Source organism: Bacillus cereus group sp. Bc031, assembly GCF_027716265.1.
GTDB lineage: Bacteria > Bacillota > Bacilli > Bacillales > Bacillaceae_G > Bacillus_A > Bacillus_A paranthracis.
On sequence record NZ_JAQFUL010000031.1, the window covers coordinates 1 to 54,278 of the forward strand.

Genomic DNA, 54,278 nt, shown 5'->3' on the forward strand with positions numbered 1-54,278 from the left:
TTTCTAGCTAGCTTTTTAGAAAGAATAACGTTTTTTGTCACTTGGGGGTAGTGAAAATTCTTAAGTTGATGGGCATGGGGTCAATCCACCTATTTCCTAATTTTATTCAAAGAAAATATTATATTACAATTAAGAATTCACGTTTTTAACCAATAAAAATATCCTGTTCACTTTCCACTTTACAGAGGAAAGCAAACAAGATTTTTTATTACAGCATATTTAAGAAACGATCAGAGACAACACCTGTATCTTCAGGTGTACGGCAAATAATTAAGCAAGTGTCATCACCACAAATGGTTCCGATGATCTCATCCCACTCTAAATGATCAATAAGTGCTCCAAGTGAATGAGCGTTACCAGGCAATGTTTTTAGCACAAGCATATGTCCTGCCGTGTCTAATTTTACAAATGAATCCACTAGATTACGTTTTAATTTTTGTAACGGGTTAAATCGTTGATCTGCTGGCAAACTATATTTATAGCGACCATCATGTAATGGCACTTTCACTAAGTGCAATTCTTTAATATCGCGCGATACTGTTGCTTGCGTTACATTAAATCCCTCATTACGTAAAATATCAACTAATTCATCTTGTGTTTCAATTTCTTTGTTCGCAATAATTTCCCTGATTTTAATATGGCGCTGACCTTTATTCATACATTTGCACCTCACACTATCTCTTACCATAGTTTAAACATTGGTATACTTCACTTATTTATGTTAACTTATAATTCGTTACTTGTACACAATTGTTTTTACAATCATTATACAATTACAACAAAAAGAGGAACAACATATGTTATTCCCCTTTCCCTTTTTGTTTTAGGACATCATGTGCCTCTGTAACTACTTGCTCAACAGAAACTGGAGAATGATTTTCGCCATTCTCACGTTCACCATGCCATTTCAGATGAATTAAAAATTCAATATTACCATCCCCGCCCGTAATTGGTGAGAATGTTAAGCCTTCTACGTCGTATCCTTCTTTTATAGCAAAGTCGACAATCATTTCTACGACAGCCTCATGTACTTTTCGATCGCGAACGATACCCTTTTTACCAACTTGCTCTCTTCCAGCTTCAAACTGCGGTTTAATTAACGCTGCTACATCCCCATTCGGCATAAGCATTGTTTTTAAAACTGGCAATATAAGTTTTAATGATATAAACGAAACATCGATACTAGCAAATTGCGGTAAACCACGTTCTAAGTCTGCTGGTGTTACGTAACGGAAGTTCGTTCGTTCCATTACGACAACGCGCTCATCTTGACGCAATTTCCACGCAAGTTGATTGTACCCTACATCTAATGCATAAGATAATTTCGCTCCATTTTGAAGCGCGCAATCGGTAAAGCCACCAGTTGATGAACCAATATCTATCATAACTTTATCTTGTAAATCAAGATGAAATGTCTCTAATGCCTTTTCAAGTTTATAACCACCACGGCTTACATACGGCATAACTTGCCCCTTCACCGTAATCTCTGTATCTTGTGGGATTTTCTCCCCTGGCTTATCCAATCTCATCTCATTCGCATATACAAGGCCGGCCATAATGGCGCGTTTTGCTTTCTCACGTGTTTCTATAAGCCCTCGCTCTACTAATAGTACATCTACTCTTTCTTTTTTCGCACTCATTTGTTACGCCCTTTTTTGTTTTGATGGAATCATTGTATGAATTCGGTCTACAACAGCATCTGTCGTTAAACCGATTTCTTCTAATAATTTTGGTACACTACCGTGTTCTATGAAACGATCTGGAATACCCATTCGTTCAACTAACGCACTATGGTACCCGTTCTCAGACGCAAATTCAACTACTCCTGTTCCAAAACCACCAATTAAGCAAGCTTCTTCAATCGTTAAAATTGGTATATTTTTTCCTAAGAGATCATGTAAATATGCTTCATCCATTGGTTTAATGAAGCGAGCGTTCACTACTTTCACTGAAATACCAGCCTTTTCAAGACGCTCAGCCGCTTCCATTGCCATTGGTATTGTCGTACCAAATGTTAAAATAGCTGCTTGTGTACCTTCTTTTAACGTTTCCCATGAACCGATTGGAATCGCCTTTAATTCTTCATCCATATGAACGCCAAGTCCATTACCTCGCGCATAACGTAATGCGATTGGTCCATCTTCATATTGCATCGCCGTGTACACTAAATGTTGCCCTTCATTTTCATCTTTTGGCATCATAAGTACCATATTCGGCAAGTGGCGTAAGAATGAGATGTCAAATACACCTTGATGCGTTTCACCATCTGCTCCTACTAAACCAGAGCGATCAATTCCGATGAAAACATTTAAATTTTGGCGGCATATATCATGAACAACTTGGTCATAAGCTCTTTGTAAAAATGTTGAATAAATAGCTAAGAATGGTTTCATACCTTGCGTTGCCATACCCGCTGCCATTGTTGTAGCATGCTGTTCTGCAATACCTACATCAATCATACGATCTGGGAATTCTTTTTGGAATTTCTCAAGTTTCGATCCAACAGGCATTGCAGGTGTAATTGCAACGATACGCTCATCCGTTCTCGCTAACTTAAGTACTGTTTCACTAACAACAGCACTCCATGCTGGTGCAACTTCTTTCGGTTTAACGAAGTCACCTGATTCAATTTTATAAGGTCCTGTTCCATGCCAAGTGCCAATAACATCACTCTCAGCTGGTTTGTAACCTTTTCCTTTTTTCGTAATAACATGAACAAGCACTGGGCCTTTTGTTTTCTTTGCATATTGCAACGTTTCGAATAACTTTTCATAATCATGTCCATCGACTGGACCTAAATATGTAAAGCCTAACTCTTCGAAAAAGACACCAGATACTAGTAAATATTTAAGACTATCTTTTATTTTCTCTGCTGTCGCAGCAACTTTCCCACCGACAGCTGGGATTTTCTTCAAAATATACTCTAGCTCATCTTTTACCCAATGGTATTTTCCTGCGGTACGTAGACGTCCAAGCACATTATGAAGCGCACCAACGTTTGGCGCAATTGACATTTCATTATCATTCAAAATAACAATCATGTCTGTTTTTTCATGTCCAATATGGTTCAATGCCTCTAAAGCCATTCCGCCCGTTAAAGCGCCATCACCAATGATTGGTATAACATATTCTTTCGTTTTCTTTAAATCACGTGCTAGAGCCATTCCCATTGCAGCAGATAATGATGTCGAGCTATGGCCAGTTTCCCATACATCGTGCTCACTCTCACAACGTTTTGGGAAACCACATAGACCTTGATATTGCCTTAATGTGCCGAATTCTTTTGCACGTCCAGTTAAAATTTTATGTACATAGGATTGATGTCCTACATCCCATAAAAATTTATCTTTCGGACTATCAAATAATTTATGCAGAGCAATTGTGAGTTCTACTACACCTAAATTAGGCGCAATATGTCCACCTGTTTGAGAGAGCTCTTCAATTAAAAACTTACGAATATCCTCACTCAATCCCTCTAGTTCACTGATAGACATCTCTTTCAAAAAACTAGGGTTTTGAATTTGCGTTAGATCCACATGGATCACTCACTTTCATTTCATAATCTGTCAACATGTCAAATATTATAAAAAACATTTACACAAAACAAGAAATTCTCTTTTTTTATTTTTCACCTTGTCCTGCTATTAACCAGTCTATTGCGCCCTAATCTTATTATAAACCATATTTCTTTAGGCGATGAAAAAAATAGCCGCTAACACGAAGTGATAACGGCAATGTAATCTACATATATTTTTGCCAATAACAAGAAAAGAAAAACCTTTTCCTACATTTATATCATAAAATGATGAATGACTCAACAAATGAAAACGCTGTTATATTAGTTATTACGTTTTGCAATCAAATCGCAAATAGATAGTAAATATTCATCTTGTAATTGCAAGGAACTAATAGCATCTTTTGCTTTTGCAATCGTTTCTTCTAAAATATCCTTTGCTCTATCTACAGTAAATAACGTCGTATATGTGCTCTTTTCGTTAGAAACATCACTACCAATCGGTTTTCCAATCTCTTCTTCGGTTCCTTCCACATCTAAAATATCATCTCGGATTTGGAAAGCTAGGCCGATATATTTCGCAAACTCAAGTAATTTTTCTTCCTGTTCTTCTGTCGCATCAGACAGTATCGACCCTGCAAGTACAGCGAATTCAAGTAGTTTTCCAGTCTTATGCTTATGAATATACTCCAACTCATCGATTGTAAGCTGTTTCCCTTCCGCTTCCATATCTGCCACTTGTCCGCCAACCATTCCTTCTGGCCCTGCCGCTTTTGCAAGCTCAAGTACAAGTCTTACTTTTTTCTCAGCAGAGATTTCCTTTTGTTCATATGCCATAATAACTTGAAAAGCATATGTCAACAAACCATCTCCTGCTAAAACTGCCATCGCTTCACCAAATACTTTATGATTTGTGGGCTTCCCTCTTCTTAAATCATCATCATCCATACAAGGTAAATCATCATGAACTAACGAGTATGTATGTATCATTTCAAGAGCACAAGCTGCACCTACACCAAGATTTTTTTCTTTACCAAACGCTTGTAATGTTGCAAATAAAAGTAACGGGCGGAGACGCTTTCCACCCGCTTCCAAAGAATATGCCATCGCTTCACGAAGTACATTTGGACATTGTAATTCATTTGCATAGCTTACAAGCTTCTCTTCTACGAAAGTTTTACTTTCTTTCAAAAAAGTATCAAAAGCAATTGTCACTATGCTTCATCTCCTAAAGCAGTAAACGGTTCAAGCTCTCCATCTTCCCCAAGAATAACTGCCATTTGTTCTTGTACGTTCTTCAACTTCTCATCACACAGCTTAGATAATTCCATACCCTCTTTAAAATAAGAAATTGCTTCTTCTAAAGGTACGTCACCTTGCTCTAATTTAGAAACGAGGTGCTCAAGTTGCGAAATTGCCTCTTCAAAGCTTAATTTATTTTCCATTATTCAATTCACGCTCCTCTATTCCTGATACGCTACAATCTAATATTCCATCTTGTAATTGAACTGAAACAGCATCTCCAAGGCTAACATCTTTCACACTTTTTAACACTTGCTTCTCTTCATCATATACAAGCCCGTACCCTCTCATCATTACTTTAAGCGGACTTAGCGCTTCAAGTTTTTGAGCAGCTCTTACAAAGGCAAATTCTTTCGTTTGGAGTAAAGTTTGCATTTCACGTTGCAATTGCTTTTGCAATGTTTCAACTGCTACCTTTGTTTGCATAATTTTTTGAGATGGGTGGTGCTTCTCTAAATAAAATGAAAGCTGTTTTAACTGATTTACCTTTTTATCAATATAGCGCTCTTTCGCTAACACAAGCTGTTCTAACGCTCTATCCAATTGCTCTTCTTTTTGCTCATATACTTGTCTTGGATAACGGAACGCATAAGATTTTTGCAATACTTGTAGTTTTTCTTCTTTTTTATGTACTAACTCTCTCATTGCTCTTTGCAACCTTAGAGTTCTTTGTAATACCTTTTCTTGTAACTCGATAATATTAGGCGCTGCCAGCTCAGCCGCTGCAGTTGGTGTTGGTGCTCTTAAATCGGCAACAAAATCCGCAATTGTAAAGTCTGTTTCATGGCCTACTGCTGAAATAATAGGAATCTCACTCTTGAAAATAGCTCTTGCAACCATTTCTTCGTTAAACGCCCACAATTCCTCAATAGAACCTCCACCGCGCCCAACGATTAGGACATCTATCCCTTCCATTTCATTCGCTGTACGGATCGCTTGTACAATTGAGGGAGCTGCTGACTCCCCCTGTACAAGTACTGGAAACACAATAACATTTCCAATTGGATAACGACGTTTAATCGTTGTTATAATATCACGAATCGCTGCTCCTGTTGGTGACGTAATCACACCTATTGTTTTCGCATAAGGAGGGATTGTTTTTTTATAAACTTGAGAAAACAATCCTTCTTCCTCTAAACGAACCTTTAATTGTTCGTAAGCTAAATGCAGGTTTCCGACTCCGTCAGGCTGCATGTCTTGAATATAAATTTGATAAGAACCACTCGCCTCGTAAACAGAGATTTTCCCTTTCACGAGTACCTTCATCCCATTTTCAGGTCTGAATTTAATATTACGATTATGACCCGCAAACATAACCGCTGCGATTCTTGCATTTTCATCTTTCAATGTAAAATACATGTGGCCACGGCTATGATTTTTAAAGTTGGAAATTTCACCTTTTAACCAAACAGACTGTAAATGCGGATCATATTCTATTTTTGTTTTTATATAGCGTGTTAACGCTGTAACGGTTAAATATTGTTTCTCCATTTCTCTCTCCTCATAGCCGACTCAAATTATTTACAAACGACACCTGCACGCTTAGCCGATTCAACAGTATTATGAAGAAGCATTGTGATCGTCATTGGACCAACACCCTTTGGCACAGGTGTAATGTAACCTGCAACATCTAGCACGTTGTCAAAGTCAACATCACCACAAAGTTTCCCTGTTTCTAAACGGTTTACACCAACGTCGATTACAACTGCTCCTTCTTTTATATAATCAGCTGTTACCATTTTAGGTCGTCCTACTGCTACGATTAAAATATCAGCTAATTTCGTTAACTCTTTCATATTTTGCGTCTTAGAATGACAGTATGTGACAGTTGCATTTTCATTTAAGAACAATTGTCCCACTGGCTTGCCGACAATATTACTTCTTCCAATTACTACAACATGTTTTCCTGAGATATCAAGATTTGTTTCTTTTACTAACTCTACAATACCATGCGGTGTACATGGAAGGAATGTATCTTGTCCCGTCATCATACGTCCTACGCTGATTGGGTGAAATCCATCTACATCTTTTTCTGGTGAAATTCTTTCAATGATAGCTTTTTCTTCAATATGTTTTGGTAAAGGTAATTGCACTAATATGCCATTAATGCGGTCATCGCCATTTAAGCGATCGATTTCAGCAAGCAAACGCTCCTCCGTAATTGTTTCAGGAAATTCAATTAGCTCTGAATAAATTCCTACTTGTTCACAGCCCTTTTCTTTTCCTTTTACATAAGAACGAGATGCTGGATCTTCTCCAACTAAAATAACTGCTAATCCTGGTACAATCCCTTGCTCTTTCAACTTCACAACTTCTTCTGTTAATTGTGCTCGTTTTTTCTCCGCAACTTCATTTCCTTTGATGATTACTGCTACCATTTTAAGATTCCCCCTTAAAGAAATTACAGTGTATCTTTTATATTAGATAAAACGCCGTTAATAAAACGACGAGATTCCTCATCCCCAAATGTTTTAGCAATTTCAATTGCCTCGTTAATTGTTACGTTGTGTGGAATTTCTTCCATGTATTTCATTTCATACACAGCTACACGTAAAATACTGCGATCAACAATACTAATACGCTCAAGCTTCCACTTTTTTAAATTTTGACGAATCGCTTCATCAATTACTTCTTTATTTTCTACAAAACCTACAACAAGTGATTCTAGAAACTCATTTGTTTCTTCACCTTCATCTAGCGTGTTTTCCACTGCTACTTTCGGTTCTAATTCACCTGTAATATCCATTTGATATAATGCTTGCATAGCTCTTTCTCTAGCCGTCCTACGTTTCATTGTAACTCTCCTTTATGCTTCAAGTCTTTCCTTATGCTTTGTTATATTATTATAATTTATAAGCCGTCAATTCACTTACTCTTACAGTTTTCATTGATTTTCCAACCTTATAATACAATGATAATAACACAATTTATCGTTTCACACACGGGTTACAAGGCTGAAAAATAATAAAAAGATTAACTTCAAGTTCCATATCTTATCACAATGTACGTTTTTTGGTAAAACGAAACATTTTCTTTTTTATTTCTCATTTTTTGAAATAGTATAATAATTAGAGGGTTGTAATTTGTGAAGAAATGAAACGATAAAAAAGATGCCTATGTTACTAGGCACCTTTTTCATTCTTACACTGGTTCGATTTCTGTTTTTTGTGTTTCGAATGTTACGCCAACGATGTGAACATTCACTTCTTTTGGCTCAAGCCCTGTCATTGTAAAGAGTGCTTGGCGAATGTTGTCTTGAATCTTTTGTGCAACAACTGGAATTGCTACGCCAAAATACATTACAACATAAAGGTCAACGATAATATCTTCGTTTGCTAATTCAACCTTTACACCTTTACCATGATTTTTCTTACCTAACTTCTCAACAACATCTGTAGCAAAATTACCACGCATTGCCGCTACGCCTTCTACCTCAGCAGCTGCAATACCTGCGATTACTTCAATTACTTCTGGTGCAATTTCTACTTTACCAAGAGTTGTATCTTGACCCATATCTAACATATGTTCAGCCATGAAAAAAACCTCCTTTAATGTATCACTGCGTCACAAGTTCATGCTCTTCCAAAAATTTCGTATTAAACTCACCTTTTACAAAATCAGGATGATCTAACAATTGCAAATGGAACGGGATTGTTGTATGTACGCCTTCAACGACAAACTCACTGAGTGCACGCTTCATTTTTGCAATTGCCTCTTCACGTGTTTTTCCGTGAACAATTAATTTAGCAACCATCGAATCATAGAAAGGTGGGATTGAATATCCCGGATATACAGCTGAATCGACGCGAATACCAAATCCGCCTGGTGGCAAGTACATTTCTACTTTACCTGGAGATGGCATAAATTTTTTGGCAGGGTTTTCCGCATTAATTCGGCATTCAATTGCCCAACCATTAAATTGTACTTCTTCTTGCTGTAACGATAACTTTTCTCCAGAAGCAACAAGAATTTGTTCTTTAATTAAGTCTACCCCTGTTACCATTTCAGTAACTGGATGCTCAACTTGGATTCTCGTATTCATCTCCATGAAATAAAAGCTTTTCGTTTTATATTCATAAATAAACTCAACCGTACCAGCACCTGTATAATCAACCGCTACCGCTGCTTTAACTGCCGCCTCACCCATCTGCTTACGCACATTTTCATCAAGTGCTGGTGATGGACTTTCTTCTAGTAGTTTTTGCAAGCGGCGCTGAATCGTACAATCACGCTCTCCTAAATGAATGGCATTTCCGTGTGTATCTGCCATTATTTGAATCTCAACATGGCGGAAATCTTCAACGTACTTTTCTAAGTATACACCAGGGTTCCCAAAAGCGGTACTAGCTTCTTGCTGTGTAATTTGAATTCCTTTTACAAGCTCCTCTTCATGACGCGCAACACGAATACCTTTTCCGCCGCCACCTGCAGTCGCTTTAATAATAACAGGATATCCAATTTGATTCGCAAGTTCGATCGCTTCTTCGGTATTTTTAATAATTCCTTGTGAACCTGGTACAATCGGAACCCCTGCTTCTTTCATTGTATCACGAGCAACGTCTTTTGTGCCCATCTTTGAAATAGCTTCTGGACTTGGACCGATAAAAATTAAGTTACACTCACGGCATAACTCTGCAAAATCTGCATTCTCTGCTAAAAATCCGTATCCCGGATGAATTGCATCGCAGCCTGTTAACTTCGCAACACTAATAATGTTCGTCAAATTTAAATAGCTTTCTTTCGAAATCGTTGGTCCTACACAATACGCCTCATCAGCAATTTGTACGTGAAGTGACTCTTTATCCGCTTCTGAATAAATTGCGACTGTTTCAATATCCATTTCTTTACAAGTACGAATAATTCGTACAGCGATTTCCCCACGATTGGCTATTAATACTTTTTTTATCATCACAAAGACTCCCTTATTACGCTTTTACAAGAAATAGCGGTTGTCCATACTCAACAAGCTGTCCGTTATTAACAAGAATCTCAACAATTTCTCCATCTATATCTGCATCGATTTCGTTAAATAACTTCATAGCCTCGACAATACATACGATAGAATCTTTCGATACTCTATCCCCAACACTTACATATGGAGGCGTATCAGGAGAAGAAGAAGAATAGAATGTACCTACCATTGGTGATGTAATTTTATGTAGGTTTTCATTCTGAACAGCTTTTTTCTCTTCTTGTTTTGGCACTTCCACTTGTGCTGCCGCTACTGTCGTTTCAACTTCAACAGGTGCTACTGGTTGCACGGCTTGTTTTGCTACAGGCGCTTGCACCGCAACAACTTCATTGCCACGCTTTTTCATTTTGATTGTCGTACCATCTTTTTTGTATTCAAATTCATCAATATTAGAGCTATCAATTAATTTAATTAATTCACGAACTTCTTGAATTTTAAACATGTAAAATCCACTCCCATACTCTTGTTTGTCCCGTTTTTACAGATTTCTCTTCACTAAAACTAGATTGACTGTAAAAATACGATGTACTCTATTAGAAAATGCATTTCATTTACTAATAGAAATAGTTACTATTTCCATCTTACGATAAATTTTTTAAACATTCCAATTTATATTTCTTTATAATAAATCGAAACTCCTGTAAAAATATTATTCCAATAAAAATTTATTACCTAGTAATAATACCAAGTTTCACACAAAATTGGCAAGACCACTTCCGAAAAAACATTCCTTACTTTTCAAAATACTATAAAGTAAACCTACCATTACCGCTTTACTCGTCACCTCATCTATAGTCAATAACGTATTTTTACCAAATATTATTTTTTTGTTTACACGTCGTTCATCATTCCTTCATATAAGAATAGTATGTTCAAAGTGTAGAAAATATATCGTATCGAGGTGTGGACATATGATATGGCTCATTCTCTTCTTACCTGCCGTAATGGTCTGGGCATTCGTTCTCTTCATCCACGTCAAATCCGGAAAAAGTAATCATCACTACCATGAACCGCTAATCTTTTACTCACAACGTATTTCTCCGTTCCGAGTTGAACATAGTAAAAACAAAGACGAAACAGAAAAAAGCTATCGAAAATGATAGCTTTTTTCTATTATTATTTTTATCTAACTATTTTCAAACAATCCGATTACTAAAAACGAATAATCCGCGGAGGAATTCCCCGCGGATTATTCGTTTTATTTTGTTGGTGGATCAAATTTTACACCTACATCTTTTGATCCGCCTTCACTTCTTACAAGTTGTATAATTTTATTCGCTTCTTTTTGTGAATGTTTTGCTGCTTTTACAGTTACTTTAATGTCAGTTCCATCAGCTCTTACAAGGGCATCTTTATATCCACCTTGAGATTTAATTACTGTCTCAAGTAATTCTTGCTTCGTTTCCATTGTAGTGATTGCATCAAAATTTTCTTTCGCTTTATTCTTTTCTGTTGCTGAAGCTTTTGTTGAACTCATCACTTCTTGTAATTTTGCTTTTTGTTCACTTCGCTGATCTTCCATTTGCATACGTAATGCTGTGAAATTTTCATCACTTGATTGAACTGTTACGTTAGCTTCTTTTTTGCTTGTTTCTTTTGTAGCACTCTCTTTTTTATCTGTTTCTTTGTTTGTTTCTTTATTTGATGTTTCCTTGTTTGTATTTTCTTTTTTAGGCGTTTCTTTAGGTGCTTCGTTTGTTACTGCTTTATCAGTACCTTGTTTTTCTTGTCCAATCTTTTCACCTGTTGCCGGCGATGCTGTATTCATTTTGTCTGGAGTTGTTACGTAATACACAGATAGTACAACAACTAAACTTAACATCGTTAATAGCCAAACCGTTTGTTTTTTTAACACTTTATTTCCTCCCTATCAATTTTTCGGTGAAACTGAAACGCGATGGGCTGGTACATCTAGTAGCCGTATGACAGCTTCTTTTACCATCGCTTTAACTTGTATATTATCCACTCCCTTTGCTACGACAAGAACACCTCGTACTTTCGGTTTCTCTGTTCGTAAAACAACGGGAGTTTCTTTATCCCCTTCACGTATAATGACTGTCTTTTCATCAAGAGACTCGTCTTCTACTTCCCTCTTGCCGCCTGTTTTATCTGTTTCACCTGTTGTTTGTGAACGTTTCACTGTATTTTTTTCTAATATTTTTTCCTCTGATGAATCTAAATTCACATTAATCGTTACATCTTTTACTCCTGCTATTTCTTCTAAGGCTGCTTTTAATTCTTGTTCATACGCTTTTTCATATTTTTCTACATTTGACATATTATCATTATTTTTTTGTCCAAAAGTTGGTACATCTTTTTCCTGGTTTTGAGTTTTTTGTTCTTTAAATACAGGTACTTCTTCTTTTTTACTTGAAAAAAAACTACTAGAAAACATAAGCAACATTCCAAGTATGAGTAGGACAAGTAAGAACTTAGGTGTTACCTTTTTTCCCTTCTCATTACTTTCTTTTTCATCTCCATTCAATAAGTTTCGAAAAAATGAGAACTTCGAATTTTTATCTTTATTGTCCATTTACTCTACCTGTCCTCCCTTCCATTTGAACTTGGATTTGTTTATTCTCTAGTTGCCACCTGCTTGAAAAGAAGTCTTTCATTTCTCCATTCGTTTCCTCTACTTTTTTCGGTGGTTCTTTCGTATTAATTTCAACTGGTTTTACTGTTTCGATTGCATCATTTTTACTACGTTCTTTTTCTTTCAACGTCACAACAACAGATTGAATATCTTTCGCTGACTTTACTTCCGCTGTGCTTTCCGCTGCGACTATTTGTATTTCAGAGACTGACATACCATACTGTTTCTCAAACTCTTTTCCTACTTCTTTTTTCATTTTGGTAGCCATCTCTTCTAAACTATATGCACGTGTTAGAGCTTGTATTTCTTTTTTCTTCGAATCTATTGAATTTTTTACAGATCCTTCTGCTACGTACTTCTCTTCATTAAAATTTGCGATTACTTCATTTACATCTGTTTGCAATAGTTTAAATAGAGGCGTTAAAATTAAAACAACTAATAATAGACTTACAACGAATTTAACGTACTTTTGCAAATTGGAATTTGGAAGAATAAGATGAAGCATTGTCGCTAAGAGTAAAAAAACGATAATATTTCTAATCCACTCTGTAACAAATTGCATACCCTTCACCTCCTACCGCATCATAAGTGTAATGTTCCCCGCAGCAATAATAATTGTGATACTTAAAAAGAACATAAACGATACGATAGCTAAGCAAGCAAATACATAAATAATGCTCCGTCCAATGATATCTAAACATTGAATAATTGCTCCGCCGCCAACTGGTTGCAATACTGCTGCTGCGAACTTATAAATAAATGCAATGCAAAAAATTTGAATCGCTGGAAAAGCGACAATTAAACATAGAATGACGAGTCCGATAATTCCGACTGTGTTTTTTAATAATCCCGACGCACTAATAACTGTATCCGCCGCCTCTGTAAACATTCTTCCTACTACGGGAATAAAGTTTCCTGTTACAAATTTAGCTGTTTTCACAGCGATTCCATCCGCAACAGCTGTCGCTGTTCCTTGTACAGATAATACGCCTAAAAAAATCGTTAAAAAAATACCGATAATCCCGACGCTAACGTTTTGCAGAAGCTTGGACAATTTCGTAACTTTATATTGATCACTCATCGTACTTACAATACTTAATATCGTTGCAAGTAATAAAAGTGGTAGAACGATATAATTCATCAAAAGCCCACTCGTATTCATTAAGAAGATGATAATCGGATGAAAAAACGATACGGATACAACACCACCACCTGTCGCTATGAGTGCAAGCAAGATAGGCAATAACGCTAATATGAAATCTACCATTGTTTGTATCGTTTCTCTTGCATATGTCATAACGACATAAAAGCTATTTAAAGCGAAAATAATTAGTACCATATATACAACTGCATCGGCTATTTTGCTTACGCTACTCTTTGAAAATGCAGATTGCAGTGATTGCAACAATGCACTAAAAATTGTGAGCATAATGAGCGTTCCGAGTAGTTTCCCATTTGCAACAAGTTCGTGAAATAAGTACTTTAATAAACCTAGCATCCACTCTTTTATAGAGATTTCTTTTTCTCCCTTTACAAACTCCATAAAGCTACCTTTTTGACTCTCTGGTAAGTAACCTCCATATTTTGTAACAAGCCCGTCCCAAAATTGCTTCACATCTTCAATTCCGAGCTTATCCAATTGTTGATCAACGACGTTTGTCTCTACAGGAGAAGCTTGTACAACAACTGGTAAAGAAAAGAAAAGGAAGCAAGCAAATAGCAGCTTAGCTCCAAACCCCCTCAACATTCACTCCCCCTTATCCCGTCGGTAAAAATCCGAGAATAGTTTCAATTACAACCGTCAAAATAGGGATCGCCATAACGAGAATTAAAATCTTTCCAGCTAATTCAATTTTCGAAGCGATTGCCCCCTGTCCTGCATCCTTTGTAATTTGCGCTCCAAACTCAGCGATATAAGCAATCCCAATAATTTTTAGCAACGTTTCTACATATACGTTGCTAACTTTCGCTTCACTCGCTACTCTCTCAATCATTTGTAAAATAGCGTGAATTTGATCGATTAAAAGAAGGAACATTACGCTACCTACGAACACAATAAATAATGACGTAATGCTAGATTTATGCTGATTCAATACAGCCGCTAAAAACGTAGCAACGAGGCCTAATCCGACAATTTGTATAATTTCGATTCGAACCGCCCCCTTTACTGGAAGAGAAAGACACTTTTAATCTTGTCGAATAGTGTATTAATTAAAAATGCGACATGAAATAAAATAACGACAAAACCGACGAGGATAACCCAATTTGCAATATCCTCACGCTTTAATTCTTTTAGTACAGTATGAATGAAAGCTAAAACAATGCCGATTCCGGCGATTTGAAATATTAATCCAACATCAATGGACATCGCCTTTCTCCCCCCTATAGCAGTAAAATTACAATAAGTAGCCCCGCTAGTACTCCTAAGCTCTTAATCATCTTTTCATATTGCAGCTGTAATGCTTTCGCTTCTTCTTCTTCTCTCTCTAAATGTGTAATACATAACCGAATATGTTTTTGTTGTGATTCACGATCATGTTGTCCGAGCGTTTCACCAAATTGCTGCAAAATCTCATACTCAGTTTGTTGAAATGCTGTTAGCTTCCAATTTTCTTTCAAACTATCTATCCAAGCTTCTCTAACTGTTTGTTCTCCACTTTCTAGCCTGCTAGCGAAACTTTGAAATATCCAATTTAACGGCTTCGGCATTTGTTTCACTAATCGCTCAGCGGCTTCAGACAATGGTGTATGCCCGTACATAATTTCTGCCTCTAATGATTGCAGTGCCGCTTTTAATAATCTAAGTTGCCTCGGTCTCTCACTGTATCTTTTGGCGTATGAAAACCCGAAAAAGGTGCTGACCGCAACGATTAACACTGCACCAAATATTTTCACCATACGCCCTCAGCCTTTCTATGAGGTAATACCGGTTTTCCATATTTATCTTTCACTTGCATAACTGTTCCTGGCCCTCTTGCTTTTGACAATTCCACAAACCTATCAAAAATGCCGAGCTCTAGCACTGCCTTTAATGATGGGCGTTTCACAACATCATCATAGGAAAATCCATGTGCACTTATAAAAAGCTGAACCCCTGCATGTACAGCCTCCATAATTGCTTCACTATCTTCTTTACGACCAATTTCATCCACAATTAATATATCTGGGCTCATAGAACGGATCATCATCATCATTCCTTCAGCTTTTGGACATGCGTCTAACACATCTACTCGTGTGCCAAAATCATACTGCGGAATTCCTTTCACACAGCCAGCAATTTCTGACCGTTCATCAACAATCCCTACTTTACACGAAGGTATTTTCGAAGCACTTACACCTTGACTCATGCAACGTGCTACATCTCTTAAAAGTGTTGTTTTCCCCGTTTGCGGCGGGCCAATTACCATCGTGTTTAACCATCGTGATTCATACAAATACGGTAAAAGTGGTTCAGCAATCCCTATTTTTTGACGAGCAATACGAATATTAAAAGAAGAGACATCTCGAATCATTTTCACTGTGCTTTTTTCTGTAATAACTTTTCCTGCTAAGCCGATTCTGTGACCTCCTCGGAGTGTCACATACCCACGCTTTAATTCTTCTTCCATTGTATAAATTGAGAAGTGACTTAACTTATTCAATAAGTAAATAGCATCCTCTGCTGTAACGATATAGTCATAAAAAAACACTTCACCTTGAGCAATACACTCTAGCGGTCTTCCAATTCGAACACGGATTTCCTCTAGAGCATCGTACTGCTTACAATTTTCCACTAACTGCTTCATCGTTTTTGGTAAAACTTCTAATACTTCTTTCATCAGCTTCGCCCCACTATACTCGACTTACTTATTTCAACAACGCGATAAAAATGCAGCCAATTCCAAGCGCTAGAAAAAAGAGTTTCAAGAAAGAGATCTCACTTGCCACACTCGCTATGCCTATTGTCATTGTTAAAATTAATACGGTCGGTCCAACAAACGCCAACATACCATTTATAAACAATGCTTTCTTCGCATCATTCACATAAAGCATAAGCAAAGCGGCGAATATTTCCGCGCTACCTGAAAACAACCGAAGCAGCCCCATTACAAGCACAGATGTTTCCATTGCCGCTAGCCACTGTTTCATTCTCCCACCTTCTCCCATAACGGTTACTAGTGCGTGTGCTAGAAAAGAATATATTTGTACAACCATATGCAGAGGTTGTCTATTTCAGAATTAAAAACATAATTTTTATCTACCGTCTATAATAATTTGAATATTCTTAATAATGATGGTATTTTATGGTATATTTATTGAAAAGGAGGGAAAATGATGCAACGAGTTACTTTATTACCACTCGATTTCCGTTATGCAAATGCGATTTTCAAGCTATCAAGTGATCCACATGTAAAAAACGCATTAGGAATAAAAGTAGAAACAATCGAAGACACGAAAGCATTCCTTCTTTTCGCCATAGAAGAAGAACGCCAAAAGAAGTCTTTATCGAGAGTGATTGTAAATGCAGAGAATGAAATAATTGGTCTCACCACACTTAAACATATTAATTACGAGAAGAAACAATCTCACATTGGCAGCTGGCTCGGCTATCCATACTGGGGAAAAGGATATAATGAGGCTGTAAAAAAAGAAATTTTTAAGATTGCTTTTTTAGACTTACAACTTTCCTATGTATTTGCTGGTGCTAAAACGAATAATATTCGCTCTTTAAAAGCACAAGAAAAACTACCTTATATTTCATTACATGTGGAAAACAAGTTTCCATACGAACACGCTGCACTAGAGAAAGAAGTAAGGTCATCTTGCTCTCTGCACGTCGTGTCACGTGAAAAATTTTTAAACTGGTTGGAATTACAAAATGAGGAGGAAAAATATGAAGGCATTGAAAATTAATTTAACCGTTGTAGTAGAATTAGCTCTTATTTATCTTTTTTCATCATTGGTCGGCTAGTCATTCATGGAAGCCTTTTTCCTTGGTAGTTTAGCAATATTTGCAATTACATGGCTAATTATTATGAGTAATCATAGAAACAACATTACGGATCACGCAATCAGTAAAACACTGACTGGCATTGAAACTGGTGAAATAAAACCATTTCAAATTATTTTAACTCCATATATTATGGGTACCCTTTCACTTGTCTTCGTTAGTTTTGTTATAACAGCGATTTATTATTTGCCCTATTTTCTATAAAAAAGCACTCGTGATAATCACGAGTGCTTTTCTACTATGCACGAGAAACGTATTTACCTTCACCAGTGTTGATGATAAGTGTTTCGCCTTCGTTAATGAAGATTGGTACTTGTACAACAAGGCCAGTTTCTAATGTAGCTGGTTTTGTTACGTTAGAAGCAGTATCACCTTTAATACCTGGCTCTGTTTCTGTAACTTGTAATTCAACTGTGTTTGGAAGTTCAACACCAAGTACTTCGCCTTGGTAAGTCATAATAGATACTTCCATGTTTTCTTTTAGGAATTTAAGCTCGCGCTCGATTTGTTTTTCACCAAGTTCGATTTGCTCATAAGTTCCGTTATCCATAAATACGTGAGACTCACCGCTTGCGTATAAGTATTGCATACGACGGTTTTCGATGTGTGCTTTTTCTACTTTCTCACCAGCACGGAATGTTTTCTCTTGAACAGAACCTGTGCGAAGGTTACGTAGTTTAGAACGAACGAATGCAGCACCTTTACCTGGCTTTACGTGTTGGAAATCAAGTACTTGCCAAAGGCCATTATCCACTGCAATTGTTAAACCTGTACGAAAATCGTTTACTGAAATCATGTAAAAAAATCCTCCTGTGTATTACAAAATAATAAGTTCTTTTGGTGATTTCGTAATTACTTCATTACCTTCACTTGTCACAATGATATCATCTTCAATACGTACGCCGCCAATACCTGGAATATAAATACCTGGCTCTACTGTTACAGCCATACCTGGTTCAAGTACTGTATCAGAACGGAATGCTAAACCTGGTGCTTCATGGATTTCAAGACCGATTCCATGACCAGTAGAATGTCCGAAGTATTCACCGTATCCTTTTTCCGTTATGTAATCACGCGTTAACGCATCCGCTTCACGGCCAGTTAAACCAGCTTTAATACCGTTCACACCACGTAATTGTGCTTCTAAAACGATATTATAAATTTCTTTCAATTTATCAGATGGTTCACCAACTGCAATCGTACGAGTAATATCAGAGCAATATCCTTTGTAATAAGCGCCGAAGTCTAATGTAACGAAATCTCCTGTTTCTATCACTTTTTCAGATGCCACGCCGTGCGGTAATGCCGAACGAAGACCTGAAGCAACGATAATATCAAACGAAGAAGATGTTGCTCCTTGTTTTCTCATGAAAAATTCAAGTTCATTTGACACTTCAATTTCAGATACTCCCGGGCGAATGAATGATAGAATATGTTCAAAGGCAGCATCTGCAATCTGTGCAGCTTCCTTTAATATCTTAATCTCTGAATCAGTCTTTATCAAGCGTAACTTTTCTACAAGCCCAGAAGTTGGGATAAATTCAGCATCGATCGCTTCTTTATGAGCTGAATAAGAACTATATGTAAGAGTATCTTGCTCAAAGCCAAGCTTTTGAATTCCTAATTCTTTCACTTGCTTTGCAACTTCATCGATAATTAATCCCGCATGCTGTACAATCTCGTATCCAACCGCTTGTTTAGTAGCTTGCTCTACGTAACGGAAATCTGTAATAAATTGAGCGCGGTTTTTCGAAATGAGTACAACACCAGCTGTTCCTGTGAAGTTAGCCATATATCTACGACTATGTTCATTTGTTAATAAAATACCGTCAATACCAGCCTCATCAAATGCACTTCTTAATCTTTCGATTTTCTCCATTACTTTATGCCTCCCTCAATTTCTCCATTAATGCAAATAACGCTAACTTATAGCCATAAAAACCAAATCCAACAATTTGTCCCGCACAAACAGCTGCCGTCACAGATTCGTGACGGAACGACTCACGCTGATGAATGTTAGAAATATGTACTTCAATAACAGGAATCGAAATGCTTGCAATTGCATCTCGAATCGCATAGCTATAATGCGTAAATGCTCCAGGATTTAAAATGATCCCTTCATATATATCTTCCGCTTCATGAATACGATCGATAATCGCACCTTCATGATTCGATTGGAAACATTCTAACTCCACTCCCATTGTTTCTGCTTCTTGCTTCATATCTGCTTCAAGTGTCGCTAGCGTGCCCTTTCCATATACATTTACCTCTCTGACACCGAGGCGATTTAGGTTAGGACCGTTTACGAGGAGTACCTTTTTCATATGCTTAAAACTCCTTAATATTAAATGTCTATATAACATTTTAACATAGGAGTTACTTGTTTGAATAGTTTGTCTTCTCTTCCCCTTCTCGCTCGGCCTTATTGGTATTTACTGCGTAAGAAACAGAGTATGCTATAAATACACCATACAATATAAAAATGCATATCGTCGTCACAATTGTTTCTTTCGGTAAATGGAGTGCACTTTTAATAGCAGGCGCTATTAACCCCACTCCGAAAAATAGTAACGCCCACCAAAATAGACCATAAATAATCCCTGGCAGAATTCCTTCAAACTTTGCCAAAAACGCTTTATACAAAAAGGCAATTAAAATCGAAAGTAGTCCCATACAAACAATTCCTGACACATTTCCCCATACCCCTTCTTTCCAACTTCCAAAGGCAAATGGTAGAAGTAAATAGTTCGGTCCCGCTTCTGTAAATGAAAATATATGAAGAAAATACCATATTCCTCCCCAAAAGAGTCCACCAAATAAACCAATTTGCACAAAATTTCTTGTTCCTATATGTTCTTGACTCACATCAACACCTCCGCTCAATAGTATGCCCGAAACTATTTTGAACCATGTTTAAATACTGCGAAATTTGTCTATAAAAAGAATAAGAAATGTCCGACTCTCGTAACATTTTTCCTTGTCATCTACTTGTATTTGTCGATAAAATAAAGGAAACTCGGTGATTGTCTTATTTCAAAACGACAGAACCCAGTATGACAATTGCCTCTTTTTCTACATAAGAGAGAAACAAATACAGGTTGGTGTTAACATGGCAGAAGAGTCAAAACAAATATATGGCGGGCAAGCAGTCATAGAAGGAGTTATGTTTGGCGGTAGAGAATATACTGTTACAGCGGTTCGTCGTAAAGATAAATCGATTGAATTTTATCGATTACCACGCGTTCGTAATAAAGCATTATCTATCCTGAAAAAAATTCCATTTTTACGAGGGATTGCCGCTATTGTGGATGCAAGCGCGAACGGGGCAAAACATTTAAACTTTGCTTCAGAACGATTTGATGTTCACCCAGAAGAAGATGAACAAATTGCAAAAAAAAAAAGAAGAACAATCGAAGTTAACGATGGTATTAGGAGTTGCAGCAGTTGGGGTTTTATCTTTCATATTCGGTAAAGTCATTTTCACAGCAGTTCCTGCATTACTAGCTGAATTAACGAGACCGATTTTCCCATCTCATACAGGGCAAATCATTGTCGAAAGTGTCATTAAGCTCCTGTTATTACTGAGCTATATATACTTTATTTCTTTAACGCCACTCATTAAGCGGGTATTTCAGTACCATGGTGCGGAGCATAAAGTAATTAATGCCTATGAGAATAATCTTTCATTGACTGTAGAAAATGTTCAAAAACAAACTCGCCTTCATTATCGTTGTGGCAGTAGCTTCATTATATTTACAGTCATTATTGGAATGTTTGTTTATTTCCTTGTCCCTACAGATCCACTTTGGGCCAGAGTGGTAAACCGAATTTTATTAATTCCAGTCGTTCTCGGTATTTCTTTTGAAGTGTTACAATTTACGAATCGATTACGCGATATTCCAGTATTACGCATACTTGGATATCCCGGATTATGGCTACAACTATTAACAACGAAAGAACCAACAGATGATCAAGTGGAAGTAGCCATTGCATCGTTTGAAGAATTATTACGTTTAGAAAACAAACAATAATTATTTAAAAATGGTGTTCAACTCCTTTCCTCATCGTTAATATACTAATTTTAATATATGTTTTTAGGAGGTGTTCCTTATGAACGGTCGTTCGTTTACTTTCGCTATATTTGTGCTTATTATCGGATTAGCAATATTCGGCCTTGTTTCATCTGTCATTACAGATCCAATGGGAGTGTTAAGAAATATTGGTATCATGTTGGCTGTCGTTGGTATCTTTTATTTACTCTACAAAATGTTTACAAACTCTAGCGGTTCAGCAAATTCGCAAAGCTCATATAAGCGCGCTGCAAAACAATCGAGCCGCAAGCATGGGAAACAAAATGTAGCACCCCTAAGCAATTCTTTCTTTAAATCAAACGCTTCTAATGACAAAGGGAAAAAAGGGAATCTTTCTTCTTTAAAGCGAAAAAGAAAACAATCTCATTTAACTGTCATTGAAGGTAAAAAAAACAAAAAGAAAGACCGTGCTTCCTTTTAGGAAATACGGTCTTTCTTTATATTTTGCAGTACTTCTTTCAAGCTTTTATCTTTCATACTTTCAATTCGAAGATGATGATTTTCAAAGGGTAAATTCCGTGTTACATCATTCGGTACAACAACGCACGTTAACCCTGCCGCAATTGCTGCTTTCAATCCGTTTAACGAGTCTTCAAATACAACGGCTTCAGACGAATCTATCCCTAAACCTTCTATTGCCACTCGGTAAAGTGCTGGATCTGGTTTTACCTTCTCAACATCTTCTCTCGTTTTAATGACTTCAAAATAATCTCGAATTTGTAGCTCTTCCAAAAAAGGAATAACCCATTCTCTAGATGAACTGGAAGCTAATGCGATTTTTAATCCCATTTCTTTCGCTTCTTGTAAGTATTCTTTTACCCCGTCACGAGCTTCTGTTATTTTCATTTTCTCTTTATGTAAAGTTTTCACTTTTTCTTTTAATGCATGCTTGTTAAACTTCTCTTTTAATTGATCATTTAAATATGCATACAGTACATCATCTGTCGTTCCAATACACTTTGCAAATTCCTCTAAAGGTAAATCTCCACCATACTCACGAACGGCGTCTCTGAAAGAGTGAAACCATATTGTTTCTGTGTCTACAATTAATCCATCAAAATCAAAAATAATTGCTTTCATAATTCTCCCATCCTTTTCGATTGAAATAAAAAAGGAAACGACATACGTTCCCTTTAATTACTTTTCTCTTCATTTGCTTTTTGAACACCACGAAGTGTTTCCACTCGAACCTCATCTTGTTCAAAGTATTGCACTAAATCACCAATGCGATTAATTGCTTCCCAGCTTAAATGATGTTCAATTCCTTCTACATCATTGTAAATCTTACTTTCATCCACACCGATAATACGCATAAATTGCTCTAGCAAGTCATGACGGTATACGAGACGTTCTCCAATTTTTTTACCTTTTGATGTTAATACAAGCCCTCTATATTTTTCATAAATTAGATATTCATCTTTGTCTAATTTTTGCACCATTTTTGTTACAGAGGATGGATGTACACTAAGCGCTTCAGCAATATCAGATACGCGGGCATAACCCTTTTCATCAATCAACAAATAAATTTGTTCAATATAATCTTCCATACTAGGGGTAGGCATCGGTTTCCTCCATCCAATTTCATTTTGCTCATTCCGTACGAAGCAATCAATAAAATGATACACCAGAAAGAATAACGTGACAAGTTGAAAACAAGCCTAAATATATAAAACAAAAAAGAATCTGTATTTGCATACAGACTTCTCTTAAGTAAAGTATTGTATTTCTGCATCAGGGAAAAACTTATATATATAACCTCTTATCGTTTCTTCCAATACTTCCGCATCATCTTTTTTATATACGTATTTCCCAATGCCGTACCGTCCCCATTTATATTTACGCTTCTCTTCATCCATTTCAAGCTTCGTACTCGGATAACGCTCTTGAATGACCTTTTTTGCTGGTTTTGTAAAGCGATGTTGAATTAATTCAAATGTTAAATTCGGTATGGACAAATCTTTTAGTGCATGGTACAGTCGTTCAAATAATTCACGGTATCCTTCTTCCCATCCTTCATGCATATAAAGTGGCGCAACTATAAAGCCAAGTGGATAACCAGCACCTGCTACTTTACGTGCTGCTTCAATACGCTCTTCAAAGGGTGACGTCCCCGGCTCAAAATTTTTAATTACATACCGTGAATTAATACTAAACCTAAAACGAGTTTTCCCATTATGTTTTGCATCTAACAAATGATCAACGTGCGAATATTTCGTAACGAAACGTAAACGCCCATGCTCACTTTCTCCAATAAATTCGATCGCCCGCTTTAATGCATGTGTTAAATGATCAATCCCAACGATATCTGATGTACAAGCAGCTTCAAACCTTGTTATTTCAGGTGCTCTTTCATCCATATATTGCTGTGCCTTCTCAAATATTTCATCAAGATTCACATACACGCGAACGTAAGGCTTACTCCCAAGTGTCGTTTGCAAATAGCAATAATGACAATGTCCCATACACCCTGTTGCAAGCGGAATTGCATATTCAGCTGACGGTTTTGACGTATCAAATTTTAATGTCTTCCTCACTCCAACGACAAGTGTCGCCTTTGCATTGCGATACTTTTGCAAATCATTTTCACCCGGCAAATTTCTAATTTGATTATGGGATGTCGTTTCACGAATCTCTAGTCCCATCTTCGTAAACTTCTCATACAGCTCTTTTCCAAGTGGATATTCAAGTGCCTTCGGTTCAAAGTAAACGAGTTTTGGCATAAACGGTTTCATATACTTCCCTCCTCTCGTTAGTATGGGGAACGTGGAAAAATTAAAACGCATTAAAGTTTTCCACGTTTTAACAGCCTTTCAAAAGGCTGTTTTTCTTCTGTCTAATTTTACAAATTGAAAAATTTCATAAAGAAAATAAGAAAAATGCAAAATAATTAAAGTTAATTGTTGACGTGATGCTTTTATTATCGGTATCATAAATCTTCGTGAGCAATTATTTTTCGTTATACGATTTTTTTATTATTACTGAATTTTTGAGAGGAGAAATTAGATGTCAGTTAAGAAGAAAACGCAAGTACGCACCGGCAAAATGGTACGTGAACTAATGTTAGCAGACGAAGATGTAAATGCTTCGCTAATTATGGTATATAGTGAAAACGGTGTAAACGCAGAAATTAAAATCGAGGGCTTAACGCCGAAATGTAACGAAGAATTATTTTTGAGCGGAAACGTGGATTGGAACAAGAGTGTTATTTATAAAATTGTTGATTTCACTGGAAACGCTGAAGTTGGTAAAGTTACATTAACAGCGATGAACAAAAATAATGTTTCTCTAGAAATAGAACGCGTTATGTGGAGTAAAGAAAATAAAGAGGCTGCTGAACAAGAAGAAACAGTTGTAGAAACTACTCCGAAAAAAGAAGTAGTTGTAGAAGCTCCAAAAGCAGTTACACCTGCTCCAAAGCCTGTTACACGTGTAGAAACACCTGCTACAGCACCAACACCGAAGCCTACTCCGGCACCGAAGCCAGTAAGTGTAGAAGCAGCTGTGGAATTATCTACTCCAGCACCTGTGAAACGAGAAGTACCAACTCCGGTTACAAAGCAAGAGACAGCACCGGTCGCGCCTGCAAAACCGAAGCAACCTGCTTTGACTGAAACAAATTCAAAACTACAAGAAAATTATGTGAAACTCGTGAAAAAGACAATTGAAGTTTGTCAAGATTACGAGCTTGGCATCGACATAGATGATTCTATTGAAGGCTTAAAAGAAGAACTACAAAGCCAAGGTATTAGCGTTACATTTGACAAAGAAATTATGGACGTTGTCAATCGCCTTCGTTCTTTACAAGATAAAGGAATCAAAGTAGAAAAAGTACTTAATTTACTATAAAAAAATAAGAGGCGGCAATTGCCACCTCTTATTTTTTATAATTCCATTCTTTACTTTCATACTTTTCTTTTGCTAACGTTTGCACTTCATGTAATTGTTCTTCTGTTAATTCATACGGAACAAGCTCTACATCTAATCCTTTTTCAAACCCAACCTCAAACGCTTTAATTAACTGCTCGATTGTAAACGTACGGTCTGTTAATTCATTAATTGCTACCGCTTTAGATGAGAACATACTCTTCATACGTTCTTTCACACGTTCATTCGGGAATAAAAACAGATCATATAACTCATCTAAATCTATTTCTAATGGAATCGACCCGTGCTGTAAAATAACGCCTTTTTGACGTGTTTGCGCACTACCTGCGATTTTTCTTCCTTCTACTACAATTTCATACCAAGACGGCGCATCAAAACATACGCCTGAACGTGGATTTTTTAAATTTTCACGATCTGCTTCTGTTTTTGGAACTGCATAATACGCTTCTAACCCTAATGCTTTAAAACCATCTAATAAACCTTGCGAAATAACACGATACGCTTCTGTAACTGTTTTTGGCATATTTGGATGATCTTCAGACACAATAACACTGTACGTTAATTCTTTATCGTGTAGTACACCCCTGCCGCCTGTTTGACGACGAACGAATCCATATTTCTTTTCGTTAACTACATCCATATTAATATCTTTTTCAACACGCTGGAAATATCCGACTGTTAATGTTGGTACTTCCCATTCATAAAAGCGAATAGTTGGTGGCATTTTCTTTTCACTTTGCCAATTTAATAGACATTCATCTAACGCCATATTAAATGCCGGTGAACATTGACCAGAGTTAATATAACACCATTTTTCTTTTCCCATCCTGCACCTCATATAACCAATTATTTTTCACATTCTCTAGTCTACCAAATTCGACAAAATTTGTGAAAGAATACGAAATTTCTTCTTATATACAAATGAATCTGTTGCATAAATACATACGGGCATTATAATATTGAAAGTAGGATAAGAAAAAAGGGAGCGATAGAATCGTGTCAACAACTTGGATTATTTTATTAGCCGTAATCGTAGCGTTCATCGGTTACACTGTATGGATGTATTTCTATCAGAAGAAATTAATTACAACACTTTCAGAAGAAGAGTTTCGCGCTGGCTACCGTAAAGCACAGCTTATCGATATTCGCGAAGCAGACGAATATACTGCAGGGCATATTTTAGGCGCACGTAACATTCCGTTATCACAAATTCGCCTTCGTCATAAAGAACTTCGTAAAGATCAACCAGTTTACTTATACTGTCAAAGTGGATTCCGTACCGGTCGTGCGGCTCAATACTTAAAGAAACAAGGCTACAAAGATTTCTACCAATTACAAGGTGGATTTAAAACGTGGACTGGAAAAATTAAAAAGAAATAATAACATACAAAAACTAGCTGAATAATTCAGCTAGTTTTTTCATTTGAAAACTTTCCACGTTATTCTCACACATTTTGACAAAAATTCTTTTATAGACGCAAGAAAGACCCCTATCATTCTCACGCCCAAATAAAAAGGTTACGCGAATAACAGAAGTCATATTTATAACATAGTTTGTGAAAAGCTTTTCAGGTCAAGATTTTTTTCATTCTTATTATTTTCCCTTTATAATAAGAGGAAGAGGTGATACATATGGCCAATATAAAACAAATTGCAAAAACCGCTGGTGTATCCATATCAACTGTTTCTCGCGTCCTGAATAATCACCCTTACGTAAAAGAAGAAAAACGTAAGCGTGTTCTAGATGCTGTTGAAGAATTGAACTATGCCAAAAATATAAATGCTATTCATTTAATAAAAGGAAAAACATATACGATCGGTGTTATGCTCCCTTTCATTAACCTTCCATACTTCAGTACCATTATTGAAGGAATCGGTAACGAAGCGTTAGCAGCTGGATATCACATTAATTTATGTCAAACGAATTACGATAGTATCGAAGAAATTCGTGTTCTGGAAATGATGAAAATGAAACAATTCGACGGGATGATTATTTGCTCTCGAACGAGTTCATGGGAACAAATTGAAACTTTCGCAAAATTCGCTCCTATTATTTCATGCGAAAAAATGCACCACCCCCTCATTTCATCTGTCTACGTAGATCATTATGAAGGCTTCCGTCTCGGCACCGCCTATTTACTCAATAAAGGTCATGAAAAAATCGGGATTTGTTTAGCAAGAAAAACAAGTGTAAATTCTATGGAACGTGAAAAAGCGTTTGCTGATACACTTCGTAACGAAGGCAAAACGTTACATCCCGAATGGATTTTTCACCAATGCTATACAATGCAAGACGGTGCACAAATACTCCATCGTATTGTAAACATGAAAAATCGTCCAACCGCTATTTTTACAGCGAACGATCAAGTTGCAGCTGGTTTATTAACAGAGGCTCGAAAGCAAGGTCTTCGAGTACCCGAAGATCTTGCTATCCTCGGATTTGATAATCATGAAATTTCAAAGGCGTTAGAAATTTCAACAATTGAACATCCCGGTCTCGAAATGGGCTCACATGCGTTTTCTTTATTCCATAAACAAATCCAAAGCGAGCAAATTATCGGGAACGCAAAAGAGCTTTCATTCCATTTAATCGAACGAGATACTGTCTAATAAGAGCGTTACCTATAGCGCTCTTTTTCAGCTCTTCACCTATTGACTTTATATTTTTACTCGCATATAATAAACCTAACGAACGGTAGGTAGGGGATGAAAATGACAGCAAACCGCATTAAAGCTGTAGCACTTTCTCATTTCGCACGCTACGGCTACGAAGGAACTTCATTAGCAAATATTGCTCAAGAAGTCGGGATTAAAAAACCATCAATTTACGCACACTTTAAAGGAAAAGAAGAGCTATATTTTATATGCTTAGAATCCGCTCTTCAAAAAGATTTACAGAGCTTCACAGGCGATATCGAAAAGTTTTCCAATTCGTCTACTGAAGAATTGCTCTTACAGCTACTAAAGGGCTATGCAAAACGATTTGGTGAAAGTGAAGAATCAATGTTTTGGTTACGAACTTCTTATTTTCCGCCTGATGCATTTCGCGAACAAATTATTAATAAAGCAAATGTACACATTGAAAACGTCGGAAAACTTTTATTCCCTGTATTTAAAAAAGCAAGCGAACGAGATGAGTTGCATAACATTGAAGTAAAAGACGCCTTAGAGGCTTTTCTATGCTTACTTGACGGTCTTATGGTTGAACTACTATACGCAGGTTTAAATCGTTTTGAGACACGTTTAGACGCTTCTTGGAAAGTATTTTGGCGTGGACTTTCAAACTGACGGATTGCTCCTTTGCAATGCGTCGTTTTTAAGCCCTTTACCTAACGACTGGTAGGAAGGAGAAATGACATATGGCATGGATTTATGTAATCTTAGCTGGTATTATTGAAATCTTTTGGGTAATTGGATTAAAACACGCGGAGGCTCCACTTGAATGGGCTGGTGTTGCGTTATTAATTACAATTAGTTTCGTCTTATTATTTAGGGCTTATAAAGATTTACCTGTTGGTACTGTATACGCAGTCTTCACTGGAATTGGAGCTGGTGGAATCGTTCTTACAGAAATTTTCGTTTTCGGAGAGCCATTCTCTATCGTAAAAGTATTATTAATTGGTTTAATCTTCTTTGGCGTAATTGGTTTAAAGCGAGTAACAGAAGAAAAAGAAGAGAAGGAGGCCGCATAAAATGGCTTGGGTATTTTTAATTCTAGCTGGTATTTGTGAAATTATTGGTGTACTCTTTATGAAAGTAGCCACTGAAAAGAAAGGCTGGGCACCAAAAGTTATTTTAATCGCTAACTTCGGCGTAAGCTTCTTCTTCTTATCCCTTGCGATGAACACATTACCGATGGGAACTGCTTACGCGATTTGGACTGGAATCGGAACTGCCGGAAGTGCACTTCTAGGCATCCTTATTTTCCGCGAATCAGCGGATTGGCGTCGTCTTGCTTTCTTAAGCTGCATTCTATGCGGCGCTGTTGGCTTAAAACTATTAAGCTAACGTGAGGTGAATGTCATGTGGAAAGAAAAAGGGAAGCAACTGTTAGCATGGATCACACTTAGTATCGTCATTCTATTACAAATAAGTTTTCACATAATAGAATGGTTGTTTCATAAAGTAGTATCCATTCTCACATTCCTTCCTAACATGACACTTGAAATAATATCAATCGTCTGGTCCATTATTGCCTCCATTGCAATCGTCATTATATGGAGTATCGCCAGGCTATGGAATAAGTTATTTAAAAAGGACAGTTCTTCTGAAAAAGAGTAACTGTCCTTTTTTATATTCATTCAGACTTTCTGTAGAAGTTTGATGTGATAAGACAAAGAAGACCAACTATGACAATACTTATACCAATCACTTTATGCAAACTAGGAAATAACGGTGGTATATCTGAATAAACATTTTCTAATATGAGACCGATTGAAACGAAAAATACCCCTATTCTATATAACCATTTTCTTTTGTTCATCATTCTCCCCTCCTAAAATTTTCCATACACTCCTTTCTTTTGGACATACTACCTAAAAAAGGAGTGGATAATATGCAAAATTCTATACATAAGCAAATCCTATTTTTATTTTTCCTCTTTCTTATTCTCGTTATCGTTTTCAGCTTTATATTACATACTCCAAAAGATGTTGTACCGAATAGCCTCTCTGTTTATAAAGTGAAACTTTAATCAGTGGGGGTTTTGTTCATCCCCCACTGATTATTAGTTGAACCAATCGGACTTTTACGGACAGTTGATCCCCCACCTAACTTCTTTGCTTCCACTGAATTTTGAGGTGGGGGTCTTACTGCCCGTTAAAGCGGGATAAACTTTTACTTTCCTATTGTCGCTATTGAAGAAGGTGCCTTACATAAGGCACCTTTTAAAATTCTCTCTTCTCATACAATTTCACTGAAACGAAGATAGATATTATAAACATGCATATTGAACTAATGAATAACACGCTGTTATATAGTTGAATTTGTTCCATGCTGATTTCAAAGAACATGGTACCAATTGCTGTCGGTGCTATTAGTATAAAAAACGTAATAAAAGTAGCTTTTTTGTAGCTAACCCAAAACAACATCGGTAAGACAAAACTTAAATATATAAAAACAAAACCAGAAATCGTAATTACTGTTGTCGTTATAAATTCAACAGTTCCATCTTCAAACCGATTAATTACTACAGGACTAGACACTATCATACTTATAATAAAAATAATAAGTGCCATTATGTATTTAGCTAACACAATTTGCGTTCTTGCTAGTGGTAAACTATTTACTATTACTTCACTATTATATTTTTTATCGTCATTAAATGTTCTTAAAATTGCTATAACTGGAATTATAGCTGACATAATTATGTAAAAACTTTTCATGTCTATTAATGTCATATACATGAAAAGAGGATATATTAAGTGCCATATTAAATACTTCCATTGCACGATAAAGTCTTTTATTATAAGTTGCTTCACAATCGCTCCCTCCTTATAAATCACGCTCATTGTATAAGTTAATTGAGAGTAACATGGATATAACATACAAAATAAGAAGCCCTGCTATAAAACAAATATTTACGACTAGACTCGTGCTCCAAGCATTTTCTACATCTAACCATTCACTACTTACAATCACTCCACTTAATCCACCAACTATAATTCCCATAAAATAAGCAACCTGTTTCGAACTGCTATATTCTACCGAAAATTCAATTGGTAGTACGATCATGCTATAAACCAATCCTCCCGTTATTCCGCCAAGAATCTCTCCCCACAGCATAAATCCAGTTATATGTTCATTTTGCAACTGAATTAGACCAACTAAAAGTGAGAAAATCACACCTAAAAGAACTAAAATGCTTACAAATACGTATTTTGCTACGATAATGTCTTTACGATCAAACGGTAAACTATTTAATATTTTTTCACTCTTACTTCTAGCCTCATAACTGGTCGACCATATCGTTCCAAGGATAGGTATAGATATGCTAAGCTTCAAAAGAAAATTGTCGCTACCAAAATCAACAATTATCAGGAAAAGCAAACATATAAAACTAATAAATCCCAACTTTCTTTGCAACATCATATCTTTGAAAACTAGTTGCTTAATCATATATTACACCTCACTAAACTCATTCCTTAACATCAATTATTCATTTTTATATAAGGCCAGTCATAAGTATTAAAGCTCTCTCTTTTTAAAACTCACAATAGCTACAAACATTGAAGCTAAATAACTTACACACGCGCCTATACTTAAAACACTTACAACTAATAGCACATTTGAAGTTCGAAAAATCATTACCATAAGCCTTTCATCCGTAAATATATTGCACATAAATCCTAGTAAACCTATTATAGGAAAAAGCATAACTAATCCCAGCATAGTAACCGTTCGCTTATCCTCACTATATTTTATGGGAAGGATCATAACAGCATACAGAATAGAAAAGAAAATAGCTATAAATGCTGCATACCAAGGAATATTTATATTCTCTTTTAATACACATACAGGTAGTACAAAGAAAACGAATGTAATGATTAAGCTGAATGCCATAAAAAATAGTGTAGATATGTATTTCGCAATGACAATATCTTTTCTAGTAAAAGGTAGACTTACTAATATTTTTTCCGTACTATTTTTCTCTTCATTTGATAAAGAGATTGAAATCATCAAAAGACATATAGCAAAACAAACATACGCCATTTGAAATGGTTCTATAGAGTTTTGGAATGCTCCGTATATTGGTAAGATCAAATAGATAAGAAACATTTTTCTTTGTAAGAAAAACTCCTTCAAAATCAATTGCTGCATGGTAATTCCCCTCTCTATAAATCACGCGCTCCATAAATTTTAATTGCAAGAAACATAGAAGCGATATAAATACTGACTAATGCAATGAATCCAACTATAAATACACCAATATGCAGAGGATTCATAATCCAATCAAGGAATGAAGGTGCTACTTCCTTTATTCCATCACTAATAAATATCCAAAGTATCCCGCTAACTATTATTGAAGCTGCTGCTATTATACTTATTACCGCCTTTGATTTTGTAACATAATACATAGGGGAAAAGGTGACCATCCAAAATACGGCATAAACAATTCCATTTATTACTTCATACCATGAAATCTCAATATAAAGCTTAGGATAGTATGCACCGATATCACCAATAACAGCGATACACCTTATAAGAAAAACAACTAGCATAGTAGAAATCATGCCCCCTACAATGAATATTGCACAGGAAATATATCTAGCAATTATGATATCCTTTCTACTTAGCGGTAAGCTATTAATCATAATGTCACTTGTATTCCGTTCATCTATTATGATTAATATAATAACTGAGGAAAGAGTTATAAATACACAACTCATAGGAAACAGCATTCTATCACCGTTTTCAAATAAAAAGAATATAAAGGGTATAGTAAGATACACTGGCCATATCCCTCGAAAAAAGAACAAATCTTTATATACGAGCTGACGCATAGGCACCCCTCCCTTTCGCAGTGTAAACGATAATATCATCTAATGTAGGCTTTTCTAGTACAACCTCATTTCCAAACCAGTCAATAATTGCTTGTTTATCCTTCGCTAAACCTTCAAAACCAAATTTATTTTTTCGTAATCCAACAAATAGTTCTTTTCCTTCTCGATCTAATAAATCATTACTTCCTTTTACGATTACGTAGTTCTCCATCAAGTCTTCTTTTTCACCAGTAAATATAATTTCTCCATCGTTGATAAACGTAATATAATCTGCAATGCGCTCTAAATCTGTTGTAATGTGCGTTGAGAATAATACCGATACTTCATCTTCCATTACAATTTCTTGCAACATATCAAGTAATTCACTTCGAACAACTGGATCTAATCCTGCTGTTGGTTCATCCATGATGATAAATTCTGCGTGGTGCGAGAGCGCAATGGCAATCGCAAATTTCATTTTCATTCCTTTTGATAATTCTTTAATTTTTTTATACTTCGGAACTTGCAATCTATGCATATACGATTGATACTGCTCTTCATCCCACTTTTTATATAACGGTGCAATAATACGCTTCATTTGCTCACACGTTAAATCTTCGTAATAATGATTTTCATCATATACAAAGCCGATATTTTGCTTTATTTCCTTTTCGGCTTTCTTATTGTCCTTGCCAAAAATTTTTATATCGCCGCTATCTTTTCGAATTAAATTCATAATCATTTTGATCGTCGTACTTTTCCCGGCCCCATTCGGTCCGACAAATCCCATAATATATCCGCGTGGTAATGTAAAACTTATATTTTTTACTGCAAAATCTTCATAGCTTTTACATACGTTTTTTAACTCTAACATCTCTTATTCCCCCTCATATAAACACGCAATCATCTGCTGTAATTCTTCAAGTGAAAGCTGTAACGCTTTACTTTCATTTACAATCTCTTCCGCTTTACTTTCCAATAGACGAAGCCTTTGTTCTTTTAATAGTTCATTATTTTTACGTGAAACATAAGTCCCCTTCCCAGCAACAGTTTCTATATATCCTTCTTTCTCAAGCTCCTCGTACGCACGCTTCGTAGTAATTACACTAATCTGTAATTCCTTTGCTAAGCTACGAATAGACGGTAATTGGTCTCCACCCTTTAAACCACCATTTAAAATAAGCTGGCTTAATTGTTTTCTTATCTGTACATAAATAGGGTCTTGGGAAGAATTCGAAATAATAATATTCATGTTTTCCTCCAGTGTGTATATACTGTATATACCTTATATATACAGTATATACACAACATCCTATTTTTGGCAAGAAAAAAAGACCAACATTTTCCTGTTGGCCTTTCGTATATGTATCACTTTTCAAAGCGATCTAACATCTCATCTCTCATTCCGAAACTCACTACCGCAATTCCTACATACATAAACAGAAGGAACGCCGGATGAACTGTGTTGTACCAAGTGCTATCAACAATTAAATAAATCGTTAATGCCACAACAAGAACAAACGCTAAGATAAACATATAAAAGTGTCTTGTACTACCCATGATAAACTCCTCTCTTCTCACTTCACCATTCAACAGTATATTTTATCGAATAATTCGATATGACTCAAGGTTAACTTTCTGTTATGTAATCAAGTTCCACCTTTACAATGTCCTCACATGCTATTGAAATGATCGTTCCTTGCTTATCAATTGCCGTCACTTCTCTATTATCCATTACACGATGCGCTACTCTTTCTAGTACTTTTCCTTGATCTCGGTAACAAAATTCTTTTACATCTTTAATTGTTTCTCCATTTTCTAAATGGTATACCATCCTATAACATCGATATCCCACACTTTCACCCCCGTCTTGCTCGTTTTTTCACATATACATAAAAATGAGTAATTTTTGCCTCATCACACCTTCTTAATTTCAATAAAATTCTAACAAAAATAAATACTTTTATCAAACTGACTTTTTCAACAAAATCACCTATAAAACTGCTTCTTTACACCATTATGAAACAAAAAATATAAATTTTTAACATTTTCTTCACCACTTCTGCATAAAGTGAAACTTTAATCAGTGGGTGTTTTTGTTCATCTCTACTGATTACCAGGCCACAAATTGCGGAACAAATTCTCCATACAAAAAAAGAACTCGCATATAGCGAGTTCTTCCTTTGTTATTCTAATCAAACTTGTACAGGAGCTGGCTTTTCATAACGTAAAACTGGTTTACGTGCAGCCATCGTTTCGTCTAAACGTTTAATGACTGTTGTATGAGGTGCTTCTTGTACAACTTCTGGATTTTCTTCTACTTCTTTAGCGATTTGAATCATCTTATCAATGAAACCGTCTAATGTTTCTTTTGATTCTGTTTCCGTCGGCTCAATCATAATACATTCTTCCACATTTAATGGGAAGTAAATTGTTGGTGGATGGTAACCGAAATCAAGCAGACGTTTTGCGATATCTAATGTACGTACACCAAGTTTCTTTTGACGACGACCTGATAATACAAACTCATGCTTACAATGTCTATCGAATGGAAGATCATAAAATGGTGCTAATCTTCTCATCATATAGTTCGCATTTAATACCGCATACTCTGTTACTGCACGCAAGCCATCTGGCCCCATAGAACGAATGTATGTGTATGCACGAACGTTAATTCCGAAGTTACCATAGAATGGTTTTACGCGCCCAATTGCTTCTGGACGATCATAGTTAAAGTGATAGCCATTTTCCGTTTTCTCTAAAATTGGTTTTGGTAAGTACGGAATTAAATCAGCTTTCACACCTACTGGACCAGAACCTGGTCCACCGCCGCCGTGAGGACCTGTAAATGTTTTATGAAGGTTTAAATGCACAACGTCAAATCCCATATCTCCTGGGCGCGCTTGGCTTAATACTGCATTTAAGTTTGCACCATCATAGTATAATTTACCGCCTGCGTTATGGACGATTTCTGCCATTTCTAAAATATTTTCTTCGAATAAACCTAATGTATTAGGGTTTGTTAACATAAGTGCTGCTGTTTCTTCATTTACAACACGTTTTAAATCTTCTAAGTCAACAAGACCATGTTCATTTGATTTTACTGTAATTGTTTCAAAACCAGCTACAGTTGCAGATGCTGGGTTCGTTCCGTGAGCAGAGTCAGGAACAATTACTTTCGTACGGTTAAAGTCACCATTTGCTTCATGGTATGCACGAATTAACATTAAGCCTGTCCATTCTCCGTGTGCACCAGCTGCTGGTTGTAATGTAACAGTATCCATACCTGTAATTTCAATTAAATGCTCTTGTAAATCGTACATTAATTCCATTGCACCTTGTACTGTCTTTTCATCTTGCAGTGGATGAATATTTGCAAATCCTGCGAAACGAGCTACACTCTCATTAATTTTCGGATTATATTTCATCGTACAAGATCCAAGTGGATAGAAACCAGAATCAACACCGTGGTTACGGTTTGAAAGTGCTGTATAGTGGCGCATAATATCAAGTTCAGATACTTCTGGTAGCTCTGCATCTTCTACTCGAATATAATCGCTCTCAAATACATCTTCTAGTTTCACTTCTTCTACATCTAATTTTGGCAGGCTATATCCTATGCGTCCTTCTTTACTTACTTCAAAGATAAGTGCTTGGTCTTGGTTCTTCATTGGATAGCCCCCATTTCGTTTACAAGTGTGTCAATTTCCTCTTTTGTACGAAGCTCAGTTACTGCTACAAGCATATGGTTCTCATGCTCTTTATAATCACGGCCTAGGTCGTAACCGCCGATAATATTCTTTTGTAATAATGCATCGTTTACTTCTTTCACTGGGCGCTTGCAATCTACAACGAACTCATTGAAGAATGGTCCAGCAAATGTAACTGTGAAGCCTTTCGCTTCAAATTGACGTTTTGCATATTGTGCTTTAGAAATGTTTTGACGCGCCATTTCTTTCACACCTTGTTTACCAAGTGCCGTCATTGCAACAGAAGCTGCTAATGCATTTAACGCTTGGTTTGAACAAATGTTAGACGTCGCTTTATCACGGCGAATATGCTGTTCACGTGCTTGTAACGTTAATACAAATCCACGTTTACCATCTGAATCTACAGTTTGCCCGACAAGACGTCCTGGAATTTTACGCATGAATGCTTTCGTCGTTGCAAAGTAACCACAGTGTGGTCCACCAAACTGCGTTGGGATACCAAATGGTTGTGCATCACCGATGACAATATCAGCACCAAATTTTCCTGGTGGTGTTAATGCGCCTAATGATAATGGATTTGAAGAAACGATAAATAATGATTTTTGTTGATGAACGATTTTTTCAATATCAGCTAATTTTTCAACTTGTCCGAAGAAGTTTGGATATTGAACGATTACACAAGCAACTGTATCATCTACTTCACTTTGTAATACGTCTAAATCTGTTACACCATCTTTATGATTAATTTCAACAACTTCAAGATGTTGACCTTTTGCATACGTTTCAAGTACAGCTCTTGATTCTGGATGAACTGCGCTAGATACAAGAATTTTCTTTTTACGAGTATGGCCAGCTGCTAGCATTGCCGCTTCAGCTAAAGCTGTACCTCCGTCGTACATAGAAGAGTTTGCTACATCCATTCCTGTTAACTCACAAATCATTGTTTGGAATTCAAAAATTGCTTGTAATTCCCCTTGTGAAATTTCCGGTTGGTATGGCGTGTAAGCTGTATAAAATTCTGAGCGAGAGATAACATGATCTACAATTACTGGAGCATAATGATCGTATACGCCTGCTCCTAGGAAAGAAGCGTATTCTTTTAAGTTCGCATTTTTACTAGCCATTTGAGATAACTCTTTTAAAAGCTCTGGCTCTGATTTTGCTTCTTTAATTTTTAAATCCCCTTTAAAACGAACACTCTCTGGAATATCAGAGAATAACTCATCGATCGTTTGAACGCCGATCGTTTGTAACATTTCTTTTTTGTCTTCTTCTGTCATTGGAAGATAACGATGCAACATGAAATCTACCCCTCTCCCCGTTACTTTGAACGTTTATAAAATGGTGTTGGAACAACTACTGCTTTGACGCGTTTATTACGAATTTCAATTTCTACTTCTGTATCAACTGCTGCGTATTTTACATCAATTAGTGCTAAACCAATGCTTTTCTTTAACGTTGGAGATTGTGTACCACTCGTTACTTCCCCAATTTTTTCTTCTCCAATAAATACAGGGTAATGCGTACGAGGAATTCCACGTTCAATTACTTCGATGCCGACTAACTTACGAGGTGCACCGTTTTCTTTTTGCTCTTTTAACGTTGCTTTTCCAAAGAAGTCTGCTTCTTTATTTGGTTTTACCGCAAAGCCAATTCCAGCTTCAATCGGTGTAATATCTTTTGATAATTCTTGACCGTAAAGTGGTAATGTTGCTTCGAAGCGAAGTGTATCACGAGCACCTAAGCCACATGGTTTTAAGCCTTCTTCTGCTCCAACTTCAAGAAGTTTCTCCCAAACTTTTGCAGCATCTTCACTCTTACAGTAAATTTCAAATCCATCTTCACCTGTATAACCTGTACGAGATACAAGTGCTGAAATTCCATCTACAAGAATATCGTTTTTAAATTTAAAGAACTTAATTTCTTTCAAATCTTCTGACACAACTTTTTGTAAAATGCCTTCTGCTTTTGGTCCTTGAATTGCAAGCTGTGCAACTTCACTAGAAACATTGACTACTGTCGCATCGCCAATTACATGGCTAGCTAACCATTCGTAATCTTTCTCGATATTTGATGCGTTGATAACTAATAAATAGTCTTCTTCACCACGTTTGTAGATTAATAAATCATCTACTGTACCACCATTTTCGTAGCACATTGCTGTATATTGTGCGCCCCCTACCTTTAAGGTAGATACGTCATTTGTAACAACACGTTGTAAAAATGCTAAACTATCTACACCTTTTACCTCAACTTCTCCCATGTGAGACACATCGAACAAACCTGCCGCTGTACGTACAGCTTCATGTTCTTCTTTAATGCTTGAAAATTGAACTGGTAACTCCCAACCACCGAAGTCGATTGTTTTCCCACCATACTTCGCGTATACATCAAATAACGGTGTACGTTGTAATGTAATCATGATCTCTCCCCCTTATGCTCTGACAAATCAATAAAAGTTGTTACTCATTTCTAAACATTTTCATTCTAAAAAGATAGGATATACGGAATCTCATTATATTTTTTTATGAAAGCGTAAATAAAAAATCACTTTCTTGGATAAAATACGAAAGATTCCACACATTTCACACCATTATCCTAACATTATTCGCTATATTTCATCAATATTCTAGCATAAAAAATAATTTAGAATTTTTTACGCTTAATCTTATTACATACAGTTTTTAAGATTTAGTCCTTTATCTTTACTTATTGTTTACCTTTCAGTAAGTGTAATAGCGCCTTATTACAAGGCTTATATAGTAAAGATTTTTTCATAATTACTTTAGTTTATAAAAGGTGGGAGAGTCGTAATGAATGTCGATATTTCCATAGATCGAACGTGGCAAAACAATTTTTTAAATAGAATTGATGAAGATGGTCCTTGGACAAACTGGGATTTATATCATTTAGCTTATGAAACAGAAAAATCATTACTTGTTCCTACTTTTGATGGATTACAAGCACCGAAACATTTATCCCATTTCACACCACTTCCTCATCAATTAGAAGTCGCTCAAAATGTTATTGAACAAATGAATGGTAAAGCGATTCTAGCAGATGAAGTAGGACTTGGAAAAACGATTGAAGCTGGACTTATTTTAAAAGAATATATGGTCCGCGGCCTTGTGAAAAAAGTACTTATACTCGTTCCAGCCTCTCTCGTATCACAATGGGCATACGAATTAAATACAAAGTTTTTCATTCCAGCTGTAGCTCAAAAGAAAAGCTACTCGTGGGAACAAGCCGATGTGATTGTATCATCAATTGATACTGCAAAACGTTCCCCACATCGTGATATCGTTTTGAACTTAGAATATGACCTTATTATTATCGATGAAGCACATAAACTTAAAAATAATAAAACAAAAAACTATGAATTTGCACAGCGATTAAAAAAGAAATTTTGTTTATTATTAACCGCTACTCCTGTTCAAAATAAGATTGATGAAATCTTCAACCTTGTTTCTTTATTAAAACCAGGACACTTAGGCAATCAATCCAATTTTGAAGAATATTACGCTTCAAAAAATCGTTCAGCCGAATCTGATGAAGATTTAAAAGCTCTTATTAACAAAGTGATGGTCCGAAATCGGCGCCATAATACTGGGATTGATTGGCCAAAGAGACATGTACGTACAATTTTTGTTGAGTTTAATAAAGAAGAGCAAGATTTATATAACAATATTGAAAATTGGCGAGGACAAGATGCATTCACATCAGCTTTCTCATCGTTAACTTTAAAACGGGAAGCGTGTAGTAGTCGCGAGGCCGTTTACTATTCATTAAAAAAACATGTAGAAAAACGACAGAAGGAAAATGAACATTACGTAAAAGATCCGCATATCGATGTGCTAATGGACAAAATTAACCGTATTCCTTTTAACTCAAAAGCAAATAAAGCGCTAGAGCTTATAAAAGAAATTGACGATAAAGTCGTCATTTTCACAGAATACCGAGCGTCACAAATGTACTTACAATGGTTTTTACAACAGCACGGTATTTCTTCTGTCCCATTCCGCGGCGGATTTAAACGGGGAAAGAAAGATTGGATGAAGGAACTTTTCCAAAATCATGCGCAAGTGCTAATCGCAACGGAAGCTGGTGGTGAAGGAATTAACTTACAATTTTGTAGCCATATGATCAATTACGATTTACCATGGAACCCAATGCGCCTTGAACAAAGAATCGGACGTATTCACCGCCTTGGTCAAAAGAATGATGTTCATATTTATAACTTAGCTACAAAACACACTGTGGAAGAACATATTTTGAAACTGTTATATGAAAAAATTAATTTATTTGAGCGTGTGATCGGTGAACTTGATGAAATTTTAACGAGAATTAATATGAAAAACATCGACGCACACATTCAAGAAATATTTGCGCAATCAAAAAGCGAAGGAGAAATCCGAATTAAGATGGAAAACTTAACATCTATTATCGACTTTGCGAAGCGAAATGAAGCTGAGGTGCAAGGCTATGCAGCAACATGAAATTCATAATTACTTATACAATTTTTTTGAGGCGAATAACTGTGAAATTTTAGAACGTTCTCCTCATCTATTGGATGTGCAATTAACAATTGAGATGGATAAATTATTAATGAACCGTCCTTTTTATTGGCACTATCTTGAGAAGACAGGAGGCGTACCGAATCCGATGCGCCTTACTCTTATTACAAATCCAGAAAATGAAGAAAACGATGGTGAACTTATTCACTACGGTTCACCACGTCTTCATCAAATTTTTCAAACGACAAAAGAATTAGGCTCTTACATACGCTTATATGAGGAAGTACGGCATAGCGGAGCAACACATACACCGCTCCATCCGTGGCTCGGTGTAAATATAAAAGTTTCCTATCAATGTGATCGAAAAAAAGATATCCTCCACTCGATTGGCATTCATCTTATTTCTGGCACAATGATTGCAAACTTTCATGAAACATTAACTAAAATTAAACTTACACCGAAAATACCTGACTTTTGTTTTACGCTCTCGCCTATTATTAAACCGCAAAGCGGTTTACAACGTATAGAGGATGCTTTAAAAAATATTATTACAGAAGATGACCATACGTGGGCGAAAGAAGCAAGAATGCGCTGGAATCACGATTTGGACCTTTTAAATCGTTTTTATGAAGAAAGTGATGAACTTCCTGAAAGCTATGAAATTGAAAAACAAGCACTGCAAGAACAATATGAACCCCGCATTACAGTACAAATTATTAACGGTGGACTCTTTTATGTTACCGCGAATCATTTTCTAACTTAAAAAGCCCCTTCATTTTTGAAGTGGCCCCCGAAAACGGAACATATATCAAAATACCTAAACCATCTATTCCCTAAATTCTTTAGAGGATAGGTGGTGTAATTTTTCTTTAATTCGCACACAATTGTAGTAATAAATTTATTCTAGCACACTCTTTCGCACAGTTATATTGGATACTTTTATTATCTCTTACGAGTAGAAACTTCACTTTTCAAATGACCAAAGAAGCTTTACATGACGGCATTATCATGACAATTTCCTCTCCGGGACATGCTGGTGATAATGTCGTTTTCTTTGGTATACGCTTGAAATTTTTTCGCTGTATAAATAGGACATCTTTTACTTTTCGGCCTCTCATTGCTTATTTTAATGTCTTTATCACTAATATCAGTGTTTATGATTCGCTGATGACATAACTAATGATTTCATGATTAAAGGCATCCATGATTGTTCATAAATACAAGGTACGCTCTCCGAGTTAAGAAATTTAAAGAAATAACTAAAAATAAAATAACAATATATATTTCTCATAGGATGGCTTCAACAAAAATTGCAGACCGAATTATAGTTTTTAAACAAGCAGAGATCATTGAAACAGGTACCCGTGATGAACTCATAATCTTAGAAAAGGAATATTATCGATTATATACAATGCAGTCTGATTAGTATAATTCAAAGAAAAATAAAAAATCATTGGTGTAGAAACATTCCTACATCAATGATTTTTCGATTTAACCAGATGAGTTTCTTTTTAATTCTTTATATTTAAAATGTATATCATCCTTAACAAAGTCATCTACATGTCCTTTTATCCCTTTGTATGTACGTGTATTAAGTTTTCCAGTTTTCCATTGTTGGTGTAATTGCTTTAATACTTCCTTTTTCAAAAAAACAATCAATTCTTTTTCATGAATCCCTTGTTCTACGGCAATTTCACCTAATGACTTGCCATTCTGTATAGACTTACTATATTCTTCTTTAGGGATATTTAGGAACTTGTATAATTTTTTATAATTATGTTTATATCGAAAAGTACTATTATCCTCATGTGAAGTCATGTTACTTTTAGCCTCTACAAATACTACGGAAGAAAAGTTCAAACCTAAAAATGCCAAAATTATAATAAAACTTCTTAACATTATATTACCCCTTCCTATTTTTTAGTTCCGCTTATTATTTAACAAATTTCAACAATTTATATCTTTCAAAATACACCCTTATTTTCAGCTATAGACACCATCCTTATACAAAAAAATAAGAGTAGCCAATGGCTACTCTTACTCACTCACATATTTTTGAAACATATCATGGATGCCTTTATTTACTAGGTTCGAGATCTGCTCGTCAGATTTATTCGGATAACGATCACGCAATCTGATAGATGCCTTCACCATTAAATTTTCTAATACAGAACGGCCGCCTTCTCCATAAATAATTTCAGCATATTCAACAAGCCTTCCATCCTCTACTGTCGCTGGATTATGATTGAAGAAAAATTTACTCATTGCCTCCACCTCTCTCTTTTGATAACGTTTACATTTATATAAATTATTTATGTTATTTATTTCACAATATTGTATGCATGTATATTTAATTAGTTTCATTATAAAGCAACATATCGATAGTAAATATGTGATTTTCCGTCTATTTTGTGAACAAACTAAAAATGAAAGCGTTTCCTTTATTGTATACTAAAAAAACTTACTACGCTAGGGGTATTTTTTTCAATCTACTAAACATATACTTTTTCTTTTTCTTTTTCTTTTTCCACTAAACCTTATACAATTTTCAGAAATTATATTATAAAATATATGTATGACTTAAGGAGGCTGTATATGAATCAAAATAAAAAAGCTATATTAGATCTTGTCTTTTATCTCGGAATCCCATTCCTCATTTGGAAATTTGCAAAACCTTATATCGATCCTTATTACGCAATGTTACTTTCCTCTGTTCCGGGGATTATTTATACACTGTATACCTTTAAAAAAGAAAAACAGTTTAACGTAACAGGGTTCTTTATTTTAATTACACTCATTTCTAATACAACGGTAGATCTATTATCTGGATCAGCTGAACGAATGTTGTGGAACGATGCGTATTATCACATCGTACTCGGTATTATCGTTATATGCACAATTTTTATAAAAAAACCACTTATGTTATATTTCGCAGCAGATATTGCTGCACTGCAAGGCCATGACCGTGATAAAAGTCGTGAACTGTATCGTGATAGTCGTATCTATCCAGCATTGCAATATTTAACGCTCTTTTTCGGTCTACAATTCATATTAAAAAGCTTCTTAAAAATTTATTTCATCTCTGTTTTCGGTGTAGATGGCTACGGTGAAATGAGAGCAATTATGACCGCTGTTGGATGGGGCATTTCCATTTGTATCGGAATTGGATTTGTCTGGGTGAACAATAAAATACATGCCGTTACAGAAGAAAAAGAGTCTATGCAGTAAATGAAAATCCCCTAGTAGTACGATGCTACTAGGGGATTTTCATTTTGCTACACATATTACGAAATCTTTAACTTGATTTTTTTCTTTTATTTTTTACGTTTTGATAAAACAAAGCAGCACTTAGCGGCATAACACCAAACCACTTATTCATAAATGGCTCTTTTTCAGCACGACGTTGTTCTTTCTTTTGTTTACGATCTTCTTTTGGAGCATCCATATACGACACAAACTGCTGTGTCACAAAGCGAACATAATCATTAGTAGACATATTATCATCACCTCTACTTGATTAGTATGTCCACTTTTTTATTCATTAATCTTTTCTTTTAATTCATCCATAATTTGCTTTACAGACTTATTCGTCGTATCGATATGAATATGAGCCTCTTCATAATAAGCTCGGCGCGATTCGAATTTCGTTACAAATGCATCTATATCTTTCTTCTGAAATAGTGGCCGTGTCGTATCTTCACGAAGCCTTTCTGCAATTACATGTGGATCACAATATAAATACACGACAGTTCCATTTTCCTTCATCCACTTGCGGTTTTCCTCTCGCTCAATGATTCCGCCGCCAGTTGTAATGATTACATTTTCAACAGGTAGTGAACGTAACATCTCACTTTCATATTCCCGAAAAGCCATTTCACCTTCTTCGGCAAAAATATCACGAATCTCCTTCTCTTGCTTCTCTTCAATTTTTTGATCTGTATCTATAACATCCATATGAAGTTCTTTACTTAATGCTTTTCCAATTGTTGTTTTCCCAGCTCCCATATAGCCGGTTATGTATATAGATTTCATTTTCGTTCCTCTCAATCGTCATGTATTACTTGTTATTATAACGAAAGATGCTACTTTATTTAATAAAAAAACGTTTTGTTCTTCTTATACACTGAAGAACAAAACGTAACATACTCGCTTTATCTATAAGTACCTCTTCTCACCCACTGTGTTGCAATCCATTTCTCACCTTTCGTTACAGGTGCCCCTCCGTGTAACGTAAGCTCATTTAGTGATTGATCTTGATAGAAATACTCAAAGTATACTGCCATTCCCTTTCTAGGGTGCACAGAAAGATTTAATTTCGGAAAGAAAGTTTCTCCGCCTTCTTCTACATCATTTAAGTACATGACAAGCGTACTAATACGATTATTAGCAGCGGATCTACTATGTTCCGCAAAATAATCATAGTGTGCTTTATATTGTTGATCCACTTCATAATTTAAAATGTGTAATCCTTCTCCATGCGAAACAGGAACATTCATGATAGATGAAATTCGTTTTTCAATCTTCGCAGTAAGTTCATTATCATCTAAAAATGCACCACTACTCGTTCGAATATCATTTACATCACGTGATGAACCAACTTTAGAACGTGCTAATTTATTTTTAGACAATTCAATTAATTCATCACACTCTTCATCACTTAATACATTTCCTAACACGACAATAAGAGGTTCTTCGAATTTTGAAATAATTTGTATTTCCCTATCTTCTGTCATAATTGCATTTCCTTTATGATCAAAAATAGTTTGTTCCTTATTTTCACCTATTTGATTATTGTTTGTCATTTCCCTATTCTCCCTAAAAATAATGATTGGATAGCATGAATATATCATATTCTTTCTACCTTTCTCTTTTTTGAGAAAATTTAAACTTTTAATTGTTTTATTTATCCATTTCCTTTTAAAAAACAGCCTATTTTCAAATGATAAATCATGGTTTTTTATCCATATATTTCACATACTATCCTTCTATCCAATCGAATATTTTCTCATCTTTTTTTCTATACCGAAAGCTTACTTTATAGAAAACTTCCTGTTTTATTTTGCACTGCAATGAAACGAGAATAACGTCGTTTTCAAATACGTAATTTCCACTCGCTTCGCCCTTTTCATATGAAAAGAAAAAAGTATCTTCCTTTTCTTTTTGCCGTAAGTCTTTTTTTATATTTGTAATAGATTGATTTAGTATTTCCTCCAGTACAAACTTTTGCTCTATTTCAATATAAAATTTTTTATCTATAAGCAACATATTCGTTTCGTATATAAAGAACGAAGTGAATAATATAAGAAAAATGATTGTTCCTGGCATCGTAAATCCATCTTGTTTTATCATACATGTATTCCCATTTCGCTATACCTTATAGCTACACCTTCATATTTTTTCCCGCTCCTATCTTTCACATTGATAAAGAGCAAATGAGGTGTTACTTCATACGAAACCATTTCAACATTTTGTAATATAACTTCTCTTCCGCGCATGTTCACTTTTCTTATAAGGTGATTATTCAATTTTTCATACGTCACTTCATCTCCAGTGCGAAGACGGAAGCGCAACATACTCTCTCTATTTTCAGGAACTATTTTTTCCACAAATGATACTTCACGAAACTCTAACTGTACTTGTCCTACAAACACATCCCATTCCCAATTATTTAACCCTTTTGATTGCTTGTTTTCTATTCCAATAAAGCTTAAACGTGGTAAGAGTAAAAAGAAAAGTGATAACAGAAAAAAACATACGATCATTTCAATTAATGTAAATCCAACTTCTAATTCATTTTTTCTCCCGCATAAAAGCATTGTTCCATCATTTTTCCTTTCACATCTTTCCACATCGCACAAACTTCATTTCCTCCCCAATATGTGTAATATACATTTCCATTTATAACTTTTTCTTTCTGTTGTTTTGCCTCATTCTCATACATATATAAAGCTGCTTCTTTTTTTAATAATACAAATGCCTTATAACGAATTTGTATGTTTTTTCGTTCTTGCATAATCAATACTGTTTGCGGAAGTAGTAAAGATACCATCATCATTACTATACTTAATGCTACAAGCATTTCAGCCATCACTGACCCTTTTTGACATTTCACGATACGTAAATCTCCCTCTTCCAAGCTGGAATACAATCTCATATTTATAACTTCGATACGAAAGTAAAATCGTGCCACCTCTATTAATATTCCCACTCGGATTATATGTCATCGGATTTGGAAAAGTATTCAAATCCAATTGTATATCGCTATCATATTCTCTTTTAATGATAGAATGATCCGTACTCGATTCCCCTATATAATACATATGTCTATCTTTATGCCATCGTAATGTATAGTGTTTTTGACGATTTATGGCTAATTGTTGCATATACAAAATATCATTTGAAAACTGTCTTAAAAATTGTTCAATTTTTTGTTTTTCATATAATGAATGTACATGAAAATACGTGACCACACTTAGTACAGAAATGGCAAATAAAACGAGTAGCATTTCTAAAAGTGTAAAACCTTTTTGCTTCACTGTTTCCCACTTGTTACTGTGCCATCATTGGAAATATGAATCGCTTCACCATTCGGACACTTATCAGCTGTAATATATTTATCATCACTTAACTCTTTTAGTGTAGGAATTTTATTATGTTGTAGTTGGTATACTTGTACTTGTGCTTCTATAGATTTCACATAGGCTTTACATCCTTTTCCTTCAACGGATGAACGCTGCGTAACTACATTAGGAATAATTAATAGTAATAATACAGTTATGACGACCATAACTAATAACATTTCTAAAAGGGTAAACCCTTCCTCATTCTGCATGTAAATGCCTCCTATATAGAATTCATCATTTGAAACATTGGCATAATCATCGCTAAATACATAAGAACGACTATTCCTCCAATACACGTAAATAAAATCGGTTGAATAATCACTAACATACGGTTAATTTTTTGCTCCATCTTTTCCATAATCAGATCACTATAATCACCTAATTCAATCGCCAAATTACCGTTTGCTTGGCCATGTGTAATAATATAAGAAAGTTCTTCCTCATAATATCCACTTTTAGCAATAATAGATTGCAACGATTCTCCTGCAATTAATTGGCGTTCAATTCGACCCGCTTCATATCGAAAAAACGGATGGTATTTTTGTTCCATCATTATTGTTAGAGCCTCAAGTACTGATAGCCCACCGTGTAATAAACCGCTCAATTGAGTAGCGAAATAATGTGAATGCTTTAAAATAAGAAATGTTTTTACGAGGGGGATACGAAGCATAATTTTTACCTGCTTCATATGTGGGAGTTTCCGAAAGTAAAATATATATAAACTACAGCCAATTGTAACGATAAAAATAGTGCTAAAAATAAGATAAGGTAGTAGCTTAATTGCACTTAAAATTTGCTCTGTAAATAACGGTGCTGTAGAACCAAATGAACTATATACCATGTCAACTTGTGGTAATAAAATGCAGTTAAAAATCAAAATCATGATTATTAAAAAGAACGCCAAAAACATAGGATACTGCATTATTTTCATCATATCTTTCCTATACTTATCCTTTTTATAAAGAAGTGCACTCCCTTGTTGCAACGCAAAAGAAATATCACCATGTTGCTCGGCATAAAATAAATAGCTTAACATCTCCTGATGAAACTTTAATTGATGAAAAGAATCGTGTAGACTTTTTCCATTTTTTAATCCATCAATCATGCGCTGCAATTGTACTTTCTTTTCTAAAGGTAATTGAAACCGTAAAAATTCTAATGCCTGCAAAAGAGAGTATCCTTTTTCTAATAGTTCTCCTAATCGTTTCAGTAATATTACTTGATCACTTAAACTCCATATTTTCTTAAACATAAACATCCTCTTCTAAAAATCCTAAAGCGTATCCTTTTCGCAACGAAGACTCTAATGTCTCATGCTTGTACGTGACACATTCCCCGTTTGCTTCTTTAATCGCTTGTTTTAACTCATATCCATATAACAACTCATAAATACTCGCTTGCCTTACTTGCCTCATTGATTTACATACAGTTGAGCACTTTCTTTTACAAAACGGACACTTCAATTCAACAAGTCGCTGTGCAGCTATAGCCAATAAAGATTGTTCAATCTCTTGCCTTGTTATGCCAAAGTCCATAAACCGAAGTATTGCTCCTTTCGCATCATTCGTATGCAGTGTCGTCATTACTAAATGGCCAGTCAAACTTGCTCTTATAGCGATTTTTGCTGTTTCTTCATCACGAATTTCACCCACTAAAATAACATCTGGATCATGACGCAAAATAGCCTTTAGTCCCGCCTCATATGTGATACCTGCTTTTTCATTTATTTGAATTTGTAATACATCGTCATTTCTTTTTTCAACTGGATCTTCCAGTGTAACGATGCGGCGTGTTTTCTTTTTTCTAATTACCTCTAATAATGCATACATTGTTGTTGTCTTCCCCGATCCAGTCGGTCCAGTAAATACGAGTAACCCATGGGAATAATGTAAAAAAGAAAGTAGTTTCTTCGCTGTACTTGGAAATAACGAAAGATGAGATAACGGCTGAATAGATGCTTGTAAATGAAGACGAATAACGAGACTTTCTTGATATACAGTTGGAAGCGTGGAAAGACGTAAATACACTTCCTGTCCATCCATTTGTAAATACAGTGAACCATTTTGTGGCTTCCGCCTCTCCCCTATATCCATGGATGCTAAAAATTTAAAGTGTGAAACAAGTTTTTCTCCAAATTCCTTTTCAATGTATTGTTTCGTCATTAAATCTTTCCCTATGCGCAGTTGAATCACTACATCCTTCTTCCGGGGCACAATATGTAAATCCGAAGCTTGTACCCTACACGCCTCTTTCAAAATCGTATTCGCAAAGCTTTCAATTCCATTCATCATTTTTCCCTCCCCACTATGTATATAGCATGAAGAAATCCATCTGAAAAATCGGTATTTTTGCATTTTCACTAGATAAAAAAGGAAAAATATATTTGTGAAATTATGAACAATTTCCGAATTATTGTCTAAAATTACCTATACCCATGTTTATCTGTATTATAATGTTATTATCTTGGATAAAGTGATAAAGGTGGAGATCCTCATGGAACAAGCTTTAAAAATTACAGGTGTTTTAGCTGACCCAACTCGTTATTACATTTATAAATATATTTCTCAAAAACATAGTTACGTAACTGTACAAGAAATTGCTGATGAGTTTGACATTCATCCAAACGTAGCGCGTTTACATTTATCTAAATTAGAAGATGTTCATATGCTGAAATCTGAAACGAAGAAAACTGGAAAAGGCGGACGACCAAGCAGATTATATGTATTATCTGAAGATGTTATCCAATTACAATTCCCATTCCGTGATTATCAATTATTAGCAAAAATAGCGTTTAATTCTTTACTTAGCCTTGGAGCTGCTGGTGAAAAAGCGCTCTACGAAACAGGGAAACAATTCGGGGCCGAATTAATGCAACAACATATGCAGCGCTTAAATGTGAGCGAAGATGCTTTAACAGTGGAGCAAAAAGTTCAAATTGCAAAGGAAGCCTTTTCAACAGCTGGCTTATCACCTGCATTTGAATTAAGTGCAGATGGAACAAAAATTTTCTATGATGTACACAATTGTCCATTTAAAGAAGTTGCTGTCCATCACCCAACTGAAATTTGTAATATGCACGGAGATATGATGAAAGGGATTTTTGAAATCCTATTCCCTAACACGGAATTAACACGAAATGATAGTTTACTAGATGGATGTAAATCTTGTAATTATAAACTAACAATTTGATTTCTCATATAAAAAGAAGCCAATTATAATTGGCTTCTTTTTATATGAACGAATATTTACAATAGTAAGAAAAATAAACTATAATGAAGTGAGGTTTACTTTTTTTAGAAAAGGAGGGAGATGGCATGGAGCGCATGTTTCGCGTTCTCGGCTTTTGGACTGGAATTTTCTCGGTTATGTTTTACGTAGGGGATATGCATTCGACTGCACTACTATTTTTAGGACAAACAGGATTCTTCGTACTTTTAAGCTATTTAAATTTAACAGAGCGTATGTATATATACGTATTCGGGGCATATTTAACTGTTTTCTTCATAGGATTTACATACTACACGACATTTTTACTTGTCCCTGGGGCTGGACATTAAAAGATGGCATTTTGCCATCTTTTTTTTAATTCCGGAATTGCCTAGTTGACTTATAGGTTTTATTGATTTATATTCTATATAACAGATTGGAATTAGGGGGAATCATCATGAATACACTGCTTGTCGGAATTAACGTTGCAGTCATGCTCATTTTAGTTGGCGTATTATATTATATGCAACGTAAGCATGTATCTTTTAATAAACGTGTATTTACCGCTTTAGGAGTCGGAATTATCTTCGGTCTTATATTACAATTTATTTATGAGCCAACTTCTAAAGTAATTATTGAATCAAATACTTGGTTTGGCTTAATCGGTAACGGTTATGTGAAGTTACTTCAAATGATCGTTATGCCACTTATTTTAGTATCTATTATTTCAGCATTTACAAAATTACAGTTAACGAAAAACCTTGGTAAAATTAGTGGTCTTATTATCGGAATTTTAATTCTGACTACAGGAATTGCTGCAGCTGTCGGTATCGCTGCAAGTGCAGGATTTGATGTTTCTGCAACTGGTCTGCAACAAGGTGATGCAGAATCTGCTCGTCTGAAGCTAGTTGAAGAAAGATTTACTTCTATTGAAAAAACAACAATTCCAGATAAATTATTAGAGCTGTTACCTACAAATCCATTTCTTGATTTAACAGGTGCTCGTCCAACTTCAACAATTTCTGTTGTAATATTTGCAGCATTTATCGGTATCGCCTTTATAGGTGTAAAACGAAAATATCCAGAACAAGCAGAGCTATTTAAGAAAATGCTTGATGCTGTATATGCAATTGTAATGCGTATGGTAACCTTAATTTTACGTCTTACTCCATACGGCGTATTAGCTCTTATGGCAAAAACAGTTGCTGGTAGCGACATAAATGCTATTTTAAAACTTGGTAACTTCGTGTTAGCGTCTTACGTGGCACTTATCGTAATGTTCGTTATCCACTTATTATTAATTGCTCTATCTGGTTTAAATCCAATTCAATATTTGAAAAAGGTGTTCCCTGTATTAACATTTGCATTCACATCTCGCTCTAGTGCTGGTGCAATGCCATTAAATATTGAAGCTCAAAAAGAAAAACTTGGTATTTCTGAAGGGATTGCAAACTTCGCAGCCTCATTTGGAGTATCTATCGGACAAAACGGTTGCGCAGGTATTTATCCAGCAATGCTTGCAATGATGGTCGCTCCAACTGTAGGAATTGATCCATTACAACCACAATTTATTTTAACTTTAATCGCTGTCGTTGCGATTAGCTCATTCGGTGTTGCCGGCGTTGGTGGCGGTGCAACATTCGCAGCGTTAATCGTACTATCTACAATGAACTTACCAATCGGTATTGTCGCTCTTGTTATCTCAGTTGAACCATTAATCGATATGGGGCGTACAGCTCTTAACGTAAGTGGTTCTATGACAGCAGGTCTTATTTCTAGTAAATGGCTTGGTGAATTAGATCAAGATACGTACAATCAAGATGATACAAAAACTGGTGAAATTGCTTCATAATGAAAAGGACGCTAACAAAACGGTTAGCGTCCTTTTTTAGTTCTTTTCATCTTCCTCTTTATCTTTTATACATAAGGCATAACATATTGTTTCAAACACTATGTACAGATATAAAGAAATTACACCGTTTTTCATTTTTTTAATAACTATTAATTATAAACTACAGATTAACTATTATTCCTCACCCGCAAACTGTAAAAATTCTTCCAACCGCTCCTTTAACTCCTCCTCTATCTCACAATAAGATTCATCAACAAGTTCACCACTTAACTTACTTCCCCAAAACCTTATTGGAAGCGGTACTCCTAAAAAATAACTACAACATTCCCAGATAGGAACTGTATAAAATTCAACCATCTTTCCTTCTTCATCTAATACAGCTATCGAAATTGATGAAGAATATCCTGTTTCAAAAGGATTTTCTTTATCTCTGATGAGTTCTATAAATAATTCCATGTTTTTTTCTATGTACAAATGTGAATAATCTTTAAAAAGTTTAAATGCTATTCTCTCTATTTCCTTCTCCATGCATTGAATGTTCTCTTTTAACTCCAATGTAAAATCTCGTTCTGTATACTTCATCTCCGTCTCCTTACACATAGAAAAAGAGAATACAATAACATATTCTCTTTCCTCACATATACTTCATTATCTCACAGCCCGTCCTTTTCACAAATAACCATTTTGTTCGCACCATTTATGAAATTGTCCTACGTCTACTCCAACTAACACGATATCCTTTAGCTCTACCTCAATGATTTGTTCTCCAATTACAATAGCAAACTGCGATTCTAATTTTGTCTCGTTTTTCTTTACAATTCCAATTCGGTTCCGATGCGGTCCATCTTTTATATATGCTTTTTGTCCTACAATATCAAAGTTCAAGATCTTCACCTCTTTTACTGCGCTCAAATTGGAAATACGATCTCCACCTCGGAAAATTTCCTTTCATTGCACTATTTCTCTATATATATGACGAAACAATAAAAGAGTCCTTCCTTCTTTACAATTATTTTTTCTTTGTTTCATTTTTGTGATTGAAACGTAAAGTTTATAATAAAATACACTTGGAAGCGCTTTCTATGTAATTTTTTATGTTATAATGTATAAGTAGAACTTCGTAAAGAGGGTTAAAAAAAATGAATACAAAAATGATAAAAAAAGTAATTGAAGCATTAAAAGTATATGGCTTTCAGAATGTATCATTCTGTGACAAAACGAAGCAATTTTTATTTCATAACGAAACAGATATTATGAGCGGCTATGCAGAAATAACATATAGTAGTCAATTTGAAAAATTCAACGTACAAATTCATCCTATTGAAACGCATCACCAAGCAGAGTTACAAGAGGTTGAAAGACATATACAAGCCTGTATAAGAAAAGTGGAATATTTAAACGCACTTCTTAGCGGACAAACGAAACTAGATGATAAAATTATTATAATGTAAAAAAAGAACGTGATAGTTAAAATGTACCCTATAGAATAGACACTTAAAAAAAAGTCTATTCTATAGGGTCTTTCTTGTATAATGAGAGAAAAA

The 54,278-nt window shown here is 35.5% G+C and carries 72 protein-coding genes and 3 pseudogenes; 20 read left to right on the forward strand and 55 right to left on the reverse strand.

Annotated features, from left to right (window positions below):
* Nucleotides 1-208 precede the first annotated feature (208 nt).
* The 11 genes from argR to accB all read right to left on the reverse strand — a co-directional run bounded on the left by argR (nt 209) and on the right by accB (nt 10,230).
* On the reverse strand, nt 209-658 hold the full coding sequence (argR, locus tag PDQ33_RS13815; RefSeq protein WP_001032581.1) for an arginine repressor ArgR: 450 nt from the start codon (nt 656-658) through the stop codon (nt 209-211).
* 142 nt (nt 659-800) lie between these two features.
* Nucleotides 801-1,640, reverse strand: coding sequence for a TlyA family rRNA (cytidine-2'-O)-methyltransferase (locus PDQ33_RS13820; protein ID WP_001274742.1), 840 nt, complete (start codon nt 1,638-1,640; stop codon nt 801-803).
* Nucleotides 1,641-1,643: 3 nt separating this feature from the next.
* On the reverse strand, nt 1,644-3,536 hold the full coding sequence (gene dxs / locus PDQ33_RS13825) for a 1-deoxy-D-xylulose-5-phosphate synthase (protein ID WP_061132214.1): 1,893 nt from the start codon (nt 3,534-3,536) through the stop codon (nt 1,644-1,646).
* 302 nt (nt 3,537-3,838) lie between these two features.
* On the reverse strand, nt 3,839-4,729 hold the full coding sequence (gene ispA / locus PDQ33_RS13830; protein ID WP_000150360.1) for a (2E,6E)-farnesyl diphosphate synthase: 891 nt from the start codon (nt 4,727-4,729) through the stop codon (nt 3,839-3,841).
* Nucleotides 4,729-4,959, reverse strand: a complete 231-nt coding sequence (xseB, locus tag PDQ33_RS13835; RefSeq protein WP_000428423.1) for an exodeoxyribonuclease VII small subunit — start codon at nt 4,957-4,959, stop codon at nt 4,729-4,731. Before xseB ends, ispA begins: the two co-directional genes overlap by 1 nt.
* Entirely contained in the window at nt 4,949-6,307 is a 1,359-nt protein-coding gene (xseA, locus tag PDQ33_RS13840; RefSeq protein WP_000415266.1) for an exodeoxyribonuclease VII large subunit, read from the reverse strand. Before xseA ends, xseB begins: the two co-directional genes overlap by 11 nt.
* A 26-nt stretch (nt 6,308-6,333) precedes the next feature.
* Nucleotides 6,334-7,194, reverse strand: a complete 861-nt coding sequence (gene folD / locus PDQ33_RS13845) for a bifunctional methylenetetrahydrofolate dehydrogenase/methenyltetrahydrofolate cyclohydrolase FolD (protein ID WP_000226726.1) — start codon at nt 7,192-7,194, stop codon at nt 6,334-6,336.
* 23 nt (nt 7,195-7,217) lie between these two features.
* Nucleotides 7,218-7,610 (reverse strand): N utilization substance protein NusB, encoded by a 393-nt coding sequence (nusB, locus tag PDQ33_RS13850; protein ID WP_000830249.1) that lies wholly within the window; start codon nt 7,608-7,610, stop codon nt 7,218-7,220.
* A gap of 347 nt (nt 7,611-7,957) precedes the next feature.
* A complete protein-coding gene (locus PDQ33_RS13855; protein WP_000807630.1) occupies nt 7,958-8,350 on the reverse strand; it encodes an Asp23/Gls24 family envelope stress response protein in 393 nt (130 codons plus the stop codon).
* Nucleotides 8,351-8,372: 22 nt separating this feature from the next.
* Entirely contained in the window at nt 8,373-9,725 is a 1,353-nt protein-coding gene (gene accC / locus PDQ33_RS13860) for an acetyl-CoA carboxylase biotin carboxylase subunit (protein ID WP_270755953.1), read from the reverse strand.
* A gap of 16 nt (nt 9,726-9,741) precedes the next feature.
* Nucleotides 9,742-10,230 (reverse strand): acetyl-CoA carboxylase biotin carboxyl carrier protein, encoded by a 489-nt coding sequence (gene accB / locus PDQ33_RS13865; RefSeq protein ID WP_061132213.1) that lies wholly within the window; start codon nt 10,228-10,230, stop codon nt 9,742-9,744.
* A gap of 469 nt (nt 10,231-10,699) precedes the next feature.
* On the opposite strand from accB, the gene PDQ33_RS13870 reads away from it, so the two are divergent.
* Nucleotides 10,700-10,888: a hypothetical protein gene (locus tag PDQ33_RS13870; protein WP_002081027.1), complete on the forward strand. Its 189-nt coding sequence runs from the start codon at nt 10,700-10,702 to the stop codon at nt 10,886-10,888.
* A gap of 98 nt (nt 10,889-10,986) precedes the next feature.
* Here the strand turns inward: PDQ33_RS13870 and PDQ33_RS13875 are convergent, their stop codons facing one another.
* Genes PDQ33_RS13875 through PDQ33_RS13915 form a run of 9 tightly spaced genes read right to left on the reverse strand, consistent with a single transcriptional unit; the run spans nt 10,987 to nt 16,509 of the window.
* Nucleotides 10,987-11,643 carry a SpoIIIAH-like family protein gene (locus tag PDQ33_RS13875; RefSeq protein ID WP_000914701.1) on the reverse strand — a complete coding sequence of 219 codons (657 nt, stop codon included), beginning with the start codon at nt 11,641-11,643 and terminating at the stop codon, nt 10,987-10,989.
* A gap of 15 nt (nt 11,644-11,658) precedes the next feature.
* Nucleotides 11,659-12,321 (reverse strand): stage III sporulation protein AG, encoded by a 663-nt coding sequence (spoIIIAG, locus tag PDQ33_RS13880; RefSeq protein ID WP_000368876.1) that lies wholly within the window; start codon nt 12,319-12,321, stop codon nt 11,659-11,661.
* Complete coding sequence (gene spoIIIAF, locus PDQ33_RS13885; protein ID WP_001161050.1) at nt 12,311-12,943, reverse strand: stage III sporulation protein AF; 633 nt, start codon at nt 12,941-12,943, stop codon at nt 12,311-12,313. The genes spoIIIAG and spoIIIAF overlap by 11 nt, the downstream gene beginning before the upstream one ends.
* Before the next feature lie 12 nt (nt 12,944-12,955).
* The gene (spoIIIAE, locus tag PDQ33_RS13890) at nt 12,956-14,128 is read right to left on the reverse strand and encodes a stage III sporulation protein AE (protein ID WP_000943695.1); all 1,173 of its coding nucleotides are present in this window, start codon (nt 14,126-14,128) and stop codon (nt 12,956-12,958) included.
* Between the two features lie 10 nt (nt 14,129-14,138).
* Nucleotides 14,139-14,522 (reverse strand): stage III sporulation protein AD, encoded by a 384-nt coding sequence (gene spoIIIAD, locus PDQ33_RS13895; protein WP_077317075.1) that lies wholly within the window; start codon nt 14,520-14,522, stop codon nt 14,139-14,141.
* 23 nt (nt 14,523-14,545) lie between these two features.
* Nucleotides 14,546-14,749 (reverse strand): stage III sporulation protein AC, encoded by a 204-nt coding sequence (gene spoIIIAC / locus PDQ33_RS13900; RefSeq protein ID WP_000020914.1) that lies wholly within the window; start codon nt 14,747-14,749, stop codon nt 14,546-14,548.
* A 14-nt stretch (nt 14,750-14,763) separates the two neighbouring features.
* Nucleotides 14,764-15,279 (reverse strand): stage III sporulation protein SpoIIIAB, encoded by a 516-nt coding sequence (gene spoIIIAB, locus PDQ33_RS13905; RefSeq protein WP_000238697.1) that lies wholly within the window; start codon nt 15,277-15,279, stop codon nt 14,764-14,766.
* The gene (spoIIIAA, locus tag PDQ33_RS13910) at nt 15,273-16,199 is read right to left on the reverse strand and encodes a stage III sporulation protein AA (RefSeq protein ID WP_000665885.1); all 927 of its coding nucleotides are present in this window, start codon (nt 16,197-16,199) and stop codon (nt 15,273-15,275) included. The genes spoIIIAB and spoIIIAA overlap by 7 nt, the downstream gene beginning before the upstream one ends.
* Nucleotides 16,200-16,227: 28 nt before the next feature.
* Nucleotides 16,228-16,509: a YqhV family protein gene (locus PDQ33_RS13915; RefSeq protein WP_000816054.1), complete on the reverse strand. Its 282-nt coding sequence runs from the start codon at nt 16,507-16,509 to the stop codon at nt 16,228-16,230.
* A gap of 186 nt (nt 16,510-16,695) precedes the next feature.
* Here PDQ33_RS13915 and PDQ33_RS13920 point away from each other — a divergent pair, with 186 nt between their 5' ends.
* Together PDQ33_RS13920 and PDQ33_RS13925 are read left to right on the forward strand one after the other, a co-directional pair.
* The gene (locus PDQ33_RS13920) at nt 16,696-17,274 is read left to right on the forward strand and encodes a GNAT family N-acetyltransferase (protein WP_001190073.1); all 579 of its coding nucleotides are present in this window, start codon (nt 16,696-16,698) and stop codon (nt 17,272-17,274) included.
* A pseudogene (locus tag PDQ33_RS13925) lies at nt 17,255-17,575 on the forward strand (hypothetical protein). Before PDQ33_RS13920 ends, PDQ33_RS13925 begins: the two are co-directional and overlap by 20 nt.
* Nucleotides 17,576-17,609: 34 nt before the next feature.
* Here the strand turns inward: PDQ33_RS13925 and efp are convergent.
* The 4 genes from efp to PDQ33_RS13945 are packed head-to-tail and all read right to left on the reverse strand — an operon-like array spanning nt 17,610 to nt 20,236.
* Complete coding sequence (gene efp / locus PDQ33_RS13930; protein ID WP_000626512.1) at nt 17,610-18,167, reverse strand: elongation factor P; 558 nt, start codon at nt 18,165-18,167, stop codon at nt 17,610-17,612.
* Nucleotides 18,168-18,188: 21 nt separating this feature from the next.
* Nucleotides 18,189-19,250: a Xaa-Pro dipeptidase gene (gene pepQ / locus PDQ33_RS13935; protein WP_000411051.1), complete on the reverse strand. Its 1,062-nt coding sequence runs from the start codon at nt 19,248-19,250 to the stop codon at nt 18,189-18,191.
* Nucleotides 19,251-19,254: 4 nt separating this feature from the next.
* Entirely contained in the window at nt 19,255-19,695 is a 441-nt protein-coding gene (gene aroQ / locus PDQ33_RS13940) for a type II 3-dehydroquinate dehydratase (RefSeq protein ID WP_000757087.1), read from the reverse strand.
* Between the two features lie 52 nt (nt 19,696-19,747).
* Nucleotides 19,748-20,236, reverse strand: a complete 489-nt coding sequence (locus tag PDQ33_RS13945) for a YqhR family membrane protein (protein WP_000076575.1) — start codon at nt 20,234-20,236, stop codon at nt 19,748-19,750.
* A gap of 244 nt (nt 20,237-20,480) precedes the next feature.
* Between PDQ33_RS13945 and PDQ33_RS13950 the strand changes: the two are divergent.
* Together PDQ33_RS13950 and PDQ33_RS13955 are read left to right on the forward strand one after the other, a co-directional pair.
* Nucleotides 20,481-21,402: pseudogene (locus PDQ33_RS13950) on the forward strand (DUF1385 domain-containing protein).
* Nucleotides 21,403-21,481: 79 nt separating this feature from the next.
* Nucleotides 21,482-21,883: an SA1362 family protein gene (locus PDQ33_RS13955; protein WP_001014446.1), complete on the forward strand. Its 402-nt coding sequence runs from the start codon at nt 21,482-21,484 to the stop codon at nt 21,881-21,883.
* Here PDQ33_RS13955 and PDQ33_RS13960 read toward each other — a convergent pair.
* From PDQ33_RS13960 to splB, 3 genes are all read right to left on the reverse strand, one after another.
* Nucleotides 21,880-22,542, reverse strand: a complete 663-nt coding sequence (locus PDQ33_RS13960) for an HAD family hydrolase (RefSeq protein WP_000643907.1) — start codon at nt 22,540-22,542, stop codon at nt 21,880-21,882. The two genes, PDQ33_RS13955 and PDQ33_RS13960, sit on opposite strands and share 4 nt — an antisense overlap.
* A 53-nt stretch (nt 22,543-22,595) precedes the next feature.
* Nucleotides 22,596-23,024 (reverse strand): transcriptional regulator MntR, encoded by a 429-nt coding sequence (gene mntR, locus PDQ33_RS13965; RefSeq protein WP_270393382.1) that lies wholly within the window; start codon nt 23,022-23,024, stop codon nt 22,596-22,598.
* A 144-nt stretch (nt 23,025-23,168) separates the two neighbouring features.
* Nucleotides 23,169-24,194, reverse strand: a complete 1,026-nt coding sequence (gene splB, locus PDQ33_RS13970; protein WP_333563396.1) for a spore photoproduct lyase — start codon at nt 24,192-24,194, stop codon at nt 23,169-23,171.
* Between the two features lie 271 nt (nt 24,195-24,465).
* Here splB and PDQ33_RS13975 point away from each other — a divergent pair, with 271 nt between their 5' ends.
* Nucleotides 24,466-25,308: a hypothetical protein gene (locus PDQ33_RS13975; protein ID WP_061132211.1), complete on the forward strand. Its 843-nt coding sequence runs from the start codon at nt 24,466-24,468 to the stop codon at nt 25,306-25,308.
* A gap of 28 nt (nt 25,309-25,336) precedes the next feature.
* Here the strand turns inward: PDQ33_RS13975 and PDQ33_RS13980 are convergent, their stop codons facing one another.
* Nucleotides 25,337-26,173, reverse strand: coding sequence for a lipoate--protein ligase family protein (locus PDQ33_RS13980; RefSeq protein WP_000514079.1), 837 nt, complete (start codon nt 26,171-26,173; stop codon nt 25,337-25,339).
* A gap of 170 nt (nt 26,174-26,343) precedes the next feature.
* On the opposite strand from PDQ33_RS13980, the gene PDQ33_RS13985 reads away from it, so the two are divergent.
* The 6 genes from PDQ33_RS13985 (at nt 26,344) to PDQ33_RS14010 (ending at nt 29,628) form a co-directional block, all read left to right on the forward strand.
* A complete protein-coding gene (locus PDQ33_RS13985) occupies nt 26,344-26,727 on the forward strand; it encodes a rhodanese-like domain-containing protein (RefSeq protein ID WP_000108655.1) in 384 nt (127 codons plus the stop codon).
* 252 nt (nt 26,728-26,979) lie between these two features.
* Complete coding sequence (locus PDQ33_RS13990) at nt 26,980-27,957, forward strand: LacI family DNA-binding transcriptional regulator (RefSeq protein WP_061132210.1); 978 nt, start codon at nt 26,980-26,982, stop codon at nt 27,955-27,957.
* Nucleotides 27,958-28,053: 96 nt separating this feature from the next.
* Nucleotides 28,054-28,635 carry a TetR/AcrR family transcriptional regulator gene (locus tag PDQ33_RS13995; protein WP_061132209.1) on the forward strand — a complete coding sequence of 194 codons (582 nt, stop codon included), beginning with the start codon at nt 28,054-28,056 and terminating at the stop codon, nt 28,633-28,635.
* A 71-nt stretch (nt 28,636-28,706) separates the two neighbouring features.
* Complete coding sequence (locus tag PDQ33_RS14000; RefSeq protein WP_044793815.1) at nt 28,707-29,039, forward strand: DMT family transporter; 333 nt, start codon at nt 28,707-28,709, stop codon at nt 29,037-29,039.
* Nucleotide 29,040: 1 nt separating this feature from the next.
* Nucleotides 29,041-29,355: a DMT family transporter gene (locus PDQ33_RS14005; protein WP_000312623.1), complete on the forward strand. Its 315-nt coding sequence runs from the start codon at nt 29,041-29,043 to the stop codon at nt 29,353-29,355.
* Nucleotides 29,356-29,370: 15 nt separating this feature from the next.
* Entirely contained in the window at nt 29,371-29,628 is a 258-nt protein-coding gene (locus tag PDQ33_RS14010; protein WP_000265386.1) for a DUF3975 family protein, read from the forward strand.
* 16 nt (nt 29,629-29,644) lie between these two features.
* Here the strand turns inward: PDQ33_RS14010 and PDQ33_RS14015 are convergent, their stop codons facing one another.
* From PDQ33_RS14015 to gcvT, 12 genes are all read right to left on the reverse strand, one after another.
* Nucleotides 29,645-29,833 carry a hypothetical protein gene (locus tag PDQ33_RS14015; protein WP_001998230.1) on the reverse strand — a complete coding sequence of 63 codons (189 nt, stop codon included), beginning with the start codon at nt 29,831-29,833 and terminating at the stop codon, nt 29,645-29,647.
* Nucleotides 29,834-30,233: 400 nt separating this feature from the next.
* Complete coding sequence (locus tag PDQ33_RS14020) at nt 30,234-30,827, reverse strand: ABC-2 transporter permease (RefSeq protein WP_000811438.1); 594 nt, start codon at nt 30,825-30,827, stop codon at nt 30,234-30,236.
* Nucleotides 30,828-30,840: 13 nt separating this feature from the next.
* Nucleotides 30,841-31,464 (reverse strand): ABC-2 transporter permease, encoded by a 624-nt coding sequence (locus PDQ33_RS14025; RefSeq protein ID WP_000595360.1) that lies wholly within the window; start codon nt 31,462-31,464, stop codon nt 30,841-30,843.
* 69 nt (nt 31,465-31,533) lie between these two features.
* A complete protein-coding gene (locus PDQ33_RS14030) occupies nt 31,534-32,166 on the reverse strand; it encodes an ABC-2 transporter permease (protein ID WP_001186581.1) in 633 nt (210 codons plus the stop codon).
* A gap of 14 nt (nt 32,167-32,180) precedes the next feature.
* A complete protein-coding gene (locus PDQ33_RS14035; protein ID WP_270393371.1) occupies nt 32,181-32,849 on the reverse strand; it encodes an ABC-2 transporter permease in 669 nt (222 codons plus the stop codon).
* A complete protein-coding gene (locus tag PDQ33_RS14040; protein ID WP_000891296.1) occupies nt 32,830-33,702 on the reverse strand; it encodes an ABC transporter ATP-binding protein in 873 nt (290 codons plus the stop codon). Before PDQ33_RS14040 ends, PDQ33_RS14035 begins: the two co-directional genes overlap by 20 nt.
* A gap of 3 nt (nt 33,703-33,705) precedes the next feature.
* A complete protein-coding gene (locus PDQ33_RS14045) occupies nt 33,706-34,080 on the reverse strand; it encodes a GntR family transcriptional regulator (protein ID WP_001021352.1) in 375 nt (124 codons plus the stop codon).
* Nucleotides 34,081-34,196: 116 nt separating this feature from the next.
* Nucleotides 34,197-34,388 (reverse strand): hypothetical protein, encoded by a 192-nt coding sequence (locus PDQ33_RS14050; RefSeq protein WP_000535935.1) that lies wholly within the window; start codon nt 34,386-34,388, stop codon nt 34,197-34,199.
* A gap of 70 nt (nt 34,389-34,458) precedes the next feature.
* Nucleotides 34,459-34,662, reverse strand: coding sequence for a DUF3929 family protein (locus PDQ33_RS14055; RefSeq protein WP_000262495.1), 204 nt, complete (start codon nt 34,660-34,662; stop codon nt 34,459-34,461).
* 361 nt (nt 34,663-35,023) lie between these two features.
* Complete coding sequence (gene gcvPB / locus PDQ33_RS14060) at nt 35,024-36,499, reverse strand: aminomethyl-transferring glycine dehydrogenase subunit 2 (protein ID WP_000795699.1); 1,476 nt, start codon at nt 36,497-36,499, stop codon at nt 35,024-35,026.
* Entirely contained in the window at nt 36,496-37,839 is a 1,344-nt protein-coding gene (gcvPA, locus tag PDQ33_RS14065) for an aminomethyl-transferring glycine dehydrogenase subunit 1 (protein WP_000903231.1), read from the reverse strand. The genes gcvPB and gcvPA overlap by 4 nt, the downstream gene beginning before the upstream one ends.
* Before the next feature lie 20 nt (nt 37,840-37,859).
* Entirely contained in the window at nt 37,860-38,960 is a 1,101-nt protein-coding gene (gene gcvT, locus PDQ33_RS14070; RefSeq protein WP_270393369.1) for a glycine cleavage system aminomethyltransferase GcvT, read from the reverse strand.
* Between the two features lie 391 nt (nt 38,961-39,351).
* Between gcvT and PDQ33_RS14075 the strand changes: the two genes are divergently transcribed.
* Nucleotides 39,352-41,034, forward strand: coding sequence for a DEAD/DEAH box helicase (locus tag PDQ33_RS14075; protein ID WP_001100025.1), 1,683 nt, complete (start codon nt 39,352-39,354; stop codon nt 41,032-41,034).
* A complete protein-coding gene (locus PDQ33_RS14080) occupies nt 41,021-41,815 on the forward strand; it encodes a YqhG family protein (RefSeq protein WP_270755934.1) in 795 nt (264 codons plus the stop codon). The genes PDQ33_RS14075 and PDQ33_RS14080 overlap by 14 nt, the downstream gene beginning before the upstream one ends.
* Nucleotides 41,816-41,878: 63 nt before the next feature.
* Here the strand turns inward: PDQ33_RS14080 and PDQ33_RS29190 are convergent.
* From PDQ33_RS29190 to PDQ33_RS14095, 3 genes and pseudogenes are all read right to left on the reverse strand, one after another.
* Nucleotides 41,879-42,093 (reverse strand): annotated as a pseudogene (locus tag PDQ33_RS29190) (IS3 family transposase); the annotation flags it as partial.
* A 450-nt stretch (nt 42,094-42,543) separates the two neighbouring features.
* Nucleotides 42,544-42,951: a hypothetical protein gene (locus PDQ33_RS14090; protein WP_000946274.1), complete on the reverse strand. Its 408-nt coding sequence runs from the start codon at nt 42,949-42,951 to the stop codon at nt 42,544-42,546.
* 138 nt (nt 42,952-43,089) lie between these two features.
* Nucleotides 43,090-43,317 (reverse strand): hypothetical protein, encoded by a 228-nt coding sequence (locus PDQ33_RS14095; RefSeq protein ID WP_000032699.1) that lies wholly within the window; start codon nt 43,315-43,317, stop codon nt 43,090-43,092.
* Between the two features lie 73 nt (nt 43,318-43,390).
* On the opposite strand from PDQ33_RS14095, the gene PDQ33_RS14100 reads away from it, so the two are divergent.
* Nucleotides 43,391-43,507, forward strand: a complete 117-nt coding sequence (locus PDQ33_RS14100) for a GTP pyrophosphokinase (protein WP_071727059.1) — start codon at nt 43,391-43,393, stop codon at nt 43,505-43,507.
* Between the two features lie 140 nt (nt 43,508-43,647).
* Complete coding sequence (locus PDQ33_RS14105) at nt 43,648-44,280, forward strand: VC0807 family protein (RefSeq protein WP_270755930.1); 633 nt, start codon at nt 43,648-43,650, stop codon at nt 44,278-44,280.
* A 67-nt stretch (nt 44,281-44,347) separates the two neighbouring features.
* On the opposite strand, the gene PDQ33_RS14110 is transcribed toward PDQ33_RS14105, so the two are convergent.
* From PDQ33_RS14110 to comGA, 10 genes are all read right to left on the reverse strand, one after another.
* Nucleotides 44,348-44,548 carry a YqzE family protein gene (locus tag PDQ33_RS14110; RefSeq protein WP_000106079.1) on the reverse strand — a complete coding sequence of 67 codons (201 nt, stop codon included), beginning with the start codon at nt 44,546-44,548 and terminating at the stop codon, nt 44,348-44,350.
* 38 nt (nt 44,549-44,586) lie between these two features.
* Entirely contained in the window at nt 44,587-45,084 is a 498-nt protein-coding gene (gene aroK / locus PDQ33_RS14115) for a shikimate kinase AroK (protein ID WP_000836626.1), read from the reverse strand.
* Nucleotides 45,085-45,203: 119 nt separating this feature from the next.
* On the reverse strand, nt 45,204-45,854 hold the full coding sequence (locus PDQ33_RS14120; protein ID WP_061132206.1) for a 2OG-Fe(II) oxygenase: 651 nt from the start codon (nt 45,852-45,854) through the stop codon (nt 45,204-45,206).
* A 175-nt stretch (nt 45,855-46,029) separates the two neighbouring features.
* On the reverse strand, nt 46,030-46,401 hold the full coding sequence (comGG, locus tag PDQ33_RS14125; RefSeq protein WP_061132205.1) for a competence type IV pilus minor pilin ComGG: 372 nt from the start codon (nt 46,399-46,401) through the stop codon (nt 46,030-46,032).
* Nucleotides 46,398-46,868 (reverse strand): competence type IV pilus minor pilin ComGF, encoded by a 471-nt coding sequence (comGF, locus tag PDQ33_RS14130; protein WP_000923058.1) that lies wholly within the window; start codon nt 46,866-46,868, stop codon nt 46,398-46,400. Before comGF ends, comGG begins: the two co-directional genes overlap by 4 nt.
* Nucleotides 46,838-47,140 (reverse strand): competence type IV pilus minor pilin ComGE, encoded by a 303-nt coding sequence (gene comGE / locus PDQ33_RS14135; RefSeq protein WP_000829518.1) that lies wholly within the window; start codon nt 47,138-47,140, stop codon nt 46,838-46,840. The genes comGF and comGE overlap by 31 nt, the downstream gene beginning before the upstream one ends.
* Nucleotides 47,133-47,588, reverse strand: a complete 456-nt coding sequence (comGD, locus tag PDQ33_RS14140) for a comG operon protein ComGD (RefSeq protein WP_000810398.1) — start codon at nt 47,586-47,588, stop codon at nt 47,133-47,135. The genes comGE and comGD overlap by 8 nt, the downstream gene beginning before the upstream one ends.
* Nucleotides 47,585-47,884, reverse strand: coding sequence for a comG operon protein ComGC (gene comGC, locus PDQ33_RS14145; RefSeq protein ID WP_001178695.1), 300 nt, complete (start codon nt 47,882-47,884; stop codon nt 47,585-47,587). Before comGC ends, comGD begins: the two co-directional genes overlap by 4 nt.
* An 11-nt stretch (nt 47,885-47,895) precedes the next feature.
* Complete coding sequence (gene comGB / locus PDQ33_RS14150) at nt 47,896-48,927, reverse strand: competence type IV pilus assembly protein ComGB (protein WP_061132157.1); 1,032 nt, start codon at nt 48,925-48,927, stop codon at nt 47,896-47,898.
* A complete protein-coding gene (gene comGA, locus PDQ33_RS14155) occupies nt 48,920-49,963 on the reverse strand; it encodes a competence protein ComGA (RefSeq protein ID WP_001013206.1) in 1,044 nt (347 codons plus the stop codon). Before comGA ends, comGB begins: the two co-directional genes overlap by 8 nt.
* 205 nt (nt 49,964-50,168) lie before the next feature.
* Here comGA and PDQ33_RS14160 point away from each other — a divergent pair, with 205 nt between their 5' ends.
* The 3 genes from PDQ33_RS14160 (at nt 50,169) to PDQ33_RS14170 (ending at nt 52,734) form a co-directional block, all read left to right on the forward strand.
* Nucleotides 50,169-50,864 carry a helix-turn-helix transcriptional regulator gene (locus tag PDQ33_RS14160; RefSeq protein ID WP_000434103.1) on the forward strand — a complete coding sequence of 232 codons (696 nt, stop codon included), beginning with the start codon at nt 50,169-50,171 and terminating at the stop codon, nt 50,862-50,864.
* Between the two features lie 125 nt (nt 50,865-50,989).
* Complete coding sequence (locus PDQ33_RS14165; RefSeq protein ID WP_000440714.1) at nt 50,990-51,232, forward strand: DUF2626 domain-containing protein; 243 nt, start codon at nt 50,990-50,992, stop codon at nt 51,230-51,232.
* Nucleotides 51,233-51,339: 107 nt separating this feature from the next.
* Entirely contained in the window at nt 51,340-52,734 is a 1,395-nt protein-coding gene (locus PDQ33_RS14170) for an L-cystine transporter (protein ID WP_001094339.1), read from the forward strand.
* A gap of 174 nt (nt 52,735-52,908) precedes the next feature.
* On the opposite strand, the gene PDQ33_RS14175 is transcribed toward PDQ33_RS14170, so the two are convergent.
* A complete protein-coding gene (locus PDQ33_RS14175; RefSeq protein ID WP_000877912.1) occupies nt 52,909-53,316 on the reverse strand; it encodes a hypothetical protein in 408 nt (135 codons plus the stop codon).
* An 87-nt stretch (nt 53,317-53,403) separates the two neighbouring features.
* On the reverse strand, nt 53,404-53,619 hold the full coding sequence (locus PDQ33_RS14180) for a DUF3912 family protein (protein WP_001008331.1): 216 nt from the start codon (nt 53,617-53,619) through the stop codon (nt 53,404-53,406).
* Nucleotides 53,620-53,873: 254 nt separating this feature from the next.
* On the opposite strand from PDQ33_RS14180, the gene PDQ33_RS14185 reads away from it, so the two are divergent.
* The gene (locus PDQ33_RS14185; RefSeq protein WP_001093243.1) at nt 53,874-54,185 is read left to right on the forward strand and encodes a hypothetical protein; all 312 of its coding nucleotides are present in this window, start codon (nt 53,874-53,876) and stop codon (nt 54,183-54,185) included.
* Nucleotides 54,186-54,278 lie beyond the last annotated feature (93 nt).

Bases quoted from the DNA above. Each gene is read 5' to 3' on its own strand.
- xseA (WP_000415266.1), bottom strand. From the start codon at position 6,307: ATGGAGAAACAATATTTAACCGTTACAGCGTTAACACGCTATATAAAA.
- PDQ33_RS14165 (WP_000440714.1), top strand. From the start codon at position 50,990: ATGGAGCGCATGTTTCGCGTTCTCGGCTTTTGGACTGGAATTTTCTCG.
- comGC (WP_001178695.1), bottom strand. From the start codon at position 47,884: ATGCAGAATGAGGAAGGGTTTACCCTTTTAGAAATGTTATTAGTTATG.
- PDQ33_RS13920 (WP_001190073.1), top strand. From the start codon at position 16,696: ATGCAACGAGTTACTTTATTACCACTCGATTTCCGTTATGCAAATGCG.
- pepQ (WP_000411051.1), bottom strand. From the start codon at position 19,250: ATGGAGAAAATCGAAAGATTAAGAAGTGCATTTGATGAGGCTGGTATT.
- gcvPB (WP_000795699.1), bottom strand. From the start codon at position 36,499: ATGAAGAACCAAGACCAAGCACTTATCTTTGAAGTAAGTAAAGAAGGA.
- PDQ33_RS14175 (WP_000877912.1), bottom strand. From the start codon at position 53,316: ATGAAGTATACAGAACGAGATTTTACATTGGAGTTAAAAGAGAACATT.
- comGF (WP_000923058.1), bottom strand. From the start codon at position 46,868: ATGCTTTTATGCGGGAGAAAAAATGAATTAGAAGTTGGATTTACATTA.
- PDQ33_RS14050 (WP_000535935.1), bottom strand. From the start codon at position 34,388: ATGGGTAGTACAAGACACTTTTATATGTTTATCTTAGCGTTTGTTCTT.
- accC (WP_270755953.1), bottom strand. From the start codon at position 9,725: ATGATAAAAAAAGTATTAATAGCCAATCGTGGGGAAATCGCTGTACGA.
- comGE (WP_000829518.1), bottom strand. From the start codon at position 47,140: ATGGCTGAAATGCTTGTAGCATTAAGTATAGTAATGATGATGGTATCT.
- folD (WP_000226726.1), bottom strand. From the start codon at position 7,194: ATGGTAGCAGTAATCATCAAAGGAAATGAAGTTGCGGAGAAAAAACGA.
- PDQ33_RS14095 (WP_000032699.1), bottom strand. From the start codon at position 43,317: ATGAGTAAATTTTTCTTCAATCATAATCCAGCGACAGTAGAGGATGGA.
- PDQ33_RS13855 (WP_000807630.1), bottom strand. From the start codon at position 8,350: ATGGCTGAACATATGTTAGATATGGGTCAAGATACAACTCTTGGTAAA.
- aroQ (WP_000757087.1), bottom strand. From the start codon at position 19,695: ATGAAAAAGGTACTCCTCGTAAACGGTCCTAACCTAAATCGCCTCGGT.
- spoIIIAE (WP_000943695.1), bottom strand. From the start codon at position 14,128: ATGTTGAGGGGGTTTGGAGCTAAGCTGCTATTTGCTTGCTTCCTTTTC.
- PDQ33_RS13980 (WP_000514079.1), bottom strand. From the start codon at position 26,173: ATGGGAAAAGAAAAATGGTGTTATATTAACTCTGGTCAATGTTCACCG.
- PDQ33_RS14030 (WP_001186581.1), bottom strand. From the start codon at position 32,166: ATGCAGCAATTGATTTTGAAGGAGTTTTTCTTACAAAGAAAAATGTTT.
- PDQ33_RS13870 (WP_002081027.1), top strand. From the start codon at position 10,700: ATGATATGGCTCATTCTCTTCTTACCTGCCGTAATGGTCTGGGCATTC.
- PDQ33_RS14075 (WP_001100025.1), top strand. From the start codon at position 39,352: ATGAATGTCGATATTTCCATAGATCGAACGTGGCAAAACAATTTTTTA.
- PDQ33_RS14005 (WP_000312623.1), top strand. From the start codon at position 29,041: ATGGCTTGGGTATTTTTAATTCTAGCTGGTATTTGTGAAATTATTGGT.
- accB (WP_061132213.1), bottom strand. From the start codon at position 10,230: ATGTTTAAAATTCAAGAAGTTCGTGAATTAATTAAATTAATTGATAGC.
- PDQ33_RS14000 (WP_044793815.1), top strand. From the start codon at position 28,707: ATGGCATGGATTTATGTAATCTTAGCTGGTATTATTGAAATCTTTTGG.
- comGB (WP_061132157.1), bottom strand. From the start codon at position 48,927: ATGTTTAAGAAAATATGGAGTTTAAGTGATCAAGTAATATTACTGAAA.
- PDQ33_RS13820 (WP_001274742.1), bottom strand. From the start codon at position 1,640: ATGAGTGCGAAAAAAGAAAGAGTAGATGTACTATTAGTAGAGCGAGGG.
- comGA (WP_001013206.1), bottom strand. From the start codon at position 49,963: ATGAATGGAATTGAAAGCTTTGCGAATACGATTTTGAAAGAGGCGTGT.
- PDQ33_RS14045 (WP_001021352.1), bottom strand. From the start codon at position 34,080: ATGAATATTATTATTTCGAATTCTTCCCAAGACCCTATTTATGTACAG.
- PDQ33_RS13960 (WP_000643907.1), bottom strand. From the start codon at position 22,542: ATGAAAGCAATTATTTTTGATTTTGATGGATTAATTGTAGACACAGAA.
- PDQ33_RS14015 (WP_001998230.1), bottom strand. From the start codon at position 29,833: ATGATGAACAAAAGAAAATGGTTATATAGAATAGGGGTATTTTTCGTT.
- spoIIIAA (WP_000665885.1), bottom strand. From the start codon at position 16,199: ATGAAAGAAGTATTAGAAGTTTTACCAAAAACGATGAAGCAGTTAGTG.
- xseB (WP_000428423.1), bottom strand. From the start codon at position 4,959: ATGGAAAATAAATTAAGCTTTGAAGAGGCAATTTCGCAACTTGAGCAC.
- PDQ33_RS14160 (WP_000434103.1), top strand. From the start codon at position 50,169: ATGGAACAAGCTTTAAAAATTACAGGTGTTTTAGCTGACCCAACTCGT.
- PDQ33_RS13990 (WP_061132210.1), top strand. From the start codon at position 26,980: ATGGCCAATATAAAACAAATTGCAAAAACCGCTGGTGTATCCATATCA.
- PDQ33_RS13975 (WP_061132211.1), top strand. From the start codon at position 24,466: ATGTCAGTTAAGAAGAAAACGCAAGTACGCACCGGCAAAATGGTACGT.
- efp (WP_000626512.1), bottom strand. From the start codon at position 18,167: ATGATTTCAGTAAACGATTTTCGTACAGGTTTAACAATTGCAGTGGAT.
- argR (WP_001032581.1), bottom strand. From the start codon at position 658: ATGAATAAAGGTCAGCGCCATATTAAAATCAGGGAAATTATTGCGAAC.
- PDQ33_RS13995 (WP_061132209.1), top strand. From the start codon at position 28,054: ATGAAAATGACAGCAAACCGCATTAAAGCTGTAGCACTTTCTCATTTC.
- PDQ33_RS14040 (WP_000891296.1), bottom strand. From the start codon at position 33,702: ATGTTAGAGTTAAAAAACGTATGTAAAAGCTATGAAGATTTTGCAGTA.
- PDQ33_RS14170 (WP_001094339.1), top strand. From the start codon at position 51,340: ATGAATACACTGCTTGTCGGAATTAACGTTGCAGTCATGCTCATTTTA.
- PDQ33_RS14035 (WP_270393371.1), bottom strand. From the start codon at position 32,849: ATGCGTCAGCTCGTATATAAAGATTTGTTCTTTTTTCGAGGGATATGG.
- PDQ33_RS14090 (WP_000946274.1), bottom strand. From the start codon at position 42,951: ATGTTAAGAAGTTTTATTATAATTTTGGCATTTTTAGGTTTGAACTTT.
- spoIIIAB (WP_000238697.1), bottom strand. From the start codon at position 15,279: ATGGTGAAAATATTTGGTGCAGTGTTAATCGTTGCGGTCAGCACCTTT.
- PDQ33_RS14185 (WP_001093243.1), top strand. From the start codon at position 53,874: ATGAATACAAAAATGATAAAAAAAGTAATTGAAGCATTAAAAGTATAT.
- gcvT (WP_270393369.1), bottom strand. From the start codon at position 38,960: ATGATTACATTACAACGTACACCGTTATTTGATGTATACGCGAAGTAT.
- PDQ33_RS14025 (WP_000595360.1), bottom strand. From the start codon at position 31,464: ATGATTAAGCAACTAGTTTTCAAAGATATGATGTTGCAAAGAAAGTTG.
- PDQ33_RS14105 (WP_270755930.1), top strand. From the start codon at position 43,648: ATGAATCAAAATAAAAAAGCTATATTAGATCTTGTCTTTTATCTCGGA.
- PDQ33_RS14080 (WP_270755934.1), top strand. From the start codon at position 41,021: ATGCAGCAACATGAAATTCATAATTACTTATACAATTTTTTTGAGGCG.
- PDQ33_RS14100 (WP_071727059.1), top strand. From the start codon at position 43,391: ATGCATGTATATTTAATTAGTTTCATTATAAAGCAACATATCGATAGT.
- gcvPA (WP_000903231.1), bottom strand. From the start codon at position 37,839: ATGTTGCATCGTTATCTTCCAATGACAGAAGAAGACAAAAAAGAAATG.
- PDQ33_RS14055 (WP_000262495.1), bottom strand. From the start codon at position 34,662: ATGGTATACCATTTAGAAAATGGAGAAACAATTAAAGATGTAAAAGAA.
- PDQ33_RS13915 (WP_000816054.1), bottom strand. From the start codon at position 16,509: ATGAAACAGTGGCTAGCGGCAATGGAAACATCTGTGCTTGTAATGGGG.
- PDQ33_RS14110 (WP_000106079.1), bottom strand. From the start codon at position 44,548: ATGTCTACTAATGATTATGTTCGCTTTGTGACACAGCAGTTTGTGTCG.
- splB (WP_333563396.1), bottom strand. From the start codon at position 24,194: ATGAAACCGTTTATGCCAAAACTCGTTTACTTTGAACCGAAGGCACTT.
- PDQ33_RS14120 (WP_061132206.1), bottom strand. From the start codon at position 45,854: ATGACAAACAATAATCAAATAGGTGAAAATAAGGAACAAACTATTTTT.
- nusB (WP_000830249.1), bottom strand. From the start codon at position 7,610: ATGAAACGTAGGACGGCTAGAGAAAGAGCTATGCAAGCATTATATCAA.
- spoIIIAC (WP_000020914.1), bottom strand. From the start codon at position 14,749: ATGTCCATTGATGTTGGATTAATATTTCAAATCGCCGGAATCGGCATT.
- mntR (WP_270393382.1), bottom strand. From the start codon at position 23,024: ATGCCTACCCCTAGTATGGAAGATTATATTGAACAAATTTATTTGTTG.
- spoIIIAG (WP_000368876.1), bottom strand. From the start codon at position 12,321: ATGGACAATAAAGATAAAAATTCGAAGTTCTCATTTTTTCGAAACTTA.
- spoIIIAF (WP_001161050.1), bottom strand. From the start codon at position 12,943: ATGCAATTTGTTACAGAGTGGATTAGAAATATTATCGTTTTTTTACTC.
- comGG (WP_061132205.1), bottom strand. From the start codon at position 46,401: ATGATAAAACAAGATGGATTTACGATGCCAGGAACAATCATTTTTCTT.
- aroK (WP_000836626.1), bottom strand. From the start codon at position 45,084: ATGAAATCTATATACATAACCGGCTATATGGGAGCTGGGAAAACAACA.
- PDQ33_RS14010 (WP_000265386.1), top strand. From the start codon at position 29,371: ATGTGGAAAGAAAAAGGGAAGCAACTGTTAGCATGGATCACACTTAGT.
- PDQ33_RS13955 (WP_001014446.1), top strand. From the start codon at position 21,482: ATGAACGGTCGTTCGTTTACTTTCGCTATATTTGTGCTTATTATCGGA.